Annotated in this window: 57 protein-coding genes, 1 riboswitch and 1 other annotated feature (2 of these 59 cut by a window edge); of the genes, 18 read left to right on the plus strand and 39 right to left on the minus strand. The window is 37.6% G+C overall.

Translation table 11 applies throughout. The features are described 5' to 3' along the window. The 3 genes in view from AC1FXZ_RS18125 to AC1FXZ_RS18135 are tightly spaced (at most 21 nt apart) and all read left to right on the plus strand, a layout consistent with a single transcriptional unit that may run on beyond the window. Positions 1-23: the 3' end of an N-acetyltransferase gene (locus AC1FXZ_RS18125; RefSeq protein ID WP_480056257.1), read on the plus strand. It extends 610 nt beyond the left edge of the window; the window shows 23 of its 633 coding nt (coding positions 611-633); its start codon lies beyond the left edge, outside the window; the stop codon is at positions 21-23. 21 nt (positions 24-44) lie between these two features. Further along, entirely contained in the window at positions 45-686 is a 642-nt protein-coding gene (locus AC1FXZ_RS18130) for an acetoin utilization AcuB family protein (protein WP_480056259.1), read from the plus strand. Continuing rightward, on the plus strand, positions 686-1,864 hold the full coding sequence (locus AC1FXZ_RS18135; RefSeq protein ID WP_480056261.1) for an acetoin utilization protein AcuC: 1,179 nt from the start codon (positions 686-688) through the stop codon (positions 1,862-1,864). The genes AC1FXZ_RS18130 and AC1FXZ_RS18135 overlap by 1 nt, the downstream gene beginning before the upstream one ends. A gap of 132 nt (positions 1,865-1,996) precedes the next feature. Here the strand turns inward: AC1FXZ_RS18135 and AC1FXZ_RS18140 are convergent, their stop codons facing one another. The 7 genes from AC1FXZ_RS18140 to AC1FXZ_RS18170 form a co-directional block, all read right to left on the minus strand. Further along, a complete protein-coding gene (locus AC1FXZ_RS18140) occupies positions 1,997-2,695 on the minus strand; it encodes a 5'-methylthioadenosine/adenosylhomocysteine nucleosidase (protein ID WP_480056263.1) in 699 nt (232 codons plus the stop codon). Positions 2,696-2,786: 91 nt separating this feature from the next. Further along, positions 2,787-3,548 carry a flagellar motor protein MotS gene (gene motS, locus AC1FXZ_RS18145; RefSeq protein WP_480056265.1) on the minus strand — a complete coding sequence of 254 codons (762 nt, stop codon included), beginning with the start codon at positions 3,546-3,548 and terminating at the stop codon, positions 2,787-2,789. Further along, positions 3,535-4,341 (minus strand): flagellar motor protein MotP, encoded by an 807-nt coding sequence (gene motP, locus AC1FXZ_RS18150; RefSeq protein WP_480056267.1) that lies wholly within the window; start codon positions 4,339-4,341, stop codon positions 3,535-3,537. The genes motS and motP overlap by 14 nt, the downstream gene beginning before the upstream one ends. Before the next feature lie 118 nt (positions 4,342-4,459). After that, positions 4,460-5,461 carry a catabolite control protein A gene (ccpA, locus tag AC1FXZ_RS18155; RefSeq protein ID WP_480056269.1) on the minus strand — a complete coding sequence of 334 codons (1,002 nt, stop codon included), beginning with the start codon at positions 5,459-5,461 and terminating at the stop codon, positions 4,460-4,462. A 448-nt stretch (positions 5,462-5,909) separates the two neighbouring features. Continuing rightward, positions 5,910-6,986, minus strand: coding sequence for a bifunctional 3-deoxy-7-phosphoheptulonate synthase/chorismate mutase (locus AC1FXZ_RS18160; RefSeq protein ID WP_480056271.1), 1,077 nt, complete (start codon positions 6,984-6,986; stop codon positions 5,910-5,912). A 295-nt stretch (positions 6,987-7,281) separates the two neighbouring features. Further along, positions 7,282-7,743 (minus strand): YtxH domain-containing protein, encoded by a 462-nt coding sequence (locus AC1FXZ_RS18165; RefSeq protein ID WP_480056273.1) that lies wholly within the window; start codon positions 7,741-7,743, stop codon positions 7,282-7,284. Further along, positions 7,736-8,182, minus strand: coding sequence for a DUF948 domain-containing protein (locus AC1FXZ_RS18170; protein ID WP_480056275.1), 447 nt, complete (start codon positions 8,180-8,182; stop codon positions 7,736-7,738). Before AC1FXZ_RS18170 ends, AC1FXZ_RS18165 begins: the two co-directional genes overlap by 8 nt. A gap of 191 nt (positions 8,183-8,373) precedes the next feature. Here AC1FXZ_RS18170 and AC1FXZ_RS18175 point away from each other — a divergent pair, with 191 nt between their 5' ends. After that, the gene (locus AC1FXZ_RS18175; RefSeq protein WP_480056277.1) at positions 8,374-9,489 is read left to right on the plus strand and encodes an aminopeptidase; all 1,116 of its coding nucleotides are present in this window, start codon (positions 8,374-8,376) and stop codon (positions 9,487-9,489) included. Between the two features lie 118 nt (positions 9,490-9,607). On the opposite strand, the gene murC is transcribed toward AC1FXZ_RS18175, so the two are convergent. From murC to AC1FXZ_RS18220, 9 genes are all read right to left on the minus strand, one after another. Further along, positions 9,608-10,906 carry a UDP-N-acetylmuramate--L-alanine ligase gene (murC, locus tag AC1FXZ_RS18180; RefSeq protein WP_480056279.1) on the minus strand — a complete coding sequence of 433 codons (1,299 nt, stop codon included), beginning with the start codon at positions 10,904-10,906 and terminating at the stop codon, positions 9,608-9,610. A gap of 376 nt (positions 10,907-11,282) precedes the next feature. Then, on the minus strand, positions 11,283-12,383 hold the full coding sequence (locus AC1FXZ_RS18185; protein WP_480056281.1) for a nicotinate phosphoribosyltransferase: 1,101 nt from the start codon (positions 12,381-12,383) through the stop codon (positions 11,283-11,285). Positions 12,384-12,493: 110 nt separating this feature from the next. Continuing rightward, a complete protein-coding gene (locus AC1FXZ_RS18190; protein ID WP_480056283.1) occupies positions 12,494-15,001 on the minus strand; it encodes a DNA translocase FtsK in 2,508 nt (835 codons plus the stop codon). A 283-nt stretch (positions 15,002-15,284) separates the two neighbouring features. Continuing rightward, complete coding sequence (locus tag AC1FXZ_RS18195; RefSeq protein ID WP_480056285.1) at positions 15,285-16,079, minus strand: DUF1444 domain-containing protein; 795 nt, start codon at positions 16,077-16,079, stop codon at positions 15,285-15,287. 305 nt (positions 16,080-16,384) lie between these two features. Then, on the minus strand, positions 16,385-16,708 hold the full coding sequence (locus AC1FXZ_RS18200; RefSeq protein ID WP_480056287.1) for a thioredoxin family protein: 324 nt from the start codon (positions 16,706-16,708) through the stop codon (positions 16,385-16,387). Between the two features lie 25 nt (positions 16,709-16,733). Then, entirely contained in the window at positions 16,734-17,765 is a 1,032-nt protein-coding gene (locus AC1FXZ_RS18205; protein ID WP_480056289.1) for a PTS sugar transporter subunit IIC, read from the minus strand. 70 nt (positions 17,766-17,835) lie between these two features. Then, positions 17,836-18,345, minus strand: a complete 510-nt coding sequence (locus AC1FXZ_RS18210; RefSeq protein ID WP_480056291.1) for a hypothetical protein — start codon at positions 18,343-18,345, stop codon at positions 17,836-17,838. 130 nt (positions 18,346-18,475) lie between these two features. After that, positions 18,476-18,997 carry a DUF84 family protein gene (locus AC1FXZ_RS18215; protein ID WP_480056293.1) on the minus strand — a complete coding sequence of 174 codons (522 nt, stop codon included), beginning with the start codon at positions 18,995-18,997 and terminating at the stop codon, positions 18,476-18,478. A gap of 116 nt (positions 18,998-19,113) precedes the next feature. Next, on the minus strand, positions 19,114-20,187 hold the full coding sequence (locus AC1FXZ_RS18220; RefSeq protein WP_480056295.1) for a M42 family metallopeptidase: 1,074 nt from the start codon (positions 20,185-20,187) through the stop codon (positions 19,114-19,116). Positions 20,188-20,355: 168 nt separating this feature from the next. Between AC1FXZ_RS18220 and AC1FXZ_RS18225 the strand changes: the two genes are divergently transcribed. After that, the gene (locus AC1FXZ_RS18225) at positions 20,356-20,661 is read left to right on the plus strand and encodes a PepSY domain-containing protein (RefSeq protein WP_480056297.1); all 306 of its coding nucleotides are present in this window, start codon (positions 20,356-20,358) and stop codon (positions 20,659-20,661) included. A gap of 212 nt (positions 20,662-20,873) precedes the next feature. Here the strand turns inward: AC1FXZ_RS18225 and trmB are convergent, their stop codons facing one another. Beyond that, positions 20,874-21,515: a tRNA (guanosine(46)-N7)-methyltransferase TrmB gene (gene trmB / locus AC1FXZ_RS18230; protein ID WP_480056299.1), complete on the minus strand. Its 642-nt coding sequence runs from the start codon at positions 21,513-21,515 to the stop codon at positions 20,874-20,876. Between the two features lie 239 nt (positions 21,516-21,754). Between trmB and AC1FXZ_RS18235 the strand changes: the two genes are divergently transcribed. Next, entirely contained in the window at positions 21,755-22,006 is a 252-nt protein-coding gene (locus AC1FXZ_RS18235; protein ID WP_480056301.1) for a YtzH-like family protein, read from the plus strand. Positions 22,007-22,122: 116 nt separating this feature from the next. Here the strand turns inward: AC1FXZ_RS18235 and AC1FXZ_RS18240 are convergent, their stop codons facing one another. Next, on the minus strand, positions 22,123-22,917 hold the full coding sequence (locus AC1FXZ_RS18240) for a phosphotransferase family protein (protein ID WP_480056303.1): 795 nt from the start codon (positions 22,915-22,917) through the stop codon (positions 22,123-22,125). 126 nt (positions 22,918-23,043) lie between these two features. After that, the gene (gene pulA, locus AC1FXZ_RS18245) at positions 23,044-25,203 is read right to left on the minus strand and encodes a type I pullulanase (RefSeq protein ID WP_480056305.1); all 2,160 of its coding nucleotides are present in this window, start codon (positions 25,201-25,203) and stop codon (positions 23,044-23,046) included. 167 nt (positions 25,204-25,370) lie between these two features. Between pulA and purU the strand changes: the two genes are divergently transcribed. Continuing rightward, complete coding sequence (gene purU, locus AC1FXZ_RS18250; RefSeq protein ID WP_480056307.1) at positions 25,371-26,237, plus strand: formyltetrahydrofolate deformylase; 867 nt, start codon at positions 25,371-25,373, stop codon at positions 26,235-26,237. A gap of 87 nt (positions 26,238-26,324) precedes the next feature. Here purU and AC1FXZ_RS18255 read toward each other — a convergent pair whose 3' ends face one another. The 5 genes from AC1FXZ_RS18255 to thpR all read right to left on the minus strand — a co-directional run bounded on the left by AC1FXZ_RS18255 (position 26,325) and on the right by thpR (position 29,321). Next, the gene (locus AC1FXZ_RS18255; RefSeq protein WP_480056309.1) at positions 26,325-26,642 is read right to left on the minus strand and encodes a type II toxin-antitoxin system HicB family antitoxin; all 318 of its coding nucleotides are present in this window, start codon (positions 26,640-26,642) and stop codon (positions 26,325-26,327) included. A gap of 98 nt (positions 26,643-26,740) precedes the next feature. Next, a complete protein-coding gene (locus AC1FXZ_RS18260; RefSeq protein WP_480056311.1) occupies positions 26,741-27,658 on the minus strand; it encodes a nuclease-related domain-containing protein in 918 nt (305 codons plus the stop codon). Between the two features lie 60 nt (positions 27,659-27,718). Then, a complete protein-coding gene (locus AC1FXZ_RS18265; protein ID WP_480056313.1) occupies positions 27,719-28,405 on the minus strand; it encodes an LrgB family protein in 687 nt (228 codons plus the stop codon). Further along, positions 28,405-28,770, minus strand: a complete 366-nt coding sequence (locus tag AC1FXZ_RS18270) for a CidA/LrgA family protein (RefSeq protein WP_480056315.1) — start codon at positions 28,768-28,770, stop codon at positions 28,405-28,407. Before AC1FXZ_RS18270 ends, AC1FXZ_RS18265 begins: the two co-directional genes overlap by 1 nt. 2 nt (positions 28,771-28,772) lie before the next feature. Continuing rightward, the gene (gene thpR / locus AC1FXZ_RS18275) at positions 28,773-29,321 is read right to left on the minus strand and encodes an RNA 2',3'-cyclic phosphodiesterase (RefSeq protein WP_480056317.1); all 549 of its coding nucleotides are present in this window, start codon (positions 29,319-29,321) and stop codon (positions 28,773-28,775) included. Between the two features lie 177 nt (positions 29,322-29,498). Here thpR and cysK point away from each other — a divergent pair, with 177 nt between their 5' ends. Next, positions 29,499-30,434 carry a cysteine synthase A gene (gene cysK / locus AC1FXZ_RS18280; RefSeq protein WP_480056319.1) on the plus strand — a complete coding sequence of 312 codons (936 nt, stop codon included), beginning with the start codon at positions 29,499-29,501 and terminating at the stop codon, positions 30,432-30,434. 107 nt (positions 30,435-30,541) lie between these two features. Here cysK and pepV read toward each other — a convergent pair whose 3' ends face one another. Further along, on the minus strand, positions 30,542-31,963 hold the full coding sequence (gene pepV, locus AC1FXZ_RS18285) for a dipeptidase PepV (protein WP_480056407.1): 1,422 nt from the start codon (positions 31,961-31,963) through the stop codon (positions 30,542-30,544). Positions 31,964-32,248: 285 nt separating this feature from the next. Between pepV and AC1FXZ_RS18290 the strand changes: the two genes are divergently transcribed. Then, complete coding sequence (locus AC1FXZ_RS18290) at positions 32,249-32,467, plus strand: DeoR family transcriptional regulator (protein ID WP_480056321.1); 219 nt, start codon at positions 32,249-32,251, stop codon at positions 32,465-32,467. A gap of 87 nt (positions 32,468-32,554) precedes the next feature. Here the strand turns inward: AC1FXZ_RS18290 and AC1FXZ_RS18295 are convergent, their stop codons facing one another. The 5 genes from AC1FXZ_RS18295 to AC1FXZ_RS18315 all read right to left on the minus strand — a co-directional run bounded on the left by AC1FXZ_RS18295 (position 32,555) and on the right by AC1FXZ_RS18315 (position 38,366). Further along, a complete protein-coding gene (locus tag AC1FXZ_RS18295; protein ID WP_480056323.1) occupies positions 32,555-33,283 on the minus strand; it encodes a pseudouridine synthase in 729 nt (242 codons plus the stop codon). Continuing rightward, on the minus strand, positions 33,270-33,962 hold the full coding sequence (locus AC1FXZ_RS18300) for a hypothetical protein (protein WP_480056325.1): 693 nt from the start codon (positions 33,960-33,962) through the stop codon (positions 33,270-33,272). The genes AC1FXZ_RS18295 and AC1FXZ_RS18300 overlap by 14 nt, the downstream gene beginning before the upstream one ends. A 165-nt stretch (positions 33,963-34,127) precedes the next feature. After that, entirely contained in the window at positions 34,128-35,312 is a 1,185-nt protein-coding gene (rodA, locus tag AC1FXZ_RS18305) for a rod shape-determining protein RodA (protein WP_480056327.1), read from the minus strand. Positions 35,313-35,346: 34 nt separating this feature from the next. Further along, positions 35,347-36,501, minus strand: a complete 1,155-nt coding sequence (gene ftsW / locus AC1FXZ_RS18310) for a putative lipid II flippase FtsW (RefSeq protein ID WP_480056329.1) — start codon at positions 36,499-36,501, stop codon at positions 35,347-35,349. 227 nt (positions 36,502-36,728) lie between these two features. Further along, positions 36,729-38,366, minus strand: coding sequence for a putative polysaccharide biosynthesis protein (locus AC1FXZ_RS18315; protein WP_480056331.1), 1,638 nt, complete (start codon positions 38,364-38,366; stop codon positions 36,729-36,731). Between the two features lie 234 nt (positions 38,367-38,600). Here AC1FXZ_RS18315 and AC1FXZ_RS18320 point away from each other — a divergent pair, with 234 nt between their 5' ends. After that, positions 38,601-39,872 carry a BaiN/RdsA family NAD(P)/FAD-dependent oxidoreductase gene (locus AC1FXZ_RS18320; protein ID WP_480056333.1) on the plus strand — a complete coding sequence of 424 codons (1,272 nt, stop codon included), beginning with the start codon at positions 38,601-38,603 and terminating at the stop codon, positions 39,870-39,872. Positions 39,873-40,153: 281 nt separating this feature from the next. Then, on the plus strand, positions 40,154-40,333 hold the full coding sequence (locus tag AC1FXZ_RS18325; protein ID WP_480056335.1) for a small, acid-soluble spore protein, H family: 180 nt from the start codon (positions 40,154-40,156) through the stop codon (positions 40,331-40,333). A 152-nt stretch (positions 40,334-40,485) separates the two neighbouring features. Here the strand turns inward: AC1FXZ_RS18325 and AC1FXZ_RS18330 are convergent, their stop codons facing one another. The 3 genes from AC1FXZ_RS18330 to AC1FXZ_RS18340 all read right to left on the minus strand — a co-directional run bounded on the left by AC1FXZ_RS18330 (position 40,486) and on the right by AC1FXZ_RS18340 (position 45,580). Further along, complete coding sequence (locus AC1FXZ_RS18330) at positions 40,486-41,286, minus strand: hypothetical protein (protein WP_480056337.1); 801 nt, start codon at positions 41,284-41,286, stop codon at positions 40,486-40,488. A gap of 248 nt (positions 41,287-41,534) precedes the next feature. Beyond that, entirely contained in the window at positions 41,535-43,958 is a 2,424-nt protein-coding gene (gene leuS / locus AC1FXZ_RS18335; protein ID WP_480056339.1) for a leucine--tRNA ligase, read from the minus strand. Positions 43,959-44,094: 136 nt separating this feature from the next. Continuing rightward, positions 44,095-44,318, minus strand: a binding site (T-box leader). A 50-nt stretch (positions 44,319-44,368) separates the two neighbouring features. Continuing rightward, complete coding sequence (locus tag AC1FXZ_RS18340) at positions 44,369-45,580, minus strand: MDR family MFS transporter (protein ID WP_480056341.1); 1,212 nt, start codon at positions 45,578-45,580, stop codon at positions 44,369-44,371. A 182-nt stretch (positions 45,581-45,762) separates the two neighbouring features. Here AC1FXZ_RS18340 and mnmL point away from each other — a divergent pair, with 182 nt between their 5' ends. The 3 genes from mnmL to AC1FXZ_RS18355 are packed head-to-tail and all read left to right on the plus strand — an operon-like array spanning position 45,763 to position 47,927. Further along, entirely contained in the window at positions 45,763-46,710 is a 948-nt protein-coding gene (mnmL, locus tag AC1FXZ_RS18345) for a tRNA modification radical SAM protein MnmL/YtqA (RefSeq protein ID WP_480056343.1), read from the plus strand. Continuing rightward, the gene (mnmM, locus tag AC1FXZ_RS18350) at positions 46,707-47,279 is read left to right on the plus strand and encodes a tRNA 5-(aminomethyl)-2-thiouridylate-methyltransferase MnmM (RefSeq protein ID WP_480056345.1); all 573 of its coding nucleotides are present in this window, start codon (positions 46,707-46,709) and stop codon (positions 47,277-47,279) included. Before mnmL ends, mnmM begins: the two co-directional genes overlap by 4 nt. A 60-nt stretch (positions 47,280-47,339) precedes the next feature. Then, entirely contained in the window at positions 47,340-47,927 is a 588-nt protein-coding gene (locus AC1FXZ_RS18355; RefSeq protein ID WP_480056347.1) for a beta-class carbonic anhydrase, read from the plus strand. Positions 47,928-48,056: 129 nt separating this feature from the next. On the opposite strand, the gene AC1FXZ_RS18360 is transcribed toward AC1FXZ_RS18355, so the two are convergent. Beyond that, on the minus strand, positions 48,057-49,112 hold the full coding sequence (locus AC1FXZ_RS18360; protein WP_480056409.1) for a tetraprenyl-beta-curcumene synthase family protein: 1,056 nt from the start codon (positions 49,110-49,112) through the stop codon (positions 48,057-48,059). Positions 49,113-49,183: 71 nt separating this feature from the next. Continuing rightward, entirely contained in the window at positions 49,184-49,966 is a 783-nt protein-coding gene (locus AC1FXZ_RS18365; protein WP_480056349.1) for an alpha/beta hydrolase, read from the minus strand. 107 nt (positions 49,967-50,073) lie between these two features. Between AC1FXZ_RS18365 and AC1FXZ_RS18370 the strand changes: the two genes are divergently transcribed. Beyond that, a complete protein-coding gene (locus tag AC1FXZ_RS18370) occupies positions 50,074-50,598 on the plus strand; it encodes a gamma carbonic anhydrase (protein ID WP_480056351.1) in 525 nt (174 codons plus the stop codon). An 88-nt stretch (positions 50,599-50,686) separates the two neighbouring features. Here AC1FXZ_RS18370 and AC1FXZ_RS18375 read toward each other — a convergent pair whose 3' ends face one another. The 3 genes from AC1FXZ_RS18375 to AC1FXZ_RS18385 form a co-directional block, all read right to left on the minus strand. Continuing rightward, entirely contained in the window at positions 50,687-50,842 is a 156-nt protein-coding gene (locus tag AC1FXZ_RS18375) for a DUF1540 domain-containing protein (protein ID WP_480056353.1), read from the minus strand. A gap of 135 nt (positions 50,843-50,977) precedes the next feature. Then, positions 50,978-52,183: a methionine adenosyltransferase gene (gene metK, locus AC1FXZ_RS18380; RefSeq protein ID WP_480056355.1), complete on the minus strand. Its 1,206-nt coding sequence runs from the start codon at positions 52,181-52,183 to the stop codon at positions 50,978-50,980. A 163-nt stretch (positions 52,184-52,346) separates the two neighbouring features. Further along, a riboswitch (SAM riboswitch) is annotated at positions 52,347-52,458 on the minus strand. 237 nt (positions 52,459-52,695) lie between these two features. Beyond that, positions 52,696-53,073, minus strand: coding sequence for a hypothetical protein (locus AC1FXZ_RS18385; protein WP_480056357.1), 378 nt, complete (start codon positions 53,071-53,073; stop codon positions 52,696-52,698). Between the two features lie 256 nt (positions 53,074-53,329). Here AC1FXZ_RS18385 and pckA point away from each other — a divergent pair, with 256 nt between their 5' ends. Together pckA and AC1FXZ_RS18395 are read left to right on the plus strand one after the other, a co-directional pair. Further along, a complete protein-coding gene (gene pckA, locus AC1FXZ_RS18390; protein WP_480056359.1) occupies positions 53,330-54,913 on the plus strand; it encodes a phosphoenolpyruvate carboxykinase (ATP) in 1,584 nt (527 codons plus the stop codon). Positions 54,914-55,193: 280 nt separating this feature from the next. Further along, on the plus strand, positions 55,194-55,724 hold the full coding sequence (locus tag AC1FXZ_RS18395; protein WP_480056361.1) for a phosphatase PAP2 family protein: 531 nt from the start codon (positions 55,194-55,196) through the stop codon (positions 55,722-55,724). Positions 55,725-55,851: 127 nt separating this feature from the next. Here AC1FXZ_RS18395 and AC1FXZ_RS18400 read toward each other — a convergent pair whose 3' ends face one another. Beyond that, on the minus strand, positions 55,852-56,628 hold the full coding sequence (locus AC1FXZ_RS18400) for an alpha/beta hydrolase family protein (protein WP_480056363.1): 777 nt from the start codon (positions 56,626-56,628) through the stop codon (positions 55,852-55,854). 334 nt (positions 56,629-56,962) lie between these two features. On the opposite strand from AC1FXZ_RS18400, the gene AC1FXZ_RS18405 reads away from it, so the two are divergent. Further along, positions 56,963-57,671: the 5' portion of an ABC transporter substrate-binding protein gene (locus AC1FXZ_RS18405; RefSeq protein WP_480056411.1), read on the plus strand. It continues 278 nt past the right edge of the window; only the first 709 of its 987 coding nucleotides appear in the window; the start codon lies at positions 56,963-56,965; the stop codon falls past the right edge of the window.

Genomic DNA, 57,671 nt, shown 5'->3' on the forward strand with positions numbered 1-57,671 from the left:
TTCAGAATCGATTTATGTACTAATTTTAAAGGTGGTGTTTGATAGTGATAGTAGAACATATAATGAAGCGAAATGTTATTACACTAACAGAAACGTCAACGATTAAAGAAGCGATGCAGTTGCTCGAGCTTCATCAAATTCGTCACATTCCAATTGTTAATAACCAAGATGAACTGGTTGGAATTATTTCTGACAGTGACGTTAGAGATGCTAGCCCTTCTATCTTTCATTTTACTGATCATCTCGAGGACTTTTTAAAACCTATCTCTACGATTATGAAGAGAAATGTTATTACTGCTCACCCTCTTGACTTTGTGGAGGAAGTTTCAGCCCTCTTCTACCAAAACCATATAGGTTGCTTACCTATATTGGAAGATGACACGCTAGTAGGAATCGTTACGGAAACTGATATGCTTCACACATTAGTAGAACTAATGGGCGCACATCAACCGAGTTCCCACATTGAAGTGAAAGTTGAAAACATCACCGGAAAACTGTCCGATATTGCAGCTATTTTTAAAGAATTAAAAATTAGCATCACAAGTGTCTTAGTGTATCCTCATGCTGATCCAGCTTTCAAAATTTTAGTGTTCCGTATACAAACAATTGATCCAAGAAAAGTGGTTAAAGTGATTGAAGAAAATGGATATGATGTAATATGGCCACAAGAACCGGGGTTAGATTAATGAAAAACGATGCAGTTTTTGTATTTTCAAATGAACAATTAGCATATCGTTTTAATGATGATCATCCTTTTAATCACTTACGTCTTCAACTCACTTATGATTTATTAACAAGCTTAGACGCTCTAGACTCTAATCTCATCATACCACCTCGTCTGGCTACTGACGATGAGATTGCGCTTATTCATGATAGCGCTTTTATAGATGCGGTAAAGTCAGCTGGTAGAGGAACATTAAGTAAAGCAATTGCTGAAAATTATGGATTAGGAACTGATGATACCCCTATATTTACAAATATGCATGAAGCTGCGTCACTAATTGTTGGCGGCACTTTACAAGCTGTCGATGAAGTCATGAGTGGTAGAGCTAACCATGCTTTACATCTTGGTGGTGGACTGCACCATGGATTCAGGGGAAAAGCGTCAGGCTTTTGTATCTATAACGATAGCTCGATTGCGATTGAATATATGAAAAGAAAATATGGTGCTCGAGTATTATACATAGATACAGATGCGCACCATGGCGATGGTGTACAATGGGCCTTTTATGACGACCCTGATGTATGTACGTTAAGTATTCACGAAACAGGTCGTTACCTCTTCCCAGGTACAGGACAGGTACATGAAAAAGGAACAGGTAAAGGCTACGGTTATTCAATAAATATACCCATTGATGCCTTTACAGAGGATGATTCTTTTTTAGAAGTTTATGAAACAGCTTTTCAAGAGATAGTAGAATTTTTTAAGCCAGACGTCATTCTTACTCAAAACGGCGCGGACGCTCATCATTATGATCCATTAACTCATTTGTGTTCAACAATTTCAATTTACAAACAAATTCCTGCATTAGCACACAAATTAGCGCATCAATATTGTGGTGGGAAATGGATTGGTGTTGGTGGTGGAGGTTATGATATTTGGCGAGTAGTTCCACGTGCTTGGTCCTACATTTGGTTAACAATGACAAATCAAACCGAAAATTTGGGTGAAATGATCCCTCAATCATGGTTATCAAAATGGTCTAGTAAAGCAGAATTCAAATTACCGGAATATTGGAATGATTATGATGTTATACCGAAAATACCAAGAAAACATGAAATTACCGAAAAAAACAGAAAAACGCTAGAGAAAGCTCTTTTTCATATACGTAATGAAATGAAAAGTAAACGTTCAGACTTATAACATTAGGCAAAAAGAGGTTGCCTCAAATTAAGAACATACCAACTTGAAGCTAGAACCATATTGCTGCTAGGAGAAGGTACATTATTTTTAATATACATCTTGGTCACTTCATAACGAGACAACCTCTTTTGTCTAATGAATAGTTTCTAGTATTGTTGAAACAAGCAAATGAGACTGCTCACTTGCTAATTTAGTGAATTCTTGAAAGCTTACTGATGCCTCTCCATTGGCTTTATCTGACATCGAACGAATGATTACAAATGGCACCTGATTCATTGTAGCTGCTTGCGCGACAGCTGCACCCTCCATTTCAACACATGCTGCCTCAAACTCTTGACGAAGGCTTTGAACATGATTTGGATCAGCGATAAATTGATCACCACTTACGACCTTTCCTTTGACAATATGACGATTGGTTGTTTTTTTTGCTGCTTTTACAGCAACCTTTACAAGTTCCTCATCAGCCTTAAAATCTGAAGATCCTTCGAAGTAAGGAATCTCCCCTTTTTTAAAACCTAAAGGCCTTACATCAAGGTCATGTTGCATCGCACTAGTAGATATAACAAGATCGCCAACATCCAAGCCCTCATCTACTGCCCCGGCAACCCCCGTAAAGATCAAGTGAGAAATTGCGAATTTATCAATTAGAATCTGTGTTGTCAGCGCCGCATTCACTTTACCTACTCCACATTTACAAAGAATAATGTTTTTATTATTCATTTCTCCTTCATAAAATGTAACAGTTGCAAACGTATACGTTTGCCTAATCGTCATTTCTAGCTTCATTTTTTCTATTTCTTCATTCATTGCCCCAATTATTCCTATTTTCATAGTAACCTCCTTGCTAATTTCAAAAAAACGCAATGGGTTTCGCAAACTACACCCATTGCCTTTAAAATTCGTTGAAATTATATTCAGTTTATTAAAATTCTTCACCGTCTTCAAGAGCAGGGTCAGAAATCACAATAACAACTCTGCGATTTTTTTGCAAATTTTCGATTGTAGTGTTTGGTACAACTGGTCTTGTCTCACCATAACCAACTGCGATAAAACGATTTTCTTCAAGACCACTAGAATCAATTAAATAACGAATAACGCTACTCGCTCGAGCACCTGATAATTCCCAGTTTGACGGATAACGAAACGTTGAGATTGGACGGCTATCTGTATGCCCTTCAACTTTCACTAAATTTGGAATGGCTCCAAGTAGAGTTCCAACTTTCTTTAAAAAAGGTTCTGCCTCAGGTAAAACTTCTGCTTCGGCTGATTCAAATAATGTTCTCTCTTGAAGGACTAGAACGACTCCACGATCATCTCGTGTTGCTGAGATCAATTCCGTCAGTTCATTTTCTTCTAAAAATTGATTAACTTCTTCTAAAAGCTTATCCATTGCGACATCATTTTCAATTAGCGCTTCGTTTGTTTCTTCATTATCAAGTAAGTCTATTTCTTCATCTTTTTGTTCTTCAGCGGGATGTTCAAACTCAATAGCAGAAGGCATATGATCAAATATTTGTCTTTGATTAAAGGATTCAGCAATCGCACGAAATTTCTGTGCATCCACAACTGACATTGAGAAAAGGAGAATGAAAAAAACTAATATAAGCGTCATCAGGTCTGAGAATGTTACCATCCATTTAGGAGCGCCTTTTTTTTCCTGCTGCCTTCGTCTACGATGCAACATTTTCTTCACCTAAATCTTCGTCAACGCCTTTTTCATTTCTTACTGAAAAAGCACTTAATTTTTCTTGAAGAATTTTTGGATTTTGTCCAGATTGAACTCCGATTACACCTTCAATAATAATTTGCTTCACAAACACTTCTTCTTCGGTTTTGTTAGCCAGTTTTGTTGCCATCGGCAAAAAGACTAAATTTGCTAAAACGGTCCCATATAAAGTTGTTAATAAAGCTACTGCCATATTAGGCCCAAGGGTTGCTGGGTCATTTAAGTTTTGTAACATTAGAACAAGCCCGACCAATGTACCAATCATTCCCCAAGCAGGTGCATATTCACCAGCTTTTTCAATAATAGCCCTGCCCTTACGATGCCGTTCTTCCATAGCAACCACTTCTGCCATCATTATATCTTTAATCACATCCGGTTCAATACCATCTACAGCTAACAAAACACCTTTTTTAATGAATGGATCATCAACTTCATCCAGCCCAGCTTCTAAAGCTAATAATCCTTCTCTCCTCGCTTTACCTGAAAGCTCGACAAAAGTATCAATCAATTGTTCTAAGTCATGGTCTTCTGTACGAAAAGCCTCTTGTAATACTTTCGGAACTAACTTTAGTTCGGTAAGTGAAAAGGTTATTATTATTGCTGATAGAAGCCCACCTAATACAATTAAAATTGAAGCAATTTGGATAAAGAAAATAAATCCAGAAGCTCCAGAGTTGGAGTAGACCGCCAATAAGAGAATAATTATCCCTAGAACAATTCCTATTGGTGTCATAATGTCAAATTTTTTCATAATCCTCTCCCTAAGGGCGCTCAATTATGTTTTGACTCATCATCCTTTGTCTATACGAAAACCATTTGATTAGTTTTCATCGAATACCTGAGTTCTTCAAGACATATTAAGCTACCTATTATGATTTAGTTGATTGTCTAAACTCAATTCGGTGTGGGAGTACTACAGATTGGTCCGTTACTTCTTCTTTATTCATAAGTTTCGTTAATAAACGCATCGAAACAGCACCAATATCATACATTGGTTGAACAACAGTTGATAAAGTTGGACGTACCATTGTTGCAAGACGTGTATTATCAAACCCTAGTACATCAAAGTCTGCCGGGATTGAATAACCATTATCCTGTGCTCCATGAATCACACCAAGAGCCATTTCATCCGTCGAGGCAAAAATCGCTGTCGGTTTGTTGTCTAACTGTAAAAAAGATTGCATTGCATCAATACCAGAGTCATACGTATAATCTCCAATTACAACAAGTTCTTCTTCGAATGTCAGCCTAGCCGCTTGTATTGCTTCTTTGTAACCGAGAAACTTTTGATAGCCATTAACTGGATCATCTAGTGTTCCTGAAAGCATACCGATTCGGCTGTGTCCTTTTTCAATTAAGTTCGAGATCGCATCATAAACAGCTTGTCTATAATCAATATTAACGGAAGGAATTTCGTTATTAGCATCGAGTGTCGCCGCTAATACTACGGGAACGGGAGAACGTTTAAATTGTTCTACATGCTCCTCTGTAATATGGCCACCCATGAAAACAATTCCATCAACCTGTTTTTCAAGTAATGTATTAATCAAATGAATCTCTTTGTCTTTATTTTGATCAGAGTTACAAAGGATAATATTGTATTTGTACATTGTAGCAATATCTTCAATACCTCTTGCTAATTCAGCAAAGAAGATACTTGAAATGTCAGGTATAATAACCCCTACCGTCGTTGTCTTCTTACTCGCTAATCCTCTAGCCACAGCATTTGGTCGATAGCCTAATCTCTCAATTGCTTCAAGAACTTTCTTTCTTGTCGTTGGTTTTACATTCGGGTTTCCATTTACGACACGTGAAACAGTCGCCATAGAAACTCCAGCTTCTCTTGCTACATCATAAATTGTTGTATTCACAAGGATCCTCCTCAAATTTTGAAAATAACTTTATCGTTTTCATGATTGTATAGATATCATACGATACTCTGATGAGGTCCGCAATGTTCTACACTACTTATATCGACATCATTCAGAAATTTTTCATAGTATTTTCATTTTATTTACTGGTTATTTACGGAAATTTCAAGATTTTACATTATAACGCACATTTTTAGTGAAAATTAGTGTTATACAAAGGCAATTTATACAAAATGGTATTTATTTATAAAGCTATTTTCGCATACTTTGTTGTTTTTGGGCTTGCGTGTATTCACATGTTCGTTCCATTTCGCTACGAGTAGAAATTTACTAATAGCAACAATCTTTACGAAAACAGCCTTTTACAAAGAAAGAGTAACCATAAAAAAACAACCTGACTAGTGAGAATAATAACACTAGCAGGTTGTTTCGAGTATCTCTAAAAAAATTATCCTTTATATAAACCTGATTCTAATAGATCATCAACAAATTTGTTGAATTGTGGGATATTCATTTGTTGAGCAGAATCTGATAAAGCTACAGCTGGGTCTGGATGTACTTCGGCCATTACCGCATCAGCGCCAATTGCTAGGGCTGCCTTTGCTGCTGGAAGTAATAAATCACGACGACCTGTTGAGTGGGTCACATCCACTAGTACTGGTAAATGTGTTTCTTGTTTTAAAATCGGTACTGCAGAAATATCAAGCGTATTTCTAGTTGCAGTCTCATACGTACGAATTCCACGCTCACAAAGCATAATATTACTGTTTCCTTTTGCTACAATATACTCTGCCGCATGAATAAACTCTTGAATTGTTGCTGATAATCCACGTTTTAATAGTACAGCTTTATCAACTGCTCCTGCAGCTTTTAACAATTCAAAGTTTTGCATGTTACGTGCACCAATTTGAATCACATCGACATAATCAACAGCCATTTCAATATCAGAAGGACTAACAATTTCACTAATGACAACCATATCAAGTTCATCAGCAACTTGTTTTAAAATTTGTAAACCTTCTAAGCCTAACCCTTGGAAGTCATAAGGAGAAGTACGTGGTTTAAATGCTCCACCCCTAAGTAGATTAATACCACGTTCTTTTAAAGCTTTTGCGACTGTCAAGACTTGCTCGTAGCTTTCAACAGCGCATGGTCCCATAACAAGGCGTTGAGTTCCATCACCTACTTTTGTTCCTTTTAGGTCAACAATTGTATCCTCAGGATGCTTTTTACGTGAAACTAGTAACGCTTTGCTATTATCTTCTTCTTGTAATTCAAGGCTTGCTTTAAATATTTGTTTGAATAAATGTTGTAATGTAGATGTCTCAAAAGGTCCTTTATTGTTTTCTGCGATATGATCAAGCATGCTACGTTCGCGCACTGGATCAAACCTATTAACTCCTTGTGTGCTTTTAACTTTACCAATCTCTTGAACCAAACGTGCACGCTCATTGATTACTTCAAGAAGCTGAAGGTTCACCTCATCTAGTTCTGTTCTCAACAATTCTAATTTATCATTACTCACTATTCTCCACTCCCTTTATGATTGCTTCTTTTTAGTATTTAAAATTTATTATATATGAAAATTCAGAGAATGTCACGACTTTTTTCTTTAATACTTTTAAGCTTTTAAGCTTTTAAGCGTTAAAGCATTCTATATATAGACTCCCTTCGGTCCCTGTACAATAAAATACAATCAGTATAAAGATGAACCCTATAAATTTCAACTATAGATAATTCGGTTCATGATAGGTTTCCTTCACTTAGTAACAACAAAAAAACTGGCACTTACGTTATATACGTGTGTGCCAGCTTTTTTCTTACTTTGCTTTTACAGTTTCTTCTTCAATTTTGGCTTCGATATCTGCCACTTCATTCTTAATTTTCTCTGCAATCTCTTCTTTAGAGTCTGAAAGCTCTCCGGCTAAATCCTCTGTAATCTCTTCTTCCATCGATTCATTCGCTTCTGTAGCCTCAGATTTTAAGTTTGAAGTTACTTCCTTAACTTTGCCAACAACTTGAGCAGATTGATCAGAGACAACCTTAGCAATTGTATTGGACTTCTCCTTCGCATAATTAGCCCACTCATTACCTTTATCATAAGCAGTAGTTGTAAATTGATTTGTTTTTTCACGTGCCAGTTGTGCTTGTTCATTAATGTCACTACGTAATTCTTTTCCTGATTTCGGCGCTAAAAATAATGCTGCAGATGCACCTACAATCCCACCAATCAATGACCCAATTAAAAAATCCTTTGTGTTCATGCTATTCTTATCACTCATAACCTTTCTCCTCCTTCTTTTCACTTTGCTCTTTTTTTTCTTTAAACTTAGTATATAAATCAATTGCAACATTGCCCCATTGTACGGCTTTTGCAATTTGATCTGACTGTTTTACAGCTTGCGTTGAGACTGTATTAGACACATGTCTGATTGACTTATTTACCTGGCCAACAGAATCCCCTAGTTCCTTAACCGATGAAAAAACCGTATTCAATGATTCTGACTTCTCTTGAAGATCATCAGCCAAGCGATTAGTTCGGTGCAATAATTCCTCGGTCTCTTTCGTAATGCCATTTACCTGTTTCTCTAACCCTGCCATTGTATTCGCAACATGATCAAGTGTGCGATTTGCTGACTTCAATGTACGAACTAAATATATGACTAATACTGCAAATGCAATTGCAGCTACTAATGCACTTATGTATAACAAAATTTCCATTCTTGATGCTCACCTCCTTGGAAGAAAATACAGTTGCTACTAAATCAACTACCCATTATACCAAGATCTTAAACATGTCTTAGTATAATCATTCTAGATAAACCCTTAAAATCCTCCTTCTTTTATTTGAACTGTTATGTTTAACTAACTTTGTATACAATAAAAATATATAAAAGTAAGGAGGCATTTTAATGAGAGATCCTAGACTTCAAACATTAGCTAAAAATTTAATTACGTATTCTGTCAACTTAAGGCAAGGGGAGAAAGTTTTAATCGAAAATTTCGGTCTACAACGTGAACTCGTTACAGCACTTGTTCAAGAAACTTATCAAGCAGGGGGATATCCTTTTGTGCTATTAAAAGATCATCAAGTTGACCGTTCGTTGCTAATGGGGGCCAATGAAGAACAGCTTTCTATGATGGCAACATTTGAAGCACAAGTAATGACTGAAATGGATGCCTATATAGGACTGCGTGCAGGTGACAATATTTCAGAGCTGGCTGATGTTCCAAGTGATAAGATGGCTTTACATGGGCAAACAGTCGGGACAAAGGTTCACCGCGAAATTCGTGTCCCAAAAACAAAGTGGGTTGTTTTACGCTACCCAAGTTCTTCAATGGCACAGCTAGCCAATACAAGTACTGAAGCATTCGAAGATTTTTATTTTAATGTTTGTAATTTAGATTATAGTAAGATGGATGAGGCAATGAATTCACTGAAGGATTTAATGGACAGAACTGATAAAGTACAGCTAAAAGGCCCCGGCACTGACTTAACCTTTTCAATTAAAGATATTCCTTCTGTTAAATGTGCTGGTAAATTAAATATTCCAGATGGAGAAGTATACACAGCTCCTGTTCGCAATTCTGTTAATGGAACCATTACATACAACACCCCATCACCTTATCAAGGCTTTACGTTTGAGAATATCTCTTTTACATTCGAGGATGGCAAAATTGTTCAGGCTACTGCCAATGATACTAGTAGGATCAATAAAATTTTAGATAGTGATGAAGGAGCAAGGTTTATTGGTGAGTTCGCAATTGGAGTCAATCCATATATCCAGCACCCAATGAAAGATATTCTATTTGATGAAAAAATAGATGGTAGTTTTCATTTCACACCTGGACAATGTTACGAAGAAGCTTCCAATGGAAACAACTCCAGCATCCACTGGGACATTGTAATGATTCAACGAGAAGAATACGGTGGAGGAGAAATATACTTCGATGATATTCTAATTCGCAAAAACGGTCGATTTGTCATACCTGAATTAGAATCATTAAATCCCGAAAACCTCAAATAAAAGAGAGTATGAAAAAAGTGATTTTTCATACTCTCTGCAATGAACAGCCATTTTTACTTCTCTAATTATAAAAAGGGTGACGAAAGTACATCGTTTTGTACTTTTATCACCCTTTTTCCTATAGAATAATTTGCTCATATGCATGTTGGAACTTCTGAATATCGCCAGCTCCCATAAAAAGAAGCACACTGTTGTCATGTTGTTTTAACAGCTCAATAGAGTCCTCTGTAATAACGCGAGCATTTGGGATTAAATCTTTTAAATCATTAATTGACAGAGAACCAGCTTGCTCTCTCGCTGAACCAAAGATATCACACAAGTAAACATAATCTGCCTCTTTTAATGAATCGGCAAATTCATTTAAAAATGTTTTCGTTCTTGTGAACGTATGTGGTTGAAAAATAGCTACGACATGATGATGAGGATACTTTTGCTGTGTTGCTTCAATGGTAGCTGCAATCTCCGTTGGATGGTGTGCATAATCATCAATCAATATTTGTTTATCTACAACCTTTTCAGTAAAACGACGCTTCACACCTTTAAACGTTTTTAAATGTTTCGCGACAACCTCTGCAGGTACATTTTCATAATGACATAGCGCTATTACTGCAAGAGCATTTAACACATTATGCTTCCCGTACCCTGGAATCGTAAAAGAACCATAAAGACTGTTACGTACATATACGTCGAAGGTAGTCCCTTCTGGTGTACTTTCAACATTTCTTGCTTGAAAATCATTATCTTCCTCATAACCGTAATAAACAACAGGAACATTAGCATGAATGCCTTGTAAATGCTCATCATCACCACAAGCTACAATCGCTTTTTTTACTTGCATTGCCATCTCTTGAAATGCTGAAAAGACATCTTGAACATCTTTAAAATAATCAGGATGATCAAAGTCAATATTTGTCATTATACAATAATCAGGATTATAGTTTAGGAAGTGACGACGGTACTCACAAGCTTCAAAAGCAAAATAAGTAGAATTTTCTTCGCCCTTACCTGTTCCATCTCCAATTAAATAAGAGGTTGGGTAAGCCGAACCTAAAACATGAGCAAGTAACCCTGTTGTAGATGTTTTTCCATGAGCACCTGTTACAGCAATACTTGTAAAGTTTTGAATGAATTCACCTAAAAAAGTTGGATACTTTTTCAACTCAACCCCTAATTCATGAGCACGTTGAACCTCTTCATGATCATCGCCATATGCAGCCGAAACAATGATTTGTTGATTACTTTTAATATTATTACGTTCAAATGGTAGTAAGGTAATCCCTTTTTGTTCAAGTGGCTTCTGTGTAAAGAATTGTTTCTCAACATCTGAACCTTGCACATTATAATTCATATCGTGTAACACCTGAGCTAAAGCGCTCATACCTGAACCTTTTATACCAATAAAGTGGAAATTTGTCATAGATGGACCTCCAAAAAATTCACATGGTTTTCTTGCGTCCAATGGAGTAATTATTCTTTCAGAGGATTTGTTGTCCTCTTACATAAATAACCTTCTGCAGCCATTGATCCATTATATCAGAAAACGAAGCTAGCTCCAATTTTAGCCGTTCTTCCGTATTGCCCCAAAATAGTATATGACATTACATGAAGAAAAGACCCAATGAAGTTTGTAAGGCTACTGAAAAAAGGTTGGCATCTACCTTTTTCAGTAGCCTCTGCGATCAGTACGCCACTTGCATTGATATGAGAAGCGTTGAACCTTCAAGAACTATCTTAGCTTCTCATAGCCTTTCATACATTTCTTTATAATGCCACTCACCAAAATCGTAGGCTTTTCAATAATCTACTAGTTGTAAACGAGGATTCTCACGTAAGCGTCGGCCTGCCTTCGCTTCATGTTCACCATTTAATAGAACGTTATCCCCTGTAAAAGCTATATTAAGTTTGAGTAAGCTTCCTCCTACACCATAAATATCAACTGGTACCCCTGCTTCTTCATACTCTTTTATTCGAGTATCATTAAAACCACCAGTAGCAATAATTTTCACATGTTGATACCCCTCATTATCTAAGGCATCTCTTAAAGCAAAAAGCAAAGTGGGATTTGCACCACGTGGATCAAATGCTCCCATAACTTCCGGATTGCGACAGAAGTATTGGTCCACCATAGTTCTAGAAGTGTCGATCCGAACTCCTTTTAATTCAGAACCAAATTCACGCGCTACTCTAAGTGAATCAGTGATAACATCATTGTTATAATCAACTAGGGCTTGTAAGTCATCTTCTGGGAATGTTTCTTTATAGGCACGTGTCGCTTCAACAACATCACCCTTAAACAATTGAATTAATGCATGTGGCATTGTTCCCATTCCCTTTTTACCCCACCACTCATTCATCGCATGTGTAGCTTGTGCTCTTGATCCTCCAATAAAAGCAGCATAGCCATCCCCTGCTTGTTGTGTAAAATGATCATCACGATCACCCATAAAAATGATTGGTTTTTGTACTCCTGAATATCTAGCCGCCTTAGCAACATTATATACATTCGTCGCAACAGATGAACGTCGAGCGAAAATTCCATCAATGAGTCCTTCAAGGTATCCAAAGTTTTCATACTTTCCTGTTATCGTAAACACTGTTTCGAATGGTTTGATCTTATCTCCATCTGCTAAAGACCTAAGTTCAAGACTTTCGGCATCTTTAGCGAACGTCTTAATCAACGCTATTACTTCATCGGTTCCACACAACACAGCGTGTTCTCTTTGGAAAAATTGCATTGTGACAATATTATTCGGACGGTATTTTTCGATAATTTCTCTCGTTTTTAAAAAGTAAACTGCAGAGAACCATCCTTCCTTTACACGTTCATCAAATTTAAAAGTTTCGTTCGTTAGACGCTTTATTTCCCCATTTAACTTCCGAGTAATCTCCTTCATCTATCTGAACTCCTTGTTTGTATCCCCTATACCAGAACAGGTAAAAGTTTTTTCTTTACTATCATATATAACCTTCTTCATTAAAACAAGGTAAAATCTGCAAAAGTCATTTATGCTTCTTTATGGTACAAAACTTCTTCTAGCTCGATTTCATCGACGAGAACATGTCTCGGTTTACTACCCATTGCTTGAGAAACGATGCCTCTTTCTTCCATCATGTCTATAAGCCTTGCTGCGCGATTATAGCCAACTCGGAATTTCCTTTGAAGACTTGAGGCAGAAGCCGAACCTTGCTCAATAACAAAGTAACATGCTTCTTCAAAATGCTCATCATCTGCTTCTTCGTGTGCCACATGCTTCAACTGCTCTATTTGTAATAAATAATCTGGCTCTCTTTGCTTTTTCACATAAGAAACGACATCTTCAATTTCTTGGTCTGACACAAACGTCCCTTGTACACGTACAGCTTTCGGAGTACCATTTTCATGGAAAAGCATATCTCCCTTACCAAGCAAACGCTCAGCGCCTCCCATGTCTAAAATCGTTCGTGAATCTGTTTGAGAAGATACAGAAAATGCAATTCTAGTTGGTATATTAGCTTTAATCAGTCCTGTTATAACATCAACAGACGGACGTTGAGTGGCCACTAGTAGATGGATACCACAGGCTCTCGCTTTCTGTGCAATACGACAAATTGAGTCTTCAACTTCTTGTGGTGATACCATCATTAAGTCAGCTAACTCATCTATCACAACTAGAATATACGGCAAGGCTGGCTTTTCTGGTGATTCAGAATAGATCTCGTTATAACGTCCAACGTCACGTACACCTTGCTGACTGAATAGCTCATATCTTCGCTCCATCTCAGCTACAACCCATTTAAGTGCAGCTGTTGCTTGCTTTGCGTCAGTTATTACTGGTGTTACAAGATGAGGCAATCCATTATAAGGTGCTAATTCAACCATTTTTGGATCAATTAACATTAATTTCACCTCATCTGGTGTTGCTTTGAATAGCAGACTAACTAAGACCGAATTAATACAAACACTCTTTCCTGAACCTGTTGCACCAGCTACCAATCCATGTGGCATTTTTTTCAAATCAGTAACGATCGGTTGGCCTGATATATCTAATCCGAGCGCCACCGTTAAAGGTGATTCTGAGCGAGTGAAATGGTTACGTCTTAATATTTCACGTAAAAAAACTGGAGTGGAGTTCCTATTAGGTACTTCAATTCCTATGGTGTTCTTACCAGGAATAGGAGCCTCAATCCGAATATCTTTAGCGGCTAAAGCTAGCTTCATATCATCTGTTAAGCCTGTAATTTTCGTCACCTTCACACCTCGTCCAGGCTGGACTTCAAATCGAGTAACAGAAGGACCCTTTGTCACATGAACCACTTTTGCATCAACATGGAAACTTTGCAACGTTTCTTCTAAGATAGATCCTTGTTCTTCGAGCCACTCTGATTCATCCGTCTCTTGTAATTCGGGATAATTGAGTAGTTGAATACTCGGATACAAGTAATTAACATTTTCTTTCTCTATTGGTCTCTGCTTCTTTGGAGCCTTATCCTGAGGAAGCATCATCACGTTAAATGGAATTGAATTTTTCTTAGGTAGTTGAGGTCCAGATTTGGCTTTATTTTTTTCAGTTGTTAGTTTAGTAGATTGAGAAGATGATTGTCCTTTGCTAGTATGTACGATCTCTTCTTCTTGATAGGAGGAAGCTTCACCCTTTTTACTAGTTGGAGTAGTTTCTTCCTGACACTCTTCCCTCTTTAGTTCTACTTGTTCTACTTGCTCTACTTGCTCTACTCGCTCTACTTCTTCCACTTGCTGTTCTTTCTGTTCTTGCTGTTCTTGTTTTTCTTCAATTTCTAGTTCAATATTTTCACTATCATTAGCTAGTTGATCAGTGTGAGCTAGCTGTGAACCTTTTTCCATGTCCCCACTTTTTTCCTTAGTATCTTGTTCAGCACGTGCTAAAGCTTCTTCAAGAACGGTTGGTAGGTTGTACACTCTGACATCGTTATTACTGTATTTTTTTAATGGTTGTTCGCCTTGCTCATTTTCTTTTTTCTCTGTAATAGTAATAACTTCATCTAATTCTAGCTCCTCTTCCAAGTAAGTAGAAATCTCATCTACTTCTAAATTTTCTACTTTCTTGATTTCAAAAGGAGAAACTGAAAAGTTATCACTGAGAGTACTTTTTGCTGTTTCTCTGTCATTGAACCCATACACCGGTGAAGGAATTGTCGTGAGCTTGAAGTCTGCAGCTTGGAACTTTAAATTGTGATTAAGATTCTCAATATCCTTTTCTTTTTTCTTCTCAATCCCTTGATTATTATCAGGGTTAGATCTTTTCCTACTTTGACGAGGTTTACCTTGAGTAATCGGATCAGCTTGTTTTGGTTTATCTTCAATTAAAGGGAATCGGAAGTTTCCTTTCTTTGGATATTGATAGACTACCCGCGATTCACTTTTCCTTCTCTCAATTGAAAATGGCTCATATGTATATCCCTTATCTTCTTGGTCATGATTCATTTGCTGCTTTTCATTGTCATCCCGTCCCAAAAGTTCTTGAAGTCTATTGAACAAGCGATGCCATGTTCCCATCTTAATCCCTCTCTTCCTTTCAATATTTCCTAATAAGCAAGGTAATTTTAAAAGAGGTTGACTTGAATCGAGAGTCAACCTCTTTTTTTTCATTTTATTTTATCGCTTAATTCACCCAAGCTAGATGATTGAAAGAAACGTATCTATTATTTTTAACATAAGTGTGTCACCAATTTGATTACAAAACACGTTCATTCGGGTAATCTCCTTTGTTCCTTCCTTCTTGCGTTTATCATTGTACCACAAAAACGCAAATGATGACGGGTCTTATAGTACCAAAAATCTATTTGGGCTTTCTTTGTGCCAAAATAAACGTAGGTTCTAATTCACCGTCTTCATAGAGGAAAGGCAATGCGGTTACTGGTACTCTTCCTTCCCCAAAGAATTGGAGAGCAAGTTGTGCGAGCACATCATAGCCTCGTTCATTTACTATGTCAGCAAAAATCAACACATCTTGATGAGGGAGCGCCACAGCCAATTGTCCTGCTGCTCCTCTCTCCATCTTTTCTAACAAGGATTGATCAAGTACTCGACTAGCGTCAAAGCCATCCTTCGCTCTCAGAAAATAAAAGCGGTTTCCAGCAACCGTATCTTCTTTTAATGGTTGAGGTAGTGACCTTACATTGAACATCGCTATTTCACGGATCTTTTCCTTCGTAAAATCCGTTTCCTCTAACATCGAATCTTGTATTAATGTATACGATTCACCTTGGTCTACTACATAATATATTCGAGTTTCCGCCGTATGTTCATCGTATAGTAAAGCATTTCCTTCCTTTGTCTCAGTCGGAAATGAACTTGATCGAATAACCGGGAAAATCTTTTTCTCGTTTTTTGAAAGTGTCGGCTTATTCTTCATTGCCTCTAGTCCTACTTCGACATATCTCACTACTTCCTCGATTGATCCAAACTCTTTTCGTTCCCATTTGGCTAACAATGGTTTTAGCGAGAGCGTCACTCCTTTTCTTATCTCATCATCTTCTATACGTAAAGTAGACTCTTTATGATTATAGGTTATTGTCCAACCATCTCTTGTTAATCTTTGTTCAATCTCTTTTCGAAATTGTCTCATTTCCATCAATGATCCTCTCCTTCTACTTTATATATTTTATCAGAAACAAATTCGCGATCCAAACTCAATGATTTTTCTGCTAAAAAAAAAGCCACTCACATTTCAGTTGAGTGGTTTCGAGTAGTTCCAAAAAGGTAAAGATCAACCTTTTTGTTTATTTTTTTATAATTTCTCAGAGAGGTGCAATGGCTTCTCTCCCTGCTCGTAAGTTCTGAGAAGAGCACTCAGCCCTTACTTAAAACCTTGCAGGGGCTTCGCTCATTGCTTCGAGTAGTTCCAAAAAGGTAAAGATCAACCTTTTTGGAACTACTCTAAAAGTGTGATTCGGCTTTTGTTAAGAATGTTTCGATTTCTTGTTGCGATTTGCGATCTTTGCTGACAAAGCGTTCAACTTCTTTTCCATTAACATAAGCTAGAAAACTTGGGATACCAAAGATATCTAGTTCTGCACATAAATCAATGAATTGATCACGGTCAACATAGTAAAATGTAAAGCTAGGAAAGTCAGCTTCAATTCTCGGTAAAGCTGGTTCAATTACTTTGCAATCTGGGCACCAGTCGGCCGAAAACATAAAGATGGCCGCTTCCTTATTTGCAACTTCTTTAAATTGTTCAAGACTTTGGATCTTTTCCATCTTCTCCACTCCTATCAAAAAATAATTATTGCTCAATTTTCATATCACCATAACGAATAGTTCCTCTTTTTCTCATCCATTCAGAAATGATTAAACTAATTATAGCAGGACCTATGAAAAATAGTATTAAAACTGCTAGTAATACATTTATTGAAAAACCCATATCAGTAAACGTCATAATTGGACCAACTAATCCACTAGTTCCCATACCTGCTCCTGCCGGGTTATTTGTCATCCCAAAGCCAACAGTTGCAATTGGTGCTAAAATAGCACCTGCTAAAGTTGGAGGTATTAAGATATATGGATTCTTTACGACATTTGGTACTTGTAACATTGACGTACCGATTCCTAAAGATACAAGGCCTGACCAACCATTCTCTCGATAACTGCTAACTGCAAAGCCCACCATTTGCGCAGCGCAACCAACAGTTGCAGCACCTGCTGCGATCCCTTCAAGCTCTAGCATAATCGCTAACGCTGCACTTGAAATCGGGGCGGTTAAGGCTAGTCCCATCAGTGTAGCCACAATAACTCCCATAATAATCGGTTGTTGTTCTGTCCCCCACATAATAAGAAATCCAAATTGTTGCATGCCAGCTTGTATCCAAGGGCCAATTAATGAAGCAGTTAGGAAGCCTGTAACAATTGTTATCAAAGGGGTTAAAATTATATCAAGCTTCGTTTCTCCTGAAATAAGTTTCCCAATCTCCGTTGAAATAACTGAAGCGATAAAAGCACCTGCTGGTCCACCTAGCTGCGCGCCTGCTGCTCCACTTACGATGGCACTAAAAACCACTAATTTGGGTGCCTTCAGTCCATAAGCAACTGCGACGCCAATTGCAGGTCCCATCATGCTCATTGTAATTGCTCCAATTTCCTGCAACCACTCTCCTGCAATCTGCATATTAAGGTGAGTTGCAAACTGCTCCCCAACTGTATTAATAATTAAGCCGATAATAAGAGAAGCAAATAGACCTAAAGCCATATGACTTAGTGCGGTTATAAAGTACGTTCTCCAAGACAGGTCTACACCTTTTTTCTTTAAGAATTCTTTCAAAGTCAAATCCTCCTATTTAAAGAATCCGCTTATTTTGCTTGATATGATTTTACGATTTTAAAGAATCCGCTTATTTTGCTTGATATGATTTTACGATTTCAGTCATTGAAGCGACATCATCCTCCAAAGTACGAAACGTTGTCAAAGTTGAAATTCTTGCTCCTCCAATCGTTACAACAGCAAATAATTGCTCTTCCTCCTCTTCTGAGATAAATAAGTATGTTACCTGGTCCTTATTCTCTATAAGTTCAAAAGCTAAAGCATCATCTTCGAATACCAAATCACGAGTTAAATGAAAGTCACTTGTCGTTAGTTCATTCGGTTGATGAAACAAAAGAAATAATTGGTCACCATCTTGAATTTGAACATTATATTCTGTTTCTTCTATTACTTCAAACCCTCGTGGCAAATAGATATCAAGCATCTCTAGCTCAACATTTACTTCCATTTGCTCTTGTTCGACAGTAGTTAAAAATGCTTGTAGACCTAGTTCTAATGCCTCTTCTTCTGAGACTTGACAACCAGCAATAAGTACCAAGAATAAGAAGATAATACCTATTTGCCAAACGTTCTTAATCAAAAGTTACACTCCTTTTCCCTTAGCTTTCACAATATACCTAATAATACTCTTAGTAAATTAAGCTTGCAAGACAGAAAAAGGAAAGAGTGTCTAAGCCTCCTTTTGATAAGATATTGACAAATTGGTAAAATTAATGTTTAAGACCTTTCGTTGATTCAATATATTGTCCATACAGTAACTTCACTATATGAGAAAAAAGATCTTTTCTGCCGACCCATCCTCCTGTATATATTCCTATTGCTCCCTCTTTTTTTTTCGTATCATTATCCCCTGTAATGTCAGTCATTACATTCCCGAGTTCTTCACCATTACGAAGCCTATCTGCTACTATAGCTGGTAAAGGTAACTTAGCACCACCAGCGATACATTCTACTCCACTTTCATCAACTAATGCTCCCCAGTTACAAAGCATTAATCCTGATGGTGTTTCTTCAACACCACCTTCTAATCCAAATGCTACGTTAGCACCTACTATTGTTAATGCTGATCGTGCTCTGTTACGCGCACCTTCTATTGTTTCAAGATCAGAAAATGGTTGTGCAGATACACCAGACTCAACCTTTACACTAACAAATCTGTGACCTTCACGAATAAGTGAATCTTGGACAGCATGAACTTTGGCTGGATTTTTTGTACCGATTGCGATTATCACTGATTCTCCTCCAATTCAATTATTTGAAGCCAAAAAGAGGGTAGCCAAAGGGCTTCCCCTTAATTGCTACCCTCATAATATTTAACCAATTTGAACCTATTCAATAAAGAAACGAGTTAGACATTCTTTGAGATTGTCTCAATTGTTGTGTTATCAACAGATTTCACTAATTTTACAATTAATTCTTTTGCTGCGGCGTAATCATCAACATGAACAATGGAAGCAGCAGTATGAATATAGCGTGAACAAATTCCAATAACAGCTGAAGGTACACCCTCACCTGATATATGAACCTTTCCAGCATCCGTTCCTCCAGGAGAAATAAAATATTGATACGGGATATCATTTGATTCGGCTGTGTCTAAAATAAAATCGCGCATACCACGGTGTGTAATCATTGTGCGATCAAAGATTCTCAGCAATGCTCCTTTTCCAAGGTGACCAAAAGCCTCTTTTCCACCAGTTGCATCATTAGCGGGGCTTGCATCTAACGCGAAAAAGATATCTGGTTGTATCATATTGGCTGCCGTTTGAGCGCCCCTAAGTCCAACCTCTTCTTGAACTGTCGCTCCGGAATATAAAATATTTGGAATCTTTTCATTTTGTAGTTCTTTCATAAGCTCTATCGATAACCCTACACCGTAACGGTTATCCCATGCTTTGGCTAATATCTTCTTCGGATTGGCCATTGGTGTAAACGGACAAATTGGTAAAATTTGTTGCCCTTGTTTTACACCTAGCTTCATAACGTCTTCTTTGTCATCGGCTCCAATATCAACATACATGTGTTTAATATCCATCGGTTTTTTACGCTGAGCTTCTTCGAGTAGATGTGGAGGTGTCGATCCAATTACACCAATAATTGGTCCGGCTTCTGTCATAATCTGTACACGTTGTGCAAGGAGAACCTGGCTCCACCATCCACCTAATGGCTGAAAACGGATTAGTCCATTTTCACTAATGGATTTAACCATAAAACCAACTTCGTCCATATGGCCAGCAACCATCACTTTTGGACCTTGGGTTACTCCTCTTTTCACACCAAAAATACTTCCTAATCGATCCTGAATAATCTCATCCGTATATTGCTCCATTTGAGAACGAACAAATTTACGCACATCATGTTCAAAACCAGGTGCTCCTTGAAGCTCTGTTAATGTTTTAAAAAGTTGCATTGTCTCCTGATTCAAAGTAACAATCCCCTTTCACTTGCCGTACTTGTTATGTATCTTCTTTATTTTATCCGAATCAAATACTGATTTCCAGTTCAAGGTGATTAAGTAGTAATTGAAACCGTTAATATTTTTTGGCTATACTACTAGTTGAGGTGAAAAATTCAAATGAAAGGATGATAACAAATGGTAAAACGTTTTGTTGCAGGTTTGGGAATTGGACTAGCGGCTGGTTATATATTAGCGCCAGCTATAAAAACTGAAAAAATCTCTCCTGAAAAAGCGCTAAAAGAAGTGAAAAAAGCTTTATCGCAAAGATTTGCCATTTCTGGATCTTGGATTCATATGATCCCTGAAAGCTTTGAACGTAATAACATATCGTATAACGTTTACCGTGGTGGTATTTCAACAACAAATGAAGCAGGTACAACACAGTATGAATTTTTAGTTGATTCAAAATCTGGCACACTGCTCGATCTTCAAACATCCTAAGAAAGGAAAATGACTCATAACCACATCTTCTTTCGTACTAACAAAATATGATATGCGTATTTTCAAAGCGCATATCATACATAGTTATGAGTCATCACTTCCCTTTTGGTCGTCTCTATTCTCCTTCCCTCCTAATTTATTAAAATAATCCTTTTAACAGAAAAGGATACTACATAAGGTTTTTTTGCCTTTGTTGTAGTACCCTTTTATAATCATGATCTAAACTTCGCCTCACAGCGATAAATGCGCATTCCTTTTTGGGCAAATTTCTCTTCATATTCTGTCATAACATTACCTTCAATTCCACTTTGGTGTAAATCTAAACTAACACGATGTAATGTCATACCATAACCTGCGAAACTTTCTAAAGAATATTCGAATAACCCTTGGTTATCTGTTTTAAAGTGAATTTCCCCACCTTGTATCAAAATCTTCTCATACATGGCTAAGAACGCTTTGTAAGTAAGCCTGCGTTTTTCATGACGATTTTTCGGCCAAGGATCGGTAAAGTTAATATATAGTTGACCCACTTCCTCTTCAGCAAAAAAATCAAGAATATCAGTGACATCTTCATTTAAGAATTTAACATTTGGTTGTTCGACTTCTCTCGCATGTTCTAATGCTCTAACAAGAACACTGTCATATTTTTCAATTCCTATAAAATTAATTTCCGGATGAAGCTTGCTCATCCCGATTAAAAATTGCCCTTTCCCAGTTCCAACTTCAACGTGAATTGGATTATCATTTTTAAAAAGTTCTTTCCATTTCCCTTTATGCTTACTTGGGTTTTGGATAATGATGTCGGGGTTCTCTTGTAGTTTTTCTTTTGCTCCTGGTATATTTCGTAAGCGCAATGTTTTCACCTCTATTTTTAAAATTTAATTGTCAATAATAACTAAACGATGGCCTTTTATTTTATTTAGAATAGCTTTAGCTCTTTTAACACAAAATAAGTCAAAAGCTAACTCACTGAGAGATCGCTCTCGAACAATAATGGGAATAATACCAAAAAGAAGATGGGACTAAATAGATCTTATTTGGTTTAGAGTTCCGTCACTTTTTTCACAGAAATAGCATAAAGGAGTGCTGAGCCATGCCTATCACATCTCAAGATAAGTTAAGATTATTAAAAGACTTATTAGAAAATCAAGCTGTAGAAAACCACATGACAACAGACGAAGCAGCACAAATCGAGCGCCTTTTATCGACTCTCTCGGATGACCCTTCCTTACAACCTGCAGTACAACAAACCCTTAATGTCATTCATGAAAAACATCAAATCAACCATGAGCCATTCCCACAAGGGGATGTCGAACAATGGCTTAATGTTCTATCTATAGAATAATTCGACAGCATCTATATTTATTCCTCAGGAAATAACTCCTTTTATGTGGAAAATAGTCGGAGTAAAAAGATACGAAAACCTAAAAGACTCACCTTGTAGCAAAAATGGTGAGTCTTTTAGTCCTCAAGAAGGCTTTGGATATAGTCTTTTAACTGTTCTGCTTGTTCGAACTGATTCCGACCAAAATGCCATAACAAAACTGATATTGATTGGGAAACGACATACCAATGCATCCTCCTACGTAATGACTCATCTAGAGCTATTCCATATTGGTCTAACCAATATTTCCATTCGTGTTCAGGAATATATGAATAGAGTAAAAGTCCAATATCTAAAGCTGGATCAGATACAGTTGCTCCGTCCCAATCTATCAAATAAAGCTGCTCTTCTTCATCTAGCATCCAATTATTATGATTAATATCACAATGACACACGACAAAATGCTCGTGAAGGACAGACTCTAATTTATTCAATAAATAAGCCATTCCTTGCTCAATTATTTGATCTTCTATTTGATAAGCTTGAAGCTGCCTACGTAAGTTTTCAACAATCACATATGGTGTTAATGGCTCGTTGCCAATTCGTTTAAACATATCAAGTAGTTCACTTGACCCATGAATTTTGGCAAGCAATGCCGCAACACGACTTTCCTTCATTTCGTAAGCCTTCAGCTCTCGACCTTGCACCCATCTTTGTGCTGTAACAACGTCACCATTTTCTAAGCGCCTAGTCCAGAGTAACTTCGGAACAATTCCTTCTGCTGAAAGAACAGCGAGAAAAGGCGAGGAATTTCGCTTCAAAAAAACTGTTTGTTCACCTTGCTGGGCTATATATGCTTCACCTGTTGCACCACCAGCTGGTTGAACTTTCCAGCCGTCTCCTAAAAATTGTTCCACCCAATTCACCCTCAATTTCTTAAACTTCCATCAATACTGCCTACTTATTATACCTTAATTTAAGATATTTTACCTAATTCAAATTGCTTTCAACAAAACAATTCACATAGAGGATGTTGTTTCCTGCATTGGCTAATACAACTAATAGCTACCTTTCGTCTTATAATTCACACACACTAGTGTAGACAAAGGAGAAACAATTACACAGTCCTCACCTATTTTGCTTAATGGTATCAGAGAAGCTACCTGATCGTCAACGACTACATACCATTCATTGTAATTTGGTAGTGGTATTACCTTCTGATGTAGGCTCGCATTATGAATAACAATTATGTCATCCCACGAATCAATCTCTTTTAAATTTCGCAAATGATAAGATATACAATCAGAATCTACATGTATTAAATGAAAATGTTCCTTTATGGTTTTGTACGACTCCATTCGAAAGGCTGGGTGAGCACGGCGAATTTTTATCAAACCTCTCATGTACATTACCGATTTTTCGAAGTAAGCACGCTGGTCCCAATCAAATTGATTGACCCAGTCCGGTTTATTATAACTATTTCCAATCCCGTGCTTCGTCCGAAACCATTCTTGCCCTGCATGTATAAAGGGAATTCCCTGAGATAGTATTACAACGGATGATGCAAGCTGATGCCTTTTTTGCAATCTTTCTCTATCTTCATATGGATGAATCCTTTTTAACTTATCCCAAAGTGTATGATTATCATGTGCTTCAACATAGTTGATTGCTTGATGTGGATGAGAGAACAATTCCACACTCCCTTTTACCCCACTAACGATTTCATCAATTGAAAAAGGATTCCCACTAATAAACCCTGGTTGATGTACTTCAAAAGTACTTCCTTTTATTCCATCACGAAATTTATCTTGAAAAAAAGCAATCTCTTGCAGTTCACGTGCATGGTCGCTTAACGCAAGCTTGTCTCTAGGGTACTCCGTTGGCAGTTCCCACCCTTCTCCTAATAAAAAGATATCCTCATTAAATTGTTTAGCCTCTTTCATTACTTGTTTCATTGTTTCAATATCCAAAATACCCATTAAATCAAAACGAAATCCATCAACGTGAAATTCTTTCAACCAGTAAGCTATCGCATCAATGATTAACTTTCGGGCCATTTTTCTTTCTGAAGCAAAATCATTTCCAACCCCTGTCCCGTCACTAATTTCATTAGCATCACTAAAACGAAAGAAATAACCAGGCACAATTTGTTCTAATGATGATTCTTCCCAAATATATACATGGTTAAAAACAACATCCATGATCACTCTCAGTTGATTTTTATGCAAAGTGGCAATCATTTGCTTTAATTCGCGAATTCTAGAATAGCCATCATACGGATCTTTTGCGTAGCTACCTTCTGGAACAAAAAAATGAGTCGTATCATAACCCCAATTATAATGGTTTGGGTTTTCGCGATCACTTTCATCTATGCTGCCAAATTCTTGAACAGGTAATAACTCTACATGAGTGATTCCTAATCGTTGTAAATAATCAATTCCGGTTATTCTATCATTTTGATCTAACGTGCCTTCTTCTGTTAAACCTAAATATTTCCCTTTATGAATAATTCCGTTTGAATGACCAATTGTAAAATCCCTTATATGTAATTCATAAATAATAACATCATTTTTTGACTGTAAGGGTTCTAATGGCCAGTCATGTACTTTAACCTTTTCATGATTCCCCACCATTGCCTTTTCCCCATTTACCGATAGAAACTTGGCATATGGATCAACAACTTTTCTCCAAGATTGATTAACAAAAACTTCAAATAAATACCATATTCCTTCTTGATCACCTTGTAAGTCCGTTCGCCATACTCCTTTTTCATCTCTAAAACATGCTTGAACTTCACCTACATCTTCATACCAATTGTTGTATCGTATTAAGTTTACTTGTGTTGCAACTGGTGCCCAAATAGCAAATGACGTCTGTTCTTTAGAAAAATTTGCTCCAAGGTCCTTACCATCGTAATAAAAAAGATTATCAAATTCCTCTGTTCTTACAACGTCTGTTATGACAACACTACATGAATGTTCACCATTTATTACATAGTTTGTTTCTTCAAATTGAAATGGTGATGTTAACCCTAACTCTAAAACATTCTCTTCTAAATCGTTTAATAGTAGAGGCCATTTCCCACAATTATTTACTAAAAACCATTGGTTTAAATTAAATTCGCTATCTTTTCTCAAAATAACTCTTAGCTTGTTAACCGTTACGAGCTCAGCTGACTCAATTCGACAATTGACAAATGCCTCCTTCTTTTGCTTCAATGATGAAAGCCCCCTTTCCTTTTTAAGTATTATATTTAGAAGACGTATGTTTTTCTTTTGTAATCTTATTGTATAACATTACTATGAGCATTACCTTGAAACCATTCATCTCTCTGTACATGCATACTTACTTTTTGGAAAGGTATCGATTAATTTGGAGGAATAAAATGAATTACAATAATAACTCAAGTGCCCGTTTATTAATCTCTTGCCATGACCAACCTGGAATCGTTTCTGCAGTTTCTACCTTCTTACATAAGTGTAAGGCTAACATCGTCCAATCAGATCAATATTCTACAGACCCTTCTGGTGGGATGTTTTTTATGCGCATTGAATTTGAAATGCTTGAATCTGATTGTGACATCGAAAGCATTCGTAGCTCTTTTGCCACCATTGCCGAATCTTTTAATATGGACTGGCGTATGGAGCTTGCTTCTAGGAAAAAGAAAATGGCTATCTTTGTCTCTAAGGAAGATCATTGTTTGCTTGAACTGTTATGGAAATGGAGAGCAAAAGAAATAGACGTTGAAATTCCTCTAGTGATCAGTAATCACGAGAACCTCAAAGAAGAAGTTGAAAATTACGGAATTCCATTTTTCTATATCCCTGTTAGTAAGGCAACAAAAATAGAAGCCGAGCAAGAAGCTATTGCCAAATTACATGAATATGATGTTGATTTTATTGTATTAGCGAGATATATGCAGATTCTATCGCCAGAATTCGTTGAAACATTTCCGAAACGCATTATCAATATCCACCATTCATTCTTACCTGCTTTCATTGGTGCCAACCCTTATGCAAAAGCATTTGAACGTGGTGTTAAGTTGATTGGAGCGACGGCTCATTATGTCACGAATGATTTAGACGAAGGACCTATTATCGAACAAGACGTCTTACGTGTCAACCATCGTTACACAACTGAACAATTGCGAGTAGCAGGTAGGAACGTAGAGCGCATAGCCCTCGCTCGAGCTGTAACTTGGCACATTAATGATCAAATTATTGTACACGGAAATAAAACGATCGTATTTTAGATTAACCAAAAAATTACAAAGGGGGTGCCTAACAACAATCAGAGTTGTTAGGCACCCCCTTCCAATAGTGAGTAGTTTTAAAAAAGTTTATTGAAATTTTTTTAATTCAAAATTTATGTATTCAAATTCTTCTACTTCCATAGATGGATCGAGATAAATGATATGGGCGCCATAATAGACTTCAGGAAGTCGCTGCTCCCCATATGTTTTAATCCATAGCTCTAATGCAGTATGAAGTCCTTGTTTCGCTTCCTTTAACGTATCACCAAAGCTTACACAACCATCCAGTTGATCCAACTCAATCATCATTTCATTGCTTCCCTTCCAATTGGAAACTTTCCTCACTCTCCAAATGAAATCAGTTGGCTTATACATCCTATTAGATAATGTGCTATCAGGATTCAACCTACCCCTCCTTTCTCACTATTCTCACTCAACACAACATAGGCTATTATACGAATTTACTGCCTTTCATTCAAATGGGAATTAAAAGTATACTCCATTCAATCGCTCTCGTTTCGGCTATAAGAATTAGTAGAACAATAATGTAGCAATACAGATGCGACCTTTAACTGCCCACTTTTAATAGGAGAAGAATGTTTTTGCAATCTCTCATGCCATCTTGTGAAATTTCTCCGATCAATTAATTCTACTTTCGTTCCTTGTATTTTATTATCGATAATACTATTTGGAGAAAGCACAACACTACGAATTGGAAATGATAGTCCAGCTTCTTTTAAAATTGGTCCAACTACACCTGTCATCCTGGATACAGAAATAAGGGGACTAATTCTTCTTTTACGATCTTTATGTACAAACTCTGTCCAAAAACGCTCTGAACTCGCTTCAAAGACACTATGTTCATGGCCTTTTAAAATTGAAATACAATATATTTCCGTTGGACTAATCAGCAATATATCCAATTCAATAGGTGCGTGTTTCACTGAAAAAACCGGCCTATACATTAGAAAGAAATTATCGGGGATGTTCTGTGAAAAAAAACGAAGCCAGCGATCTTTTTTATATTTTGGATGTAAAGTCGACTTTTCAAGTAATGAAGAACTCGCCCATCTCAACTGAGAATGATACAGATCGTGCAAAAACTCTTCTTTCACCTCTTCAATTGTTTTATTCCTGAATCGATTATCGCTTTCATTTAATGCTTCATCGCTATCTACCATTGAATCCTTTGACCAATTCTTTAACTTCTTAAACGCCTCTTGAAAGATACTTCTTTTGCCTTCCCCTAAAGCTAACTCGTTGTTCTCTGAACTCAAGTTCATCTCATATTGTTGTTGTTCCCACTCCGACTTGATATAGTACCATCGTTCTTTTTTCATACGAGTATATTGACTCGGATAACGATTTAAATCAAATTGATAGCGGGATATATAGTCTTCTAATTTGATTAAATGAGCCACGCTCGTACCTCCTGTCTAACATTCTTTGACAGTTACACTGATTAGATCGTACCATGGATGTTAGTATAAAAGAAATACCATCAGAGGGGCAACAATAGAAACAATGATCGCACTAAGCGTCATCGCTACTGAACTGCTAGCCCCTTCCTTTTCACTATTTTCAAAAGCTTTAGCTGTGCCAATCGCATGGGACGCACTCCCCATCCCGAGTCCCTTCCCCATTTCATTAGTGATTTTGAATAAGCGAAATACATAAGAAGCAATGATTGAACCACCAATCCCTGCTACCATAACCAAAACGGCAGTTACAGGCGGAGAACCTCCAAGCGTTGTCGCAATATCCATTGCTACTGGTGTTGTAACTGATTTGGGGACAAGTGAATAAAGAATTTCTTGCTCGACTCCCAACCACTTCGAGAGCAATAAGCCACTTAAGATACCAATTATTGCCCCAGTGCTAACACTGATGATGATTGAGAAGAAATACTTTTTTAAAAAATGAAATTGACGATATAATGGATAAGCAAGTGCAACAACAGCTGGACCAAGAATCGCTTCTAACCACTTTCCTCCAAGTGCATACGTTTCATACGAGATATTAAAGACAACTAATATCATAATCAATATGATCGTTGCTGTTAATATAGGGAATGTAAATGGACTTGGGTACCTACTATAAAAGGCTTTCGCAATTAAATAAAGCGCAATTGTTAGAAAGAAAAAGCCTATGCCTATAGCTACGTTCATTAGTTATCAATCTCCTTATTTTTTACTAGAATTTGGTTAGTAAACCCTGTAACAACCATAACCATAACTGTACTTATTATCGTGATAAAGATTAATAGAAGCCCTTTTCCAGCAAATACATCTAAAAATTGCAATATCCCAACGGTTACAGGTATAAATAATAAAGGCAAATGCCTTATTAACAAGGCTGAGCCCTCTTCAATGTACTGAACAGGTACTAACTTCAATAAAAGACTAAGAAACAAAAGGAGCATTCCGATAATGCTGCCTGGAATTACTAACTCAAATTGCCTCTGGATCCATGTTCCAATTAAATAAAAACAAGACAAAATGATAATGTGCAGGATCACTTTTATTATTTTCATATTTATTCCTCACTAAATGAATATATTTGTACAGGCTTATATTTAGGTGTTTCTGTTAGGACGCTTTTATAAAGAATAATTTCTTTTACTGTCCATTGTTCTTGTAGTGCTTGATCATCTTGCTTCATTTGAAATGAATTTTGTCCAACCCATTGTCTTGCTAATGTAATATGTGGAGAAAACGGTCTTTTATCAAGCGAAAACCCAGTTTCTTCGCATAATCGAAATACTTCTTCTTGCAAAGTATATAATTTAGACTCCTGTTTAACACCAATCCAAAATATTCTCGGCTTTTTCTCCGACCCAAAGGTTCCTAAGGAAGAAAGTTTCAGCTCGAACGGTTTCCACTTTTTCACTAAAGCCTCACATCCATGTTGAACTACCTCTAACTGTTCATCTGTCGCAGCACCTAAAAATACGAGAGTTAAATGAAGATCTTCTTCATGTACCCAACGTTTAAATGCAAACTCCTCCTTTTGGAGTAAAGACTGTTTTATCTGTTGCTTCACATGAGAGGGTATTGGAATAGCTAAAAAATGATGAAAAGACATCTTTTTACTCCCTTCGAAATGTTATCCAAATTAAAACATCAAGATCTTTTATAAGACATCATACACCTTTTACTCATTGTCTACACCCTATAAATTATTACTCCTTTATAGCAGGTAGGAATATTCATCATACCTATGATAAAATGATCACAGTAAATTAAAAGAGGAGATGTACCCATGAATGTAGTTAACAACATTGCTGAATTAATTGGTAAAACCCCCCTCGTACGTCTTAACCGGATTACAGACCCTAATGGAGCTACCGTTTATCTAAAAATGGAAATGCAAAATCCAAGTGGAAGTGTAAAAGACCGTGCAGCCTTCAACATGATGATCCAAGCAGAAAAAGACGGCCACTTAAAGCCTGGCGCCACAATTATCGAACCAACTAGTGGGAATACAGGTATCGGGATCGCCATGAATGCTGCAGCAAGAGGGTATCGCGCTATCCTTATTATGCCAGATACGATGTCATTAGAAAGAATTAATTTGTTGAAGGCTTATGGTGCAGAAGTTGTATTAACACCTGGTGATGAGAAAATGCCTGGGTCTATCAAAAAAGGATATGAGCTGTTAAAAGAAATTCCAAATAGTTTTATGCCTATGCAGTTTGAAAATGCAGCTAATCCTGATGCACATCGTCATACAACAGCTTTAGAAATTAAACAATCCCTTGATCAAATCGGAAAGAAACTCTCAGCTTTCGTAGCAGCTTCGGGAACTGGTGGAACGATTACAGGGACTGGAGAAGAACTTCGAAAATTTTATCCTGAGTCAACGATTCATGTTGTTGAGCCTGCAGGATCGCCTGTACTCTCAGGTGGGGAACCTGGACCACATAAATTAGTTGGAACGAGCCCAGGGTTTGTTCCACCTATACTAAATGAAGAAGTGTACAATGAAATCTTAAAAATTGAAGACGAAGATGCGTATCGTGTCACAAGAGATTTAGCAAGAAAAGAAGCTATTCTCGTCGGCCCATCATCTGGAGCTGCTTGCTTTGCTGCAATGGAAGTAGCAAAACGCCTCACTCCTGACGATGTAGTAGTAGCCATTGCCTGTGATACTGGTGAACGATATCTTTCAACTGATCTGTTTCAATTTGAAAATTAAATCATAAGTTACACCTAAACAACAAAAAGGTGACAGCTTGTACTGCGCTCCAAAAAGTTAGCGTAAAACCTAACTTTTTGGATGCCCTCTAGCTTGTCACCTTTTTTTTATTCCGAGCCTTCTTTTGCGAGTTCATATATCGCTTCAGCATATAAAGCTGTCATTCGTAAAAGGTCTTCTATATCGATGTATTCATCCTTTTTATGCGCCACATCCTCACGCCCTGGAAACATTGGCCCAAATGCAACCCCCGTTTTTAAAGAACGTGCATATGTTCCTCCTCCAATAGCTAATAACTTCGCTTCATCTCCTGTTTGACGCTCATAAACTGCCTGAAGAGTTTTGACGAGAGGGTGATGTTCTTCAACATAATTCGGTTCCATATGATCATGAATCGTCATAATTGCGTTTCTACTTTTCGCTACTTGTTTTAATTTCTTTAGACACTCATCTCCTGAAGCCGTAACGGGATATCGAATATTTAGACCTACTTTTGCTTCCTCGTCTTCTCTAAAGCGAAGCAAACCAACGTTCATTGTCAATTTACCTGATACTTCGTCTGTAACAGCAATTTCAAGTCCTTCACCAGTAGGATCACAGTACTCTGTAATAAAAGTTAAATAGTCACTTGCGCTTTTTTGAAACGGAATTGTCACTAAAAATCGAGCAAGCCGAATACCTGCGTTTTCGCCATTTTCCGGTGTAGAGCCATGAGCTGATACACCTTCAACCGTTAGAACTAACCCCAATTGGCCAAACTCTACATAACCACAATAATTATTCTCGTCCAGATAGGTCCGATATTCAGTTTCTATTTCCTGTAGACTTGTAGAATCCCCCATTAGAAAAGCTCGTGCCTTATCTGGAACCATATTAAATCGTTCCCCTGACCCAAAACTTGAGAGTACAATGGCGGCTTTCTCATTCTTGCCGTTATTCTCCCATGAAAAACTAACATCTGTTATTCCCTTTTCTGCATGAATAATAGGAAAATCAGCATCAGGAGCAAAGCCAATAGTAGGCATCTCTTCGTGCTTGAAATAGTGTTCAACACATCTCCAATTGCTTTCCTCGTCTGTACCAAGGATCATTCGAACCCGTTTATTTAACGAAAGACCTAATTCCTTCACGATCGATAGAGCAAAAAAAGCCGCCATTGTTGGGCCTTTATTATCAATGGCTCCCCGTGCATAAATGCGGTTATTTCGAACCTCTGCAGAAAAGGGATGGGAGGTCCATCCCTCTCCAACAGGAACGACGTCTACATGGCACAAGATGCCTACACTTTCATCCCCTTTTCCGTATTCAATCACTCCTGCATAACCATCTAAATTTTTTATATAATATTGATGATCTTTACCTTTTTGTAATAAATAGTGTAACGCATCAGCAATCCCTTGCCCAAATGGAGCTTGATTTTGCTTCGTCCGCTCATTTAAAATGCTTGGAATACGAAGGAATTCTTGCGTTTGTTTAATAATTAAATCCTTTCTTTTTTCTACTTCATTTCTCCAATTTATTTTCACGATTTGTCAACACCTTTCAAGTTCTTCCGTGACATTTATCACACATTGTTTTTGCATAGTTGTGCGAATTATTGTAAAATGAATACAAAGAGGAATGAACCACGCTTCACTGAACCACTTACAACATTACCTTTCCTCATTTCGAATTGCAACATAACGAAATAGGAAATAGAGAGGTCAATCCTTAATTGTAAACAGTCTTTCACCCGTAATAACATGCATATCTTGTATGTTATTACATAGACTCTACCTAAGAACAAGTCATGATTATGAATAAGGAGTGGTTTTTTGAATACTTCAACTGATCGTATGCTGACTCGAATCAAGTCTATCTACCTTTATATTAAACAAAGGGGGACCGTCACAACGAATGAATTAGTTGAAGAATTCGGTATAACTCAACGGACCGTTCAACGTGACCTGAATGTACTAGAGTATAACAACCTTGTCGAAAGCCCTGCTCGTGGTAAGTGGAATGCAACAAAAAAGAAAACTAGAGTGTCATAATTTGTACAACTTTATTGAATATTTGAAGAGAGTGACTCCCTTTAAAAAAGCCACTGAAAAAGGTTCTTCCCTTCTTCAGCAGCCCTTTTAAGAGTCACTCTCTTCTTGCCTAAGAAGAAGCATTTCAACTTCATCTTTTGTTAACTCTCGATATGTACCTGGCTCCAATTCTTGATCTAATTCTAGCTGTCCAATTTTAATTCGCTTTAACGTCAATACTTTTTTATTAACAGCTTCAAACATTCGCTTTACTTGATGATACTTCCCTTCAGTTATCGTTAACTTAATTTTTGAGGTAGCTCCACTTTCAAGAATTGATAACTCTGCTGGTTTGGTCTTATAGCCATCATCAAGCTCTACCCCTTCTTTAAATAACTGAATATCTGTTTGATCCACTTTTCCTCGAACGGTTGCAATATATGTTTTGGCTACATGTCTTCTCGGGGACATTAACGCATGTGAGAATTGCCCATCATTTGTAATTAACAGGAGCCCTTCTGTGTCTTTATCTAGTCTGCCAACTGGAAAAGGTTCAAACAACGCATGTTCATAAAGTAATAAATCAATTACTGTCTCATGCTCATTATCTTCCGTTGCAGAAATAACCCCCTGTGGCTTGTTAAGCATTAAATAAATGTATGGTTTATATTTGACTTCTTCTCCAAAAACCGTGACTGAATCTTGCTCAGGATTCACGTGAACTTTGCCATCCTTTATGATTTCTCCATTTACATGAACACTGCCTGATTTCATCAACTTTTTAACATCTTTCCTTGTTCCATATCCCATATTTGCAAGCAACTTATCCATCCTCATTTGACTCATGCTCTCCTTTCTGTTGTAATTTTTCTTCAATACTTTTAGCAAACCCTCCTAGATCATTGCTTTGGTAAGCGTCTATGACACCATGAACAGTTTGATCAAACGTTTGTTTAATTAGTTCTGATGGTAGTTTATAACTCTTCATCTCTTCAGAAAGACCTACACTCATTTTAATCGCCGCTTTTGTTCCTAATTGATTAGCAAGTAACGCCTGTTGTTCTGAAGCAACTTCTATAGTCATTGACGGAAACAAGTTACTGAGTGTCTTCTTTTCTAGCTCGTGTTTTTTGGGAATAACAAATAATCCTTTCTTTTCTCGTTTCGCAACCATTGCATGGCCAACAAATTTTAAAGGGACGATATTTTTGTTTCCAATTAGTTCTTTAACTTGCTCCTCCTTAACAGCAGTTGCCATATGATATATAGTTACATCATTTCGAAAGGTTCGCTCATACTTCCTAAGAAATTGTTCGTACCCTTTTAACGGCAAGCAGAGAAAGAAAAATTGAACATTTGGAAAATCTTTGGGACCTGCTTGTTTTACGTGAGGGAATTCTTTCACCAGCTCACCAACAGTTTGTTCATTACGACTGTACACATACGTTCTTTCGTCTTCTTTTAAAACAGTGAGGATCATGCTGGCTAAACGCCCAGAACCAACTACTAACTTCAATTCAATCTTCCCCCTTTCACTAACATAATAATAATAGAAAAAGGTTGTCCCAAACAAGGATTCTGACCCATTTCTAGACAATAGATGATAGATCGTTTTAAGCTAACTCACCTATCAAATACTGCACTTGATATTATGGATCAGACCTTACCCAGACACAACCTCTTACATACTAGACTCCTCAGTTTCAAACATATAATGCCGCGTTCGTATATTTACATTGAGAACAATCCCCATTGCAATCATATTGGTTAAAAGCGCACTCCCCCCATAACTTATAAAAGGTAGAGCGAGACCAGTAATCGGCATTAATCCAATTGTCATAGCAATATTTTGAAACACTTGGAATACAAGTAGACCTATTACACCAGATACTAAATATGTTCCAAATAAATTGTTACACGTTAAAGCAATAATAATCATTCGGTAAAACAACAAGAAATACGTGACAATTAATATCGTTGCCCCAATAAAACCAAATTCTTCGCCAATTACAGTAAAGATAAAGTCCGTATGGATCTCTGGAATTCGATCACTCTGTGTCTGAACACCTTGCATAAACCCAGTACCTTGTAATTGCCCGGAGCCTATCCCTCTCATGGCATTCACTAATTGATATCCGTATGAGCCTTGATGCTCGTACGGATCCAACCAACCGTAAATTCGATCAAGTTGATGAGATGCGATGAATTTTGTGAACAAGTCAAAGTTATGATTATACAACCAAACTAATCCAACAATCCCTGTTACCACAGATAGCCCTAAGAATAGAAGTATCCGCCAGGCTACCCCTGACATTAAAAGCATTGTAGCCATAATACTAGCAATTACAAGCGCTGTCCCTAAGTCAGGCTGTCTTAAAATCAAGAGAAAAGGTGGCAAACCAATTGCAATTACTTTTGCCACAATAATTAAGTCAGATTTCAAATCTTTTGTTGCTCGGTTAAGCGTTACTCGATAGAGCATATGCGCTAGCGCAATAATAAGAAATATTTTCATAAACTCAGACGGCTGTATTTCCACAGGACCGAGATTAAGCCAACGTTGTGAACCATTACGAAAGACGCCTAGCGGAGAAAAGGCAACGAGTAATAATAAAATAATACCGATACCAAAAAGGGGAATCGAAAAGTTTTTAAATAAATCATAGTCGAAGAACATGACCCCTAGCATGACAATAACACCGACTACAAACCAAATAATTTGACGCTTCACATAGTAGGTTGGGTCATCACTAAAATATTGACCTGATCCACTATATATAGCTAGCAAGCTAATGCACATGAGTACAAACAACAGAAAGAGAAGCGTATAATCGATCTGCTGAAAACCTGTTTTCCGTTCTTCCATTGTCGCCTCCATCTATAAGAAGCAGCTCTCGGCATTAAGATGCCGAAAGCTGTGTTTCTTCGTTATGTTCTTTAAGCCTTCTTTGGCGAATATTATTCCTCGAGATGTTCGCTAATATCGCCAGCGAGACAAGTGTAAAAAATAATGAGGATCCGCCATTACTAATAAGTGGAAGTGGAATTCCTGTAATTGGTAACATACCTGTTACGGCACCAACATTAAATATAATTTGAATCGCTATTTGAAAGACAATTCCAAATGCAAGCAAACTACCAAAAGGATTCTTACAACGCGATCCTATCATAACTCCACGTACCAAAATAACTGTATGCAAACCTAAAACAAACAAAACTCCTAAAAGACCTAGCTCTTCAGCGACTACAGCCAATATAAAGTCAGTATGCGCTTCTGGTAAATAAAAGAGCTTCTGTACACTCTGGCCTAACCCTGTTCCACTTAACCCACCGTGAGCCATTGCAATATACGATTGAATTACTTGGTGCCCATCCCCTGTAGGATCAGCAAATGGATCTTGATAGGAAGTAAGACGCCTAATACGGTAAGGAGCCGATAAAGCAAATACAATAAATAATGTGAGACCTACAACACCCAAACCGATTAAATGTCTCCATTTTGCACCAGAAAAGAAAACCAGAAAAAACGTAACCAGTAATATAGATGTAGCTGTCCCTAGATCTGGTTGCATCATGATCAACCCAAAAACAAATCCCACTACAACAAGTGGAGGCATAACACCTTTTACAAACTGATCGATATAAGCTTGTTTTTGCGAATAAACTTGAGCAAGGTAAATAATCATGCCAATTTTCACGAACTCAGTTGGTTGAACCCTAAGTGGTCCTAATTGTATCCAACGTTGTGCACCACCGATTGTTACTCCAAACCAAGGAAGCAAAACAAGAAAAAGTGAAATGACTGAAATAGCAATAATTAAAGGTGACATTTTCCTATAAAAGCGATAAGGGAAATGCATCACAACTACAAAAGCAAATATAGCTAGTAAAAACCATAAAAACTGTCTTTGTATAAATTGATAGGGATTAGGATTCTCCTGTCCTATCCCCAACACATAACTTGCGCTAAATACCATCACTAAGCCAAATCCAGCTAGAAGGAACGTTGTGATGATTAGCAACCAATCGTTATCTTTTCGAAATGAATACTTCATCGCGCCCCCCTGCCCAAGCATAAATTCGTTCTTACTTGAACGATTGTGTCCAAAAAGCAGGAAGACATCTACTGAGTCTTCTATGCTACTTGTCAAAGAAGTGGGCTATTACATCGCTTGTAGACTTGGACTTTTTGAACATTCTCTATTATATCAAACGACTAATATAATCAAAAGAGGCTTTCATTGCCAACCCTTGTCGAATTTTCTAATTCAATGTCGCCTCTTTAGTTCTCTCCTTCTTGCTGTCTTCTCTTTTTTAAAAATTTAAACCTAGCTCCTAACACTTGCCCGGCTAAATGTGAACGATAACCTAAATATAAATAAATAACAGCCCCTGTGACGACTCCAATAAATAAGCTAGGAAAAGCACGTAATTGCGTTGTAATTGGCAATACATACTGCATCCCCATGTTTACTATAATGACTCCAACAGCCATAATAGCTGTGAAAATTAAAATTAAGACCGTTCGCTTGATTATCAATGTGTAGTTAAACTGAGCGAATTTCCCTATAGCCCAAACGGTAATTCCAATTGAAACCGTATAACCAATATAAGTTGCTAGTACCCCTCCAAGAGGTCCAAAAATGGAAAGAAGCAAGCTATTGGTAGCTAGTTTAAGAAATAACCCAGCACATAGAGCGATTACAGCAAACTTTTGCTTGTTCATTCCTTGTAAAATCGCTGCCGTAACGGCAAAGACGGAGAAGAATAAGGTTATTGGCGCATAGTACTGTAATATATATCCACCTATCTCATAATCAGTTAAGCCATAAAGAGCACCAAACATCGGATAAGCTAGCACGGACATTCCTACAGCGGCAGGAATCGTCAAGAACAATATAACCTGATATGTTTGGGTAATTTGCTTCTGCAACAACTCTGTATCATTTGTTGTAAACGATTTGGTGATCGTTGGTAATAGTGTAATCGACAATGCTGTAGCAAGCGCCATCGGAATCAAGATAATTTTATGGCCCGTGTTTGAAAAAACGGCAAATGCCACTTCAGATTCTTCTTGCGATAAGTGCGTCCCAATAAGAGTATTGTTAAATGTGAATAAATCAATTAATTGATACAGTGGTATAGCCAAGCCCACAAATGATAAAGGCAAAGCATACGCAATTAATTCTTTATACATTGATTTTAGTGGCAATTGATGATCAATCGTAGAGTTTTCAATTTGCTGTTGAATGTATTTCTTCCTTTTAAACCAATAAATGAGCAGGACTGTTAATCCACCTAGCGCCCCTACAAAAGCACCGAATGTCGCAAATCCGACAGCCAGTCCAATACTTCCTTGCATAACTTGAACTATTGAGAAAGTGATCGCTAAAATAAAGACAATACGTACTATTTGCTCAATCACTTGTGAGACAGCAGTTGGCCCCATTGATTGGAATCCTTGAAAATAACCACGAATTACAGACATAATCGGCACGACGATCAGCGCAATGCTAACCATTCTAATCGTAAAAACAATCTCTTCAAATGTATTACCCTGTTCAGTTGGATTTTCAATAATGAGTGGTACAATATATGGTGCAGCAAAAAATAAAATAAGAAACGCAATGACTCCTGAGATACTCATAAAGGCCAGACCTGATTTAAATAAACGATGTCCCGTCCGATAATCTCCTAAAGCGTTATATTTCGAGACAAATTTAGAAACGGCTAATGGTACTCCCAGAGTTGCAAGACTTAGTAAAACCGTATATGGCAAGTAACCATACGAGTATAAAGCAATCCCCGTCTGGCCGACAATGGCAGTAAACGGAAAAATATAAATGAGTCCTAATATTTTAGAAGCAAATGTCGCAGCGGTAAGTACCATCGTCCCACGCATTAATTTTGAATCTGACATCTTGGTTCCCACTTTCCAAAAAACTCGTTGTTAACATGTTTTTCTTTTTAACTCCTTATGCATTTTACCACAGTCTGTTACGTGTTGCTCGAACTAAGAATTAATTTCCTTTTTATAAAGAACATGGTACTGTATGTAAACAAATTTAAATTTAAAGAAACCTTGTTTTTTCTTGATTTAATACGTCGTTACGCAATTGAAATTTTACACTTTTACAATCTGAGGTGAAAAACTATGAAAAAATATGATGTCATTGTGATTGGTGGTGGTCCATCTGGTCTCATGGCTTCTATAGCTGCTGCTGAATACGGCGCAAATGTTCTTTTACTAGATAAAGGAAATAAACTTGGACGTAAGTTAGCAATATCTGGTGGAGGACGGTGTAACGTTACGAACCGAATGGACACTCAAGAGTTGATTGCGCACATACCTGGAAATGGGCGTTTCATGCATAGCCCTTTTTCTATTTTCAATAACGAAAATATTATTGATTTCTTTGAAGACCTAGGCATCAAGTTGAAGGAAGAAGACCGAGGTCGAATGTTTCCAGTTAGTGATAAAGCTATAACTGTTGTTGAAACATTATTACGAAAAGTGCGAGAGTTGGGCGTTGATATTCGTACAAATACAGCAGTTAAAACAATCAATTATTCAGAAGAAGCCGTTACCGAAGTTATTTTACAATCTGGCGAACACATTCATACTTCTGCAGTTATTGTTGCAACAGGAGGGAAATCTGTTCCTCACACAGGCAGTACCGGAGATGGATATCCCTGGGCAGAGAAAGCAGGGCATACGGTTACTGACTTGTATCCAACAGAAGTTCCGATTACATCCAATGAGCCGTTTATTCGTAATAAAACACTTCAAGGCCTATCACTTAGAGATATTGAATTAACTGTTTTTAATCCAAAAGGCAAAAAAATTAAAACACATGAAGGTGACATGATTTTTACCCATTTTGGGATTTCGGGTCCTGCTGCTTTGAGGTGCAGTCAATATGTCGTAAAAGCGTTGAAAAAATTTAAAACATCATCGATTAAGATGGAAATCGATTTGTTTCCTACTGTTTCAGAAGAACAACTATTTCAACAGCTTTTAGCAAAGGTAAAACAGGATCCAAAAAAATCGCTAAAGAATTTACTCAAGGGATTTGCAACTGAACGTTTCTTACTTTTTGTTTATGACAAACTTGCTCTTGATACACAAGTCCTTGCCTCTACCGTTTCTCATGATACATGGCGCTCAATCGCAACGATTTGTAAACACTTTGAATTAGAAGTAAATGGTACATTATCGATTGAGAAGGCATTTGTAACAGGTGGTGGAATTTCTATAAAAGAAATTGAACCCAAAACAATGCACTCTAAAAAGAAACTGGGGTTGTACTTTTGTGGTGAAGTGCTGGACATCCATGGCTATACAGGTGGGTATAACATTACAGTTGCGTTTTCGACAGGCTACACAGCAGGAAAATCTGCAGCAGAACAATTTGTACGAAAATAATATTCACACCTTGAAATCTCCAATACACTCTTGTCAATAAGAGGAATAAGTCCAACGTTCGCTAGTTTCTTAACGTTGGGCTTTATTAACAACATATACAGAAAATATTTACATTTAATAAAGCTCCTATTTAAAACAAACGCAACTATTCACGATACCTGATTAGTACTTTTCACATCATTGACTCTTTTCCTAAAACAAACTACAAATATTTTCTAGATTTGAATAAACTCTCCTTTTTCAACACACTATAAAACGACAATCAAAGAGGAGTGAATACTATGGATGCTAATCGTGTTAGACAAATCCTTTCTTCATCAGCAGAGATTGATGTAACTTATAACGGTACTTCGGTTTGGATTGATCAATTGCATGATGATGGAAAAATCGCTACTGTTCATTTACGAGGTCCATTAGAGGAAAGGTCTGAAGTAGAAATTTCTGAACTTAAAGAAGTCTAAATTACTCTTAAATAAACGTTTGTTTAATTTTAAAAAGAGCTGCTACACAGTGGCTCTATCCCTACAATATATGATATGCGTCTATGCATGACGCATATCATATTTTTGTAATAGTGACAAATAACCTGGTCTGTCGCAACTCTTATATATTCTTAATGAAGTTTGTTGTTTTGCTCCTTCATCACATCAAAAACATGTTGTTGTGCTTGCTCTACTTGTTGCTTTTCTTGTTGAACATGTTGTTTCTCCTGTTCAACCTGAGCTTGTAATGCTCGTAAATGTTGTTGTCCTTCCTCCACTTGCTGGTGAAGATTTTGCAAATTTAACTTTTGCTGTTGGACTTGTTGCTGCGCTTGCTGAAGGCTTTGCTGCGCTTGTTGAAATTGTTGATTTTCCATTTGTAGATTTTGTTGCGCCTGCTGTAATGGAATTTGTTGTTCGGCTTGCTGCAATTGTTGCTCCATTACTTCTAACTGTTGGTTCTCTGTCTGTAAACTCTGCTTTGCTTGCTGCAAGGAAGCTTGCTCTAACTGTTCTTCTGCTACCTCTAATTGTTGGCTCTCCGTTTGTAAACTCTGTTGTATTTGCTGAAGTGGACTTTGCTGTTGTGCTTCTTGCTCTAATTCCTCCAGCTGCTGCTCAGCTACCTCTAATTGTTGGCTCTCCGTTTGTAAACTCTGTTGTATTTGCTGCAGTGAGCTTTGCTGTTGTGCTTCTTGCTCTAATTCCTCTAACTGCTGCTCTGCTGCTTCAAATAATTGGTTGTCCGTTTGCATGCTTTGTTGTGCCTCATCTGACTCTTGTTGCTGCATTGGCTCCAGGTGCTGCTCTTCGTATTCTTCACTTTCGCCTAATTCGCGTGCAGCTTCAAGAAGATATTCCTTTGTTTCCGATAGTTCTGAGTCCTGATCATCTGGACCTTGTCCTAATAGCAACTGTTTATCCTCTTCCACCATAAGAACCTCCGATCATGCTGTTGTTAGGTAAATTATATACCCAATAATATCGTGCGCATTAAAGCTGAATCTATGCTAGTGTACTCTTGCCTCTCCTTGGTAATAAAAAAGACCACTGAAAAAGGATGTTTCATCTTTTCCAGTGGTCTACAGATCATATGGTTTTATGGCCATTTTAAAAAATCATAATTTAAGCTGTGCTCCATGTCTTCCCTCAATAACCAACAACCAATCAATATTCAAACCTACCCAACAACAATGTTCACTAATTTACCAGGTACGGCAATGATTTTGCGTACTGATTTCTCCCCAATAGCAGCTTGTACTTTTTCATCCTGCTTTGCGATTTCTTCCATTTGTTCACGCGTCGCATTAGTTGGGATCATCAGTTTTGCTTTTACTTTTCCATTTAATTGGACAACTACTTCCACTTCATTTTCAACAAGCATTGATTCGTCAAACGTTGGCCATGTTTCGTAACTAATTGTGGTGTTATGACCAAGCATTTCCCATAATTCCTCGGCAAGATGTGGCGCGATAGGAGCAAGTAGTTTTACAAAGCCTTTCATTAAGTCACGTGGCAGCACTTCTTGTTTGTATCCCTCGTTCACAAATACCATCATTTGAGAAATCGCAACATTAAAACGAAGCTCTGCCATATCCTCTGTAACCTTTTTAACAGATTGATGATAGACGCGCGCGAAGTTATCCGGTGCTTGTACGTCTTGAATTGCTTGGCTTAATTCACCTGTAGCTTCATCAACAAATAATCGCCATACTCGATCTAAAAAGCGACGTGCGCCATCTAAACCATTTGCAGACCAAGCGATCGATCCATCAAGTGGTCCCATGAACATTTCATATAGTCGTAACGTGTCAGCTCCGTGACTTGCTACGACATCGTCAGGGTTCACAACATTCCCCTTTGATTTACTCATTTTTTCATTATTCTCACCAAGAATCATTCCTTGGTTATAGAGCTTTTGGAAAGGTTCTTTCGTTGTCACTACACCAATATCATATAGTACTTTGTGCCAGAAACGAGCATATAAAAGGTGTAGAACAGCATGCTCAGCCCCACCAATATAAATGTCAACTGGAAGCCATTTTTTTAATTTTTCTGGGTCAGCTAACGCGTCTGAATTGTTTGGATCAATGTAGCGAAGATAATACCAACAACTACCTGCCCATTGTGGCATTGTATTCGTCTCACGACGGCCTTTTTTACCTGTTTTTGGATCAACGACTTCTAGCCATTCCTTCGCATTTGCAAGAGGGGATTCACCTGTACCCGATGGTCTGATTTCTGTCATCTTCGGTAATTCAAGTGGTAGCTCATTTTCAGGAACAGTTGTCATCGTCCCATCTTCCCAGTGAATAACTGGAATTGGCTCTCCCCAGTAACGTTGACGGCTAAACAACCAGTCACGTAAACGATACGTTACTTGCTTTTTCCCAAATTGATTCTCTTCTAACCAGTCGATCATCTTACGAATCGCCACTTCTTTATCTAAACCATTTAAGAAGTCCGAATTTACATGCTCACCGTCTCCAGTGTATGCTTCTTCTTCCACATTTCCACCTGCAACCACTTCGCGTATCGTTAGGTCAAATGTTTTTGCAAACTCATAGTCACGCTCATCATGACCAGGTACAGCCATAATCGCACCTGTACCATAACTTACAAGCACATAATCAGCAATCCAGATCGGAATTTGTTCACCGTTTACTGGGTTAATTGCATAAGCTCCCGTAAATACACCCGTTTTTTCTTTTGAGAGCTCTGTACGTTCTAAATCACTCTTTGCTGCTACTTTTGCTTTGTAAGCTTCTACTTGTTCTTGTTGATCAGCTGTTGTGATCACATTTACAAGGTTATGTTCAGGCGCTAAAACCATATAAGTTGCCCCAAAAAGCGTATCAGGACGAGTAGTAAAGACTTGAACCTCTTCTGATGCGTGTCCATCCACTTTAAAGGTCACTTCCGCCCCTTCAGAACGTCCAATCCAGTTGCGCTGCATATCTTTAATACTTTCCGGCCAATCAAGCTCTTCCAAATCTTCAAGCAGGCGATCTGCATAAGCTGTAATCTTTAACATCCATTGCTTCATCGGACGGCGCTCAACTGGATGGCCCCCACGTTCGCTTTTCCCATCAATAACTTCCTCATTGGCTAACACCGTGCCCAGTGCAGGACACCAATTCACAGCTACTTCATCAATATAGGCTAGCCCTTTTTCATAAAGCTTCGTAAAAATCCATTGTGTCCATTTATAATAATTAGGGTCGGTGGTATTAATTTCTCTATCCCAATCATAAGAGAATCCTAAAGACTTTATCTGACGACGGAACGTATTAATGTTCTGCTCAGTAAAAATCGCAGGATCATTTCCCGTATCAAGCGCATATTGTTCTGCTGGCAGTCCAAAAGCGTCCCATCCCATCGGATGTAAAACATTATATCCTTGCATCCGTTTCATACGGGATAAAATATCCGTTGCTGTATACCCTTCAGGGTGACCAACATGTAGTCCAGCACCGGAAGGGTACGGAAACATATCTAATGCATAAAATTTTGGTTTGTTTGCATCTTCAGTAGTTCGAAACGTTTTGTTTTTCTCCCAGTAATCTTGCCACTTTTTCTCAATCTGATCATGTGAAAACGACATCGTTAATCCTCCTATAGTATCTTGTTCAATGGCGATATGTATCGAGCATCATTTCTAGCCAATTTGTTTTTCAAAAGTGGGTACTTCTTGCATTCATTACCCCAACACGCAAAAAACTCCCATCCCTAACAAACCTGTTAGGGACGAGAGTATTTATACTTCCCGCGGTACCACCCACATTAATGAATTTTCAAGAAAACTCATTCGCTCTTCACTAATAACGGCCGTGCCCGTCGAAAGCTACTTTATTCACTCTCGAAACTCCAAGGTGAGTTCATCATACTTGTTCGACTGACTTGCACCACCCGTCAGCTCTCTAGTTTCCCAACTATGATTACTACTCCTTTTCAACGTTAGCATTATGAACTTATTTGTATTGTATGAATTCAGAGGCCTTGTGTCAAGCAACCTTAGCCTAACTTTGGCATTTTTACTTCCTGAACATTACTCGTAGATACTCGTTTAAGTGGTGAATCATATACCATTAATGCTGTAATTGCCAATAAGAATAAACCTAAAAGCACTATAATAAGGATGGACATTGAATAGAGATCAACTAAAAACCCTCCTAAAAGTGGTCCTATCATTCTTCCACCTGTCGCGACGCTATTGATGATACCTTGATAATATCCTTCCTTATTCTTTGGTGCTAATTTACTCGCAACCGTCGGAACAGCTGGCCACACAAACATCTCTCCAATTGTTAAAATAATCATTGCAACTAGAAACATCGAAAAAACACTCGCATGCATAAGAATCACATAAGATACCATAAAAATAAGGACACCAACAATCATTTGCTGTTTTAACGTATGTACCCACTTTTTTATAATCCATGAGATTGCAGGCTGAGCAAACACAATCATCAATCCGTTAATGGTCCATAACAAACTATAATGCTGCACAGAAATCCCTAAAGATTGCGTGTGTACAGATACATTGGCTTGCCACTGAGTATAGGCAACCCAACATATAAAGAAAGCAATTGACAATAGCACCAGTGATTGCATTCGATAATTGTTCCGTATCGGTATTTTTTGTTCAAACACATTTGAGGTATTTGCCTCATAAGACCTTGCCCCAATTTTCTTAAAACACACCACAACAAAAATCGTTAAAAATAAATACATTATCGCATTAGCTGTAAAAACGGCGGTTAGCTCTATCGCTGCAATCACTCCCACTAATGCCGTGCCAAGTGCCACCCCAACATTTTGAGCGATATACATCGCATTAAAAGGTTTTCGTCCCCCTTCTGGCCAAAGACTGCCTGCTAATGCATACATCGCTGGGAAGATCATACCTGAGCCAAATCCTAATCCAATTAAAAGAAACATATAATAATAATAACTATGGTAGAATATTAAAATAACAGCACTTATTGAAGTAATAACTAGTCCCCAAACCATCGTTTGATAAGCTCCAATTTTATCAAATAACCGTCCACCCAACAAACTGCCAACCACCCCTGCAGCAGAGTTCAACATTAGGATAAAACCGGCAGCAGTTAAAGATTTCCCAAGCTCTTGGTGGATAATAATGGCATTAAGTGGCCATAAAAAAGAAGCCCCGGTTACATTGATCGCCATGGCAATTATCAAAAACCAAAGCGATTTTGGCATAATAATTATCCCCTTTCGTCTTTAATCCCTAAGCCATATTAGGTGATCTCTCTTCCAAATGCAATCTTTTTTACTTAGTATTTGATGTTAAAGGAATTTTTGGCGAACAAAATCCTACATGCTACAATAAAATAATAGTTGTTATATCAAAGCAACTTTGCCTGACAAAGAAAGGTGATACAATGTCTAGACATACTTATGGAGAAAAACGATATTATTCTTGGAACCAATACTTACGTGAACAATTTGGAGAAAAAGTGTTTAAAATCCCCCTTGATGCTGGCTTCGATTGTCCTAACCGTGATGGAAAAGTCGCACATGGTGGTTGTACTTTTTGTAGTGAACGAGGCTCCGGAGACTTTGCAGGTGATCGCAAAGATGATTTAGTCACACAATTTAACTCTATTAAGGAACGAATGCATAAAAAGTGGAAAAGTGGAAAATACATTGGATATTTCCAGGCCTATACAAACACGTATGCTCCTGTAGAAACATTGCGTGAATACTTTGAAGCTATTTTGAAACAAGAAGGAGTTGTCGGACTTTCAATTGCAACAAGACCTGATTGTTTGCCCGATGATGTGGTTGAATATTTAGCAGAGTTACACAAACGAACCTTTTTGTGGGTAGAATTAGGCTTGCAAACGATACATGAGGACACTGCACAAATAATCAACCGTGCGCATGATTATCAATGTTATATCGAAGGAGTAGAAAAACTAAGAAAGCATGGAATAAATGTTTGTGCCCACATTATTAACGGTCTTCCCCTAGAAAATCACCAAATGATGATGGAGACAGCTAAGGAAGTAGCCAAGCTAGATGTTCAAGGAATTAAAATTCATCTTCTTCATTTACTCAAGAAAACACCGATGGTCAAACAATATGAAAAAGGACTACTCGAATTTATGAGTCAGGAAGAATATATCAAGCTTGTCGTTGATCAATTGGAAATTTTACCTTCTCACATGGTCATTCATCGTCTAACCGGTGATGGTCCGGCTGATATTATGATTGGCCCGATGTGGAGTATGAATAAATGGAGTGTATTAAATGGAATTGAGGATGAACTAGCTCGTCGAGATAGTTGGCAAGGAAAATTTTATACAAAAAGGGTGTCATTAGGATGAAAGTACTCGGTGTCTTACCTTTTGCTAGATTTATCTTAGAAAACGCTATAGAAAAAGGCGATATTGTCGTTGATTGTACTGTTGGTAACGGGCACGACACAATTTACCTCGCCAATCTTGTAGGAGAGGCCGGCCATGTTTATGGATTTGACATTCAAGAACAAGCAATTGCTTCAGCTACACTCAAAGTAAAAGAACAAAATGTTTGGAATCGAGTTACGTTACTACAGAAAGGTCATGAAGAAATTCGTTCCTGTATTCCTTTAGAAAAACAAAGTCAACTAAAAGCTGCTATTTTCAACCTTGGCTACTTACCTGGAGGCGATAAATCAATTGTAACAAGTGCAACCTCTACTCTCGCTGCCGTTAGCGCTTTACTGGATATTATGCCCAAAGGTGGAACGATCGTTCTTGTTATTTACCACGGACATGAAGAAGGCAAAGTAGAAAAAGATCACGTCCTAAACTTTCTAAAGAAAGTAGACCAAGGAATTGCCCACGTTTTAAAATACGAGTTTATCAATCAAGTAAACAATCCCCCTTTTGTTGTAGCCATCGAAAAAAGGTAGGTTGACAATCAGACGCAATAGTTTGAAAATAAAGGAAATAGAGTTTTTGAGGAGATGCGTATGACTTTACTAGATACCATATTGGCTCATAATAAACAATTTGTAACAGATAAAGAATATGAGCGATTCCAAACAACGAAATTTCCGAATAAAAAGATGGTCATATTAACATGCATGGATACACGCTTATTAGAACTTCTTCCTTTTGCTATGAATATAAAAAATGGCGACGCAAAAATTATAAAAAATGCTGGGGCAGTTATCTCTCATCCATTCGGGAGCATAATGAGAAGTATTCTAGTAGCCATTTATGAATTAGGCGCAAATGAAGTTCTCGTTGTCGGGCACCATGGCTGTGGGATGATGGGGTTAGAGGCGTCTAGTATCCTTGAGAAGTCTCAAGAACGAGGCATTGATAAAGCAACAATTGACACGCTTGAGTTTTCAGGAATCGACATAAGAGGTTTCTTAACTGGATTTGAAAAAGTCGAAGAGAATGTTGAACATAGTGTAAGTATGGTTAAAAAACATCCAATGCTACCAAAAAATCTACCCGTTCATGGTCTTGTCATTTGTCCGGAGACAGGGAAGTTAGACCTTATTGTTAATGGATATCAAGATCAAACGGTCGAAAGCCTTAAATGTTAATTAGCCACCTCTGCAGTACAAATGTTTTTTAGTTTAGAGGGTGTCGTTCCTTGGTGACACCCTCTGCGTGTAATTTCGAATTCTTTCACGAGCCCCATTATCCTTATTATTTCTTTACCGTGCAGCTATTTAGCGTTTTTGTCTAAAAATCCAACTATTTATCAAAAATAGAAAAGTAGGGATGCCACCCATTTTCACCATTTTCTTTGATTTCTTTTTAATCTCTTTATCTTTTTGCACTTTCTCATCTGCAATATAGATTGCGATAAGGCCTCGGATCATCATTAAATGGAACTCAGAATTGGGTAGTTGCGCTAAGCGTTCTTCTGATTTAGTTAAAAATAATTGAAAACGATCGATCATTTCCTCTTCACTGTCATAATAAAAAAGAAAGTTTAGCTCATCATCAGCAATATCTTCTTTTTGATCAATAAAATAATCCAAAAGAAGGTGAACGCCTTGAACCCATGGATAATAGCCTTCTTTTAATAAGTGTGCCGTTTCTTCCGTTAAATCTTCTTTTGTAGCATATGTGGCCAATGTGTATATGCCTAAAGTAGAGCCAGCACATGCAGAGAACTCAAACCACGTCATTTCAGGAACTTTATGTCGATGTTCCTCGAACCATTTTTCTAATCGTGGAATGCGTTCTTCTTTTTTAACATGTTTATGTACTTGTAAATCTCCATAATAGCCACTTAATTCCAACATACTTGCTTGAACTTTCTCAAAAGAGGGAAACGTCGCTAATATATCTTGACATGTTTTGACTAATGAATGTAAGTAACCACCATCTTCTTGCTCCGTACGATATTCATAGTAATTTTTCAAGGATGCGCCTGGTGTTAATGCATCTAATAATGACTGGTGAAGCATTCGAAAGTCATCTGGATCAAGAGCTGGACTCTGATCACACAAGTTATCTAAGTAATCACAAGTAATTTGATAAGCGTTTATAAATTGGATTAAATCGTCCATTCGATCCTTAGCAAGTAGACCGTAAACCCCTCCCCCTTCACAATGAAACTTTTTCTTTTTAAGTGCATCTAGGGCTTGCGATCTTAACTCAGGATCAGGAATTAGCTTCGCTTTTTCGATCCATGGATCAAAGTATATATGAACAGTAGGGACAACTTCCTTATATATCTTCATTAATAATGGGATTGGTCTTGATGGAGCATTCAACACATATTCCTCCTCTGTCTTTTCCATAATTAGAACCTTAGCATATTCAAGATAGACATACAATCAGTATGCTATGGCGTTAATAAATTCACAAAGCCAACAGCATAACGAAATACTTGCTCACGCTCTGGCTCATTGAACACTTCATGATAAAGCCCTTCCCATTCCTTGTAATATTTCTCCATCAGATTTAGTTCATTAAACCATTCCCTGACTTCATACTTATCAACTAAATAATCTTCCCCTGATTGGAGGACAAGTAATGGGATGTTTGGAAATTTCTCTGGATAACGGTGGGCAATACGTATCGCCTTCGTTAATTCATGGTACCATCTAGCCGAGACTTTACTAACACGCAGTTCATCTTTTAAGTATGCTTCACGAATTTCTTCATTCCGTGTTACTAAATCTGAACGAATTCCTGATTTCTGGCTGAATGATGGAGCAACACGATGAAGAAGTTTAGAAGCGATCTCCTTAGACTTTGCAGGTGGTTCGCTTAAACCTAAGCAGGGAGACGACAATAAAACGCCTGAAACCATTGCCGAACTTCTCTCCATTAACGATCGTATAACAACAAGCCCTCCCATGCTATGTCCAAGTAAGAATATAGGTAACCCTTTTACTCTTGCTTCATTCAACCAATCTTCAACTGAATCAATATATTGATTAAAAGACTGAATATGACCTCGCTTCCCTCTCGTTTTCCCTTGGCCAGGTAGGTCGCCCATTACTACATCAAATCCGTGATCATTCCATTTTTGAGCGAGCCACAAATACCTCCCGTGATGCTCTCCTGCGCCATGAACCATTACGACTACTCCTCTAGGATCAGCCACTTCCCATTTCCACATTCTGCATTCCCCCTTGACGATTTTTTTGAAAAAAGGACCATGACCTCCATTTTTTACGTTAAACTAAGTATAGCGATTTTTTTACTAAACGAAAAGGATGTGACGAAGTGATTTACAGATATCAAGACAAATTTCCGATAATTTCTGAAAGCGCCTTTATAGCCGATAATGTTACCATTACAGGCGATGTTAAAATTGGTGAGGAATCAAGCATTTGGTTTCAAACCGTTATCCGGGGAGATGTTGCTCCAACTATTATAGGAGACCGGGTAAACATTCAAGATCAGTCTATGCTTCATCAAAGCCCAAAAAACCCTCTAATTATTGAAGATGATGTAACCATAGGTCACCAAGTTATGCTTCATAGTTGTACAATACGAAAAAAAGCGTTAATAGGAATGGGTTCAACTATCCTTGACGGTGCTGAAATTGGTGAAGGAGCTTTTATTGGAGCTGGAAGTCTTGTTCCTCCAGGTAAAAAAATCCCAGCCAATACAATGGCTTTTGGAAGACCTGCTAAAGTGGTTCGTGATCTAAATGAAGTTGATATAAAAGAAATGGCTCGTATTCGCCATGATTATGTAGAGAAAGGTCAGCACTATAAACAAGTACTTAAGGAAGCTAAAAACTAATAACATATTTTTAGATTAATGAATAATATTGATTATTATTATCAATAATAATAGAAAGAGCGAGAGAATCGCTCTTTCATTCCGCAAATCAATGTTGTGGTTCAAAGGTTTTGCAATCTGTTTCCTCTTGTTTATCTGCTTCTTTTCCCGTATGGCTTACAACATAAATCTTGTCTGCTTCACACTGATTCCCCTGTGCCCAAAAAACACAGTTGTTCACTTCACATAATACATCTTGAGCCAATTTACTCACCCCCCTCATATATACATTTTGACCAAATTTGAACCGAGAAATACAAAGGGATTCAAAATCTGATATTTCTCTTTCTAGGTCGAAAAAGAGGCAAACTCTAAAGTTGAGTTGCCTCTTTCTTGTCTTCTATAATCCAGCTTGTTCTTTTAATGCAGCTGCCTTATCTGTTTGCTCCCAAGGAAGATCAACATCAGTACGTCCAAAATGACCGTAAGCTGCTGTTTGCTTATAGATTGGTCGACGAAGGTCTAGCATCTTAATAATACCAGCAGGACGAAGATCAAAGTTATCACGTACAAGTGCAACTAATGATTCTTCAGATACTTTCCCAGTGCCAAACGTATCAATTGAAATTGATACAGGTTGAGCTACACCGATCGCATATGCCAATTGCACTTCACATTTATCAGCTAATCCTGCAGCCACGATATTTTTCGCTACGTAACGTGCAGCGTATGCTCCAGAGCGATCAACTTTTGTTGCATCCTTACCAGAGAACGCTCCTCCACCGTGACGTGCATAACCACCATATGTATCAACGATGATTTTACGTCCAGTAAGACCTGCATCCCCTTGTGGACCACCGATTACAAAACGACCTGTTGGATTAATAAAGTACTTTGTATCTTCATCTATTAATTCCTGAGGTACAACTGGATTAATTACGTATTCTTTTAAATTGCGTTGAATTTGTTCTAACGTTACTTCCGGATGATGCTGTGTGGAAATGACAATGGTATCAATTCGAGCTGGTTTCCCATCTTCATCGTACTCAACAGTAACTTGTGTTTTACCATCTGGACGAAGGTATGGAAGGACTTCTTCTTTTCGTACTTCTGTTAAACGACGAGCTAATTTGTGGCTTAATGAAATTGGTAGTGGCATTAGCTCACTTGTTTCATTATTAGCATAACCGAACATCAATCCCTGATCTCCAGCTCCAATTGCTTCTATTTCTTCATCGGTCATTTGACCTTCACGCGCTTCAAGAGCTCGGTCAACCCCTTGTGCAATATCAGCAGATTGCTCATCAATCGATGTTAATACTGCACACGTCTCAGAGTCAAAACCATACTTAGCACGAGTATAACCGATACCCTTAACCGTTTCTCGGACAATTTTTGGAATGTCAACATACGTACTCGTCGTAATTTCACCAGCAACTAAAACTAACCCTGTGTTAACTGATGTTTCACACGCTACACGTGCATTGGGATCATTCGTTAAAATTGCATCGAGAATCGCATCTGAAATTTGATCACAAATCTTATCCGGATGTCCTTCTGTTACAGATTCCGATGTAAATAGACGTCTGCTTTTAAATTCTGTCATTATTCTTTTCCTCCTTAAACACAGCTATTTACTTAGCCTATGTTTTTTTCTTTGAGACGGCACTCATGTCCCACTGAATGGGAAATACCTACCTGTAAAGACGTATAAACGATAAAAACCCTTTTCCAAATAGAGGAAAAAGGGTTGAATGTTTACCTTTAGCCTCTTATCGTTCAAGGCATATGCCTTGCAGGTTAGCACCTTTTCACTCAAGGCTATGAGTGTTGGTTGCTGGGCTTCTTCGGGCCTGTCCCTCCGCCTACTCAGGATAAGAGTATCCGTTCGACGCATATCATATCGCACATGTTGAATACTGTCAACATTTACAACTTACTCTTTACGAGTATGACTTTTGAAATTCACTTAACCTTATTAATTTATTTATAGTTTGCACAACCTTATTCGTAACTATGCTTTTTAAAAAATGCTTTCAGGACTATTAGAAATACAAAAGAGGTGTAACAAAAGGAGTCCGTTCAAACCTTTTGCTACACCCCTTTCTTCTGTTATTTCTAATAAGGAGTATCATCTCTTTGACGTTCATTACTCTCCCGTACTCTCTCTCCCTGTTCCCGACTTTTTCTCTGTTCTTCTAACTTCTTTTCATCTTCTATACGAAACTCTTCACGTAATTGCATCCTCATCAATTCTTTTTCATTATCTCGAGGTTTAACTTGGCTATACACCCCACTTGCAGTTAAACCAATGATCAGGGCTACTAAAACTTGATCACCCCACTCTCTTGGAATAAACCAAAGTATTCCCGCAATTCCGATTGCTAACAGTGCTCGATATTGTTTTTCTACACCGAATGCATTTCCAATAACCGTCACAAGAGCTGCTACGACAGCAGAAACTGTAGCGAGGTCCAACATGGAGACTTCTTGCACGTCGAATTCCTCCTTTTTACCCTTATATATTTACTTTATGCAGCATGAAAAAATTGGTCCTTTTCTAAATCTATTCTAGATACTTTAATTAATTAAACAAATTCCATAAAATTTGTGAACACATTTAGGTGGAAAGAAGTCACATTCCAAAAAAAATTTTAATAGTATAGACTATTAAAATTAATGTGTTATACTAATAAACAAGATTAGATAATATATGGGAATCACATAAAGATAAAGAAAGGGTTGTCCGACAATGAAAACGATTAGCCTCCAATCAGAATTAGTTAATTTAATGAATCAGAAAAATGTTCAGCTCAATTTACCTATCTCTTCATTAATTGAAAAGTCTTTAAAGCGAGGTGAAGGGAGCCTCACATCAACGGGGGCATTAAGTGTTTCAACTGGTGCTTATACGGGACGTTCCCCTAAAGACAAATTCATTGTCAAAGAATCAAGTATTGAAAACAAAATTGAGTGGGGAGCTGTTAACCAACCTATAGAGAAAGAAGTTTTTGTTTCACTTTACAGAAAAGTGCTGAAACACTTAAGTGAAAAAGAAGAACTTTTTGTTTCTGATGGATTTGCCGGTGCAGATGAAAAGTACCAAATTCCATTAAAAGTAATAAATGAATTCGCATGGCAGCAAGTTTTTGCGCGCCAATTATTTATCCGCCCAAGTAATAAAATTGAGCAAAATCATGATAATCAGCCATTCACGATTGTATCTGCACCTACATTTAAAGCAGACCCAGCTGTTGATGGTACAAATTCAGAAGTTTTTGTCATTGTTTCATTTGAACAACGAATCATTTTGATCGGTGGTACTGAATATGCTGGAGAAATGAAAAAATCAATTTTCTCTATTATGAACTTCTTATTACCAGAACAAGATGTTTTATCAATGCACTGCTCTGCTAACGCTGGAAGAGAAGGCGATGTAGCTTTATTCTTCGGCTTATCTGGAACTGGAAAGACAACGCTTTCTGCTGACCCGAACCGTGGCTTAATTGGTGACGATGAGCATGGTTGGTCAAGAAACGGTGTCTTCAATATAGAAGGTGGATGTTACGCAAAATGCGTGAACTTATCTGAGGAAAAAGAGCCACAAATTTGGAATGCGATCCGTTTTGGTTCTGTTCTTGAAAACGTTATTATTGATGACAAAACAGGAGATGCGGATTACGATGATACTTCTTTAACAGAAAATACTAGAGCAGCTTACCCGATTGATGCAATACCAAACGCACTTACGCCAAGTGTTGCAGGTCATCCGACTACTATCATCTTCTTAACTGCTGATGCATTCGGTGTCCTTCCTCCGATCAGTAAATTAACAAAAGAACAAGCAATGTACCATTTCTTATCTGGTTACACTAGTAAACTAGCAGGTACAGAGCGAGGGGTTACATCACCTGAAGCAACTTTCTCAACTTGTTTCGGTGCACCATTCCTTCCATTACCAGCGGCTCGCTATGCTGAAATGTTAGGAGAAAAGATTGATCAACATGATGTGAATGTTTACCTAGTGAACACTGGTTGGTCTGGTGGTGAATACGGTGTTGGTAAACGAATGAACTTAAAATACACTCGTGCAATGGTTCAAGCTGCACTTTCTGGAGAGCTTCGTTCAGCAGAAACTGTTACAGATGAAACTTTCGGGCTTCACATTCCTCTTCATTGCCCTGGTGTACCTGATGATGTTCTTCAACCACGTGCTACATGGGCTGATAAAGATGCTTATGATGCAAAAGCAAAAGAACTTGCGACTAATTTCAAAGAGAATTTCCAAAAGTTCAACGCTGTTAGTGACAGAATTAAAGAAGCTGGACCTAAATAAGTAGTTTGATAGTTACCTAGTAATTTCACATTGACTTTTGAGGTATTCAAGCTTTTTTGAATACCTCATTTTCCCATCTATTCGATTAGTTAGTCACTTGATAGCTCATTCGATTTTGGAAGATACTATTACTCCCTCTTTACTGATTAAATTAATTTAACTTTTATGATTGAATCCACTTATATGTTTAGTAGAAAAATATACATAATTACAACTTTGCAGCTAAAAAAATGATATTATAATAAAAATGACTAATTCTATTTATGATGGAGTTGTTGATATGAATCGAATTGTTAACTGGTTATCAACGAACGATGATAGAATTTTTTTAGTTATAAACAAGCATTGGAGATGTAAAACACTAGATTTTATCCTTCCCAAAATTACTCATTTAGGTGGAGCCACATTTACATTATCCTTACTTACTTTCATCATCATACTTTTTACTAACCACGTACGTTATTGGGCGATTGACGCCTTTATCTCTTTAACGATCAGTTTCATTGCCGTACAAATATTAAAGAAAACGTCAGGACGAAAGCGCCCTTATTTAAAATTACCCAATGTTAATATTGGCACCAATCCATTGAAAGACTATTCATTTCCGTCGGGTCATACAACAGCTGCATTTTCCATTGCCGTTGTTTTTTCGTTCCATTCCCCAATCCTCGCGATTACCGTAATGCCACTAGCACTTATAGTTGGATTGTCAAGAATGTATGTTGGCATGCACTATCCAACTGATTGTATTATTGGTGCTATACTTGGAACGATCAGTTCCATTCTTGCTGTGTACGTTATTTATGTCTAAACTACTATGGGGTTTTTCCTCTGTTAATTGAGGTGAGTCAAAAGGTCCAGTTCGTAGCTTGGCTCTCACCTCCTTCTTTTAGAAGTTCTATTTGCATACGTAGTTTGCATTTTAGGTATTCTTTTTCCTACCTTCTCATTTTCAACCATTGGGCTGCATTTATTAGAACTTTTCGTTGTTCATTTGCAGGAAACTGATGCGTAAAGTCTGAGTAATACCAGGTTGTTACTTTTACACCTGAGGCGATGCACTGCTCTTCTAATCGATATGCATGCTTGATGGATACATGTTCATCTAGTTCCCCATGAATAATGAGAACCCTTGCCTTTATTTTTTCAATAGCCGCTAAAGGCGTCCTCCACCGATACCTTTCTGGATACTTGTTAGGGCTTCCACCTATGACCCGTTTCATCATCCTCCTTAAATCGATTCGTTCTTCATATGTAAGGCTCATATCAGACACCCCATTCCAACAGATGACTGAACTCAATTCTGGTCGTTTGATTGCAGTTAATAAAGCCATCACTCCTCCTCTTGAAAAGCCAAGTACATGTAAGGAGGATTCATCCACTTCAGGTAAATTCTTCATTAAATCAAATGCGGCAATAGCATCTGAGCGATCCTCCCCACAAAAGTCTTCTTGACCTTCTCCTCCTCGATTTCCTCGATAAAATGGAGCCACTACGACAAATCCTTCTGAGGCCCATTGAATTACACGTTGAATTCGAACCATCCCGACATTTTTGATTCCCCCACGCAAATATAATAATCCAGGTAAATTACTGCCCCATTTAGGAAAAGCCATATAACCTTTTACTTTTAAGCCACTGCTATCATACGTAATTGTAAATAGATCGATGTTCGGATTGGGAGAGGGAATTCTAATTTTATCAATAAGTTTCATATGAATTATCCTTTCTAAACTCTTTTAAAAAGACTGACTCGCATACGTTGTTGTTTTTGGGCTTGCGTGTATTCACATGTTCGTTCCATTTCGCTCCATTCACTCGCTTTCCGTGGGGAGGTGCCGAGCCTCCTTGGCTGCGCCTGTAGGGTCTCGCCCCTACGATTAAAAACTTCTAACAGCAACAACCTTTACGAAAATAACCTTTAAAAAATAGCAATTACACAATAGAAATTTATTTTAACCTATATTGGGCAAACACACATTTTACACTTTTGTCATAGACTATCACAACAACTTACTTATTTTAAGGGAGATGACAAAAATGAATGTCATGAAAAAAGTTAGCCTATTGCTACTATCTCTTGTATTAATTTTCTCTTTTTCAGCCTGTTCTTTTGGTAGTAATAGTGACACACTTCGAGTTTCCGAAGTCACTCGTTCTATTTTCTACGCCCCATTATACGCTGGAATATCTCAAGGCTTTTTTGAAGATGAAGGAATCAATTTAGAGTTAACGACAACATGGGGTGGCGATAATACGATGACATCGCTACTATCTGACGGAGCTGATGTTGCCTTAGTTGGTGCTGAGACATCCATTTATGTGTATGCTCAAGGAGCTAGCGACCCAGCAATTAACTTTGCACAGTTAACGCAAACAGATGGAACATTTCTAGTTTCACGAGAAAAAGTAGATTCATTTGACTGGGAAGACTTAAAAGGTAGTACATTTCTTGGCCAACGCACTGGTGGGATGCCACAAATGGTTGGAGAGCATGTATTAAAGAAGCATGGAATAGACCCACACAATGATCTAAATCTCATACAAAGTATCGACTTCGGCAATATCCCAAGTGCATTTGCTTCTGGTACAGGTGATTATGTTCAATTATTCGAACCTCAAGCAACATTATTTGAAAATGAAGGAATAGGTCATATTATCGCCTCATTTGGTACAGAATCAGGTCATGTTCCATATACAGTCTTCATGGCTAAACAAAGTTATATGAACGAAGAACAAGAAAAATTAGAAGCCTTTA

Source organism: Halalkalibacter sp. HAAS-P014 (genome assembly GCF_056619965.1).

Bases quoted from the DNA above. Each gene is read 5' to 3' on its own strand.
- AC1FXZ_RS18135 (WP_480056261.1), top strand. From the start codon at position 686: ATGAAAAACGATGCAGTTTTTGTATTTTCAAATGAACAATTAGCATAT.
- AC1FXZ_RS18140 (WP_480056263.1), bottom strand. From the start codon at position 2,695: ATGAAAATAGGAATAATTGGGGCAATGAATGAAGAAATAGAAAAAATG.
- motS (WP_480056265.1), bottom strand. From the start codon at position 3,548: ATGTTGCATCGTAGACGAAGGCAGCAGGAAAAAAAAGGCGCTCCTAAA.
- motP (WP_480056267.1), bottom strand. From the start codon at position 4,341: ATGAAAAAATTTGACATTATGACACCAATAGGAATTGTTCTAGGGATA.
- AC1FXZ_RS18165 (WP_480056273.1), bottom strand. From the start codon at position 7,743: ATGAGTGATAAGAATAGCATGAACACAAAGGATTTTTTAATTGGGTCA.
- AC1FXZ_RS18170 (WP_480056275.1), bottom strand. From the start codon at position 8,182: ATGGAAATTTTGTTATACATAAGTGCATTAGTAGCTGCAATTGCATTT.
- AC1FXZ_RS18175 (WP_480056277.1), top strand. From the start codon at position 8,374: ATGAGAGATCCTAGACTTCAAACATTAGCTAAAAATTTAATTACGTAT.
- murC (WP_480056279.1), bottom strand. From the start codon at position 10,906: ATGACAAATTTCCACTTTATTGGTATAAAAGGTTCAGGTATGAGCGCT.
- AC1FXZ_RS18185 (WP_480056281.1), bottom strand. From the start codon at position 12,383: ATGAAGGAGATTACTCGGAAGTTAAATGGGGAAATAAAGCGTCTAACG.
- AC1FXZ_RS18190 (WP_480056283.1), bottom strand. From the start codon at position 15,001: ATGGGAACATGGCATCGCTTGTTCAATAGACTTCAAGAACTTTTGGGA.
- AC1FXZ_RS18195 (WP_480056285.1), bottom strand. From the start codon at position 16,079: ATGGAAATGAGACAATTTCGAAAAGAGATTGAACAAAGATTAACAAGA.
- AC1FXZ_RS18200 (WP_480056287.1), bottom strand. From the start codon at position 16,708: ATGGAAAAGATCCAAAGTCTTGAACAATTTAAAGAAGTTGCAAATAAG.
- AC1FXZ_RS18225 (WP_480056297.1), top strand. From the start codon at position 20,356: ATGGTAAAACGTTTTGTTGCAGGTTTGGGAATTGGACTAGCGGCTGGT.
- AC1FXZ_RS18235 (WP_480056301.1), top strand. From the start codon at position 21,755: ATGCCTATCACATCTCAAGATAAGTTAAGATTATTAAAAGACTTATTA.
- purU (WP_480056307.1), top strand. From the start codon at position 25,371: ATGAATTACAATAATAACTCAAGTGCCCGTTTATTAATCTCTTGCCAT.
- AC1FXZ_RS18265 (WP_480056313.1), bottom strand. From the start codon at position 28,405: ATGAACGTAGCTATAGGCATAGGCTTTTTCTTTCTAACAATTGCGCTT.
- AC1FXZ_RS18270 (WP_480056315.1), bottom strand. From the start codon at position 28,770: ATGAAAATAATAAAAGTGATCCTGCACATTATCATTTTGTCTTGTTTT.
- thpR (WP_480056317.1), bottom strand. From the start codon at position 29,321: ATGTCTTTTCATCATTTTTTAGCTATTCCAATACCCTCTCATGTGAAG.
- cysK (WP_480056319.1), top strand. From the start codon at position 29,499: ATGAATGTAGTTAACAACATTGCTGAATTAATTGGTAAAACCCCCCTC.
- AC1FXZ_RS18295 (WP_480056323.1), bottom strand. From the start codon at position 33,283: ATGAGGATGGATAAGTTGCTTGCAAATATGGGATATGGAACAAGGAAA.
- rodA (WP_480056327.1), bottom strand. From the start codon at position 35,312: ATGGAAGAACGGAAAACAGGTTTTCAGCAGATCGATTATACGCTTCTC.
- ftsW (WP_480056329.1), bottom strand. From the start codon at position 36,501: ATGAAGTATTCATTTCGAAAAGATAACGATTGGTTGCTAATCATCACA.
- AC1FXZ_RS18315 (WP_480056331.1), bottom strand. From the start codon at position 38,366: ATGTCAGATTCAAAATTAATGCGTGGGACGATGGTACTTACCGCTGCG.
- AC1FXZ_RS18320 (WP_480056333.1), top strand. From the start codon at position 38,601: ATGAAAAAATATGATGTCATTGTGATTGGTGGTGGTCCATCTGGTCTC.
- AC1FXZ_RS18325 (WP_480056335.1), top strand. From the start codon at position 40,154: ATGGATGCTAATCGTGTTAGACAAATCCTTTCTTCATCAGCAGAGATT.
- leuS (WP_480056339.1), bottom strand. From the start codon at position 43,958: ATGTCGTTTTCACATGATCAGATTGAGAAAAAGTGGCAAGATTACTGG.
- AC1FXZ_RS18340 (WP_480056341.1), bottom strand. From the start codon at position 45,580: ATGCCAAAATCGCTTTGGTTTTTGATAATTGCCATGGCGATCAATGTA.
- mnmL (WP_480056343.1), top strand. From the start codon at position 45,763: ATGTCTAGACATACTTATGGAGAAAAACGATATTATTCTTGGAACCAA.
- mnmM (WP_480056345.1), top strand. From the start codon at position 46,707: ATGAAAGTACTCGGTGTCTTACCTTTTGCTAGATTTATCTTAGAAAAC.
- AC1FXZ_RS18355 (WP_480056347.1), top strand. From the start codon at position 47,340: ATGACTTTACTAGATACCATATTGGCTCATAATAAACAATTTGTAACA.
- AC1FXZ_RS18365 (WP_480056349.1), bottom strand. From the start codon at position 49,966: ATGTGGAAATGGGAAGTGGCTGATCCTAGAGGAGTAGTCGTAATGGTT.
- metK (WP_480056355.1), bottom strand. From the start codon at position 52,183: ATGACAGAATTTAAAAGCAGACGTCTATTTACATCGGAATCTGTAACA.
- pckA (WP_480056359.1), top strand. From the start codon at position 53,330: ATGAAAACGATTAGCCTCCAATCAGAATTAGTTAATTTAATGAATCAG.
- AC1FXZ_RS18395 (WP_480056361.1), top strand. From the start codon at position 55,194: ATGAATCGAATTGTTAACTGGTTATCAACGAACGATGATAGAATTTTT.
- AC1FXZ_RS18400 (WP_480056363.1), bottom strand. From the start codon at position 56,628: ATGAAACTTATTGATAAAATTAGAATTCCCTCTCCCAATCCGAACATC.